This is a genomic window from Bacillota bacterium, assembly GCA_013178415.1.
Classification (GTDB): Bacteria; Bacillota; SHA-98; order Ch115; family Ch115; genus Ch115.
The window spans coordinates 115,343-172,719 of the sequence record JABLXA010000001.1 but is presented as its reverse complement, the minus strand read 5'-3'; the positions used below and the strand labels follow the sequence as shown (position 1 = coordinate 172,719).

The 57,377-nt window shown below is 52.2% G+C and carries 62 protein-coding genes (2 of these 62 running past the window's edge); 6 read left to right on the top strand and 56 right to left on the bottom strand.

Annotation, left to right across the window (positions count from 1 at the left end):
- The 10 genes from flgL to flgF all read right to left on the bottom strand — a co-directional run.
- Positions 1-586 carry the 5' portion of a flagellar hook-associated protein FlgL gene (flgL, locus tag HPY52_00850; protein NPV78812.1) on the bottom strand. 314 nt of this gene lie to the left of the window's left edge, so 586 of the gene's 900 nt are visible here — the first part of the coding sequence; its start codon is at positions 584-586; its stop codon lies off the left edge, out of view.
- 121 nt (positions 587-707) lie between these two features.
- Complete coding sequence (gene flgK, locus HPY52_00845; GenBank protein NPV78811.1) at positions 708-2,099, bottom strand: flagellar hook-associated protein FlgK; 1,392 nt, start codon at positions 2,097-2,099, stop codon at positions 708-710.
- Positions 2,100-2,160: 61 nt separating this feature from the next.
- Entirely contained in the window at positions 2,161-2,637 is a 477-nt protein-coding gene (locus HPY52_00840; GenBank protein NPV78810.1) for a hypothetical protein, read from the bottom strand.
- Positions 2,637-2,933 (bottom strand): flagellar biosynthesis anti-sigma factor FlgM, encoded by a 297-nt coding sequence (gene flgM / locus HPY52_00835; protein NPV78809.1) that lies wholly within the window; start codon positions 2,931-2,933, stop codon positions 2,637-2,639. Before flgM ends, HPY52_00840 begins: the two co-directional genes overlap by 1 nt.
- Positions 2,917-3,564, bottom strand: coding sequence for a hypothetical protein (locus HPY52_00830; protein ID NPV78808.1), 648 nt, complete (start codon positions 3,562-3,564; stop codon positions 2,917-2,919). Before HPY52_00830 ends, flgM begins: the two co-directional genes overlap by 17 nt.
- A 93-nt stretch (positions 3,565-3,657) precedes the next feature.
- Positions 3,658-5,052 carry a flagellar basal body P-ring protein FlgI gene (locus tag HPY52_00825; GenBank protein ID NPV78807.1) on the bottom strand — a complete coding sequence of 465 codons (1,395 nt, stop codon included), beginning with the start codon at positions 5,050-5,052 and terminating at the stop codon, positions 3,658-3,660.
- A gap of 77 nt (positions 5,053-5,129) precedes the next feature.
- On the bottom strand, positions 5,130-5,846 hold the full coding sequence (locus HPY52_00820) for a flagellar basal body L-ring protein FlgH (GenBank protein ID NPV78806.1): 717 nt from the start codon (positions 5,844-5,846) through the stop codon (positions 5,130-5,132).
- Entirely contained in the window at positions 5,843-6,832 is a 990-nt protein-coding gene (gene flgA / locus HPY52_00815; protein ID NPV78805.1) for a flagellar basal body P-ring formation protein FlgA, read from the bottom strand. The genes HPY52_00820 and flgA overlap by 4 nt, the downstream gene beginning before the upstream one ends.
- Before the next feature lie 125 nt (positions 6,833-6,957).
- The gene (gene flgG / locus HPY52_00810) at positions 6,958-7,746 is read right to left on the bottom strand and encodes a flagellar basal-body rod protein FlgG (GenBank protein NPV78804.1); all 789 of its coding nucleotides are present in this window, start codon (positions 7,744-7,746) and stop codon (positions 6,958-6,960) included.
- 120 nt (positions 7,747-7,866) lie between these two features.
- Complete coding sequence (gene flgF / locus HPY52_00805; GenBank protein NPV78803.1) at positions 7,867-8,700, bottom strand: flagellar basal-body rod protein FlgF; 834 nt, start codon at positions 8,698-8,700, stop codon at positions 7,867-7,869.
- Positions 8,701-9,084: 384 nt separating this feature from the next.
- Between flgF and HPY52_00800 the strand changes: the two genes are divergently transcribed.
- The 3 genes from HPY52_00800 (at position 9,085) to sdaAA (ending at position 11,611) form a co-directional block, all read left to right on the top strand.
- Complete coding sequence (locus HPY52_00800; protein ID NPV78802.1) at positions 9,085-9,879, top strand: alpha/beta fold hydrolase; 795 nt, start codon at positions 9,085-9,087, stop codon at positions 9,877-9,879.
- Between the two features lie 122 nt (positions 9,880-10,001).
- The gene (gene sdaAB, locus HPY52_00795; protein NPV78801.1) at positions 10,002-10,715 is read left to right on the top strand and encodes an L-serine ammonia-lyase, iron-sulfur-dependent, subunit beta; all 714 of its coding nucleotides are present in this window, start codon (positions 10,002-10,004) and stop codon (positions 10,713-10,715) included.
- A complete protein-coding gene (gene sdaAA, locus HPY52_00790) occupies positions 10,712-11,611 on the top strand; it encodes an L-serine ammonia-lyase, iron-sulfur-dependent, subunit alpha (protein ID NPV78800.1) in 900 nt (299 codons plus the stop codon). The genes sdaAB and sdaAA overlap by 4 nt, the downstream gene beginning before the upstream one ends.
- 21 nt (positions 11,612-11,632) lie before the next feature.
- On the opposite strand, the gene HPY52_00785 is transcribed toward sdaAA, so the two are convergent.
- The 35 genes from HPY52_00785 to HPY52_00615 all read right to left on the bottom strand — a co-directional run bounded on the left by HPY52_00785 (position 11,633) and on the right by HPY52_00615 (position 43,722).
- On the bottom strand, positions 11,633-12,430 hold the full coding sequence (locus HPY52_00785; protein ID NPV78799.1) for an inositol monophosphatase: 798 nt from the start codon (positions 12,428-12,430) through the stop codon (positions 11,633-11,635).
- Positions 12,431-12,579: 149 nt separating this feature from the next.
- Entirely contained in the window at positions 12,580-13,017 is a 438-nt protein-coding gene (locus tag HPY52_00780) for a PaaI family thioesterase (protein ID NPV78798.1), read from the bottom strand.
- A 288-nt stretch (positions 13,018-13,305) separates the two neighbouring features.
- Positions 13,306-13,722 carry a hypothetical protein gene (locus tag HPY52_00775; GenBank protein NPV78797.1) on the bottom strand — a complete coding sequence of 139 codons (417 nt, stop codon included), beginning with the start codon at positions 13,720-13,722 and terminating at the stop codon, positions 13,306-13,308.
- Positions 13,723-13,809: 87 nt separating this feature from the next.
- Positions 13,810-14,619 carry a FliA/WhiG family RNA polymerase sigma factor gene (locus HPY52_00770; protein NPV78796.1) on the bottom strand — a complete coding sequence of 270 codons (810 nt, stop codon included), beginning with the start codon at positions 14,617-14,619 and terminating at the stop codon, positions 13,810-13,812.
- 25 nt (positions 14,620-14,644) lie between these two features.
- Positions 14,645-15,316 (bottom strand): hypothetical protein, encoded by a 672-nt coding sequence (locus HPY52_00765; protein NPV78795.1) that lies wholly within the window; start codon positions 15,314-15,316, stop codon positions 14,645-14,647.
- A complete protein-coding gene (locus HPY52_00760; protein ID NPV78794.1) occupies positions 15,303-16,073 on the bottom strand; it encodes a P-loop NTPase in 771 nt (256 codons plus the stop codon). The genes HPY52_00765 and HPY52_00760 overlap by 14 nt, the downstream gene beginning before the upstream one ends.
- An 85-nt stretch (positions 16,074-16,158) precedes the next feature.
- Positions 16,159-17,427 (bottom strand): flagellar biosynthesis protein FlhF, encoded by a 1,269-nt coding sequence (gene flhF / locus HPY52_00755; GenBank protein NPV78793.1) that lies wholly within the window; start codon positions 17,425-17,427, stop codon positions 16,159-16,161.
- A complete protein-coding gene (gene flhA, locus HPY52_00750) occupies positions 17,417-19,495 on the bottom strand; it encodes a flagellar biosynthesis protein FlhA (GenBank protein NPV78792.1) in 2,079 nt (692 codons plus the stop codon). Before flhA ends, flhF begins: the two co-directional genes overlap by 11 nt.
- Positions 19,496-19,532: 37 nt before the next feature.
- A complete protein-coding gene (flhB, locus tag HPY52_00745) occupies positions 19,533-20,597 on the bottom strand; it encodes a flagellar biosynthesis protein FlhB (protein NPV78791.1) in 1,065 nt (354 codons plus the stop codon).
- A gap of 5 nt (positions 20,598-20,602) precedes the next feature.
- Positions 20,603-21,388, bottom strand: coding sequence for a flagellar type III secretion system protein FliR (gene fliR / locus HPY52_00740; GenBank protein ID NPV78790.1), 786 nt, complete (start codon positions 21,386-21,388; stop codon positions 20,603-20,605).
- Positions 21,389-21,398: 10 nt separating this feature from the next.
- A complete protein-coding gene (fliQ, locus tag HPY52_00735) occupies positions 21,399-21,668 on the bottom strand; it encodes a flagellar biosynthesis protein FliQ (protein ID NPV78789.1) in 270 nt (89 codons plus the stop codon).
- A gap of 11 nt (positions 21,669-21,679) precedes the next feature.
- Entirely contained in the window at positions 21,680-22,855 is a 1,176-nt protein-coding gene (fliP, locus tag HPY52_00730; protein ID NPV78788.1) for a flagellar type III secretion system pore protein FliP, read from the bottom strand.
- Positions 22,852-23,313, bottom strand: a complete 462-nt coding sequence (gene fliN / locus HPY52_00725) for a flagellar motor switch protein FliN (protein ID NPV78787.1) — start codon at positions 23,311-23,313, stop codon at positions 22,852-22,854. Before fliN ends, fliP begins: the two co-directional genes overlap by 4 nt.
- Entirely contained in the window at positions 23,313-24,320 is a 1,008-nt protein-coding gene (gene fliM / locus HPY52_00720) for a flagellar motor switch protein FliM (protein NPV78786.1), read from the bottom strand. The genes fliN and fliM overlap by 1 nt, the downstream gene beginning before the upstream one ends.
- Positions 24,321-24,348: 28 nt before the next feature.
- The gene (locus HPY52_00715; protein ID NPV78785.1) at positions 24,349-24,840 is read right to left on the bottom strand and encodes a hypothetical protein; all 492 of its coding nucleotides are present in this window, start codon (positions 24,838-24,840) and stop codon (positions 24,349-24,351) included.
- Positions 24,841-24,918: 78 nt separating this feature from the next.
- The gene (locus HPY52_00710; GenBank protein ID NPV78784.1) at positions 24,919-25,740 is read right to left on the bottom strand and encodes an OmpA family protein; all 822 of its coding nucleotides are present in this window, start codon (positions 25,738-25,740) and stop codon (positions 24,919-24,921) included.
- On the bottom strand, positions 25,733-26,524 hold the full coding sequence (locus HPY52_00705; protein NPV78783.1) for a flagellar motor protein: 792 nt from the start codon (positions 26,522-26,524) through the stop codon (positions 25,733-25,735). Before HPY52_00705 ends, HPY52_00710 begins: the two co-directional genes overlap by 8 nt.
- Positions 26,525-26,531: 7 nt before the next feature.
- Positions 26,532-26,741: a flagellar FlbD family protein gene (locus HPY52_00700; protein ID NPV78782.1), complete on the bottom strand. Its 210-nt coding sequence runs from the start codon at positions 26,739-26,741 to the stop codon at positions 26,532-26,534.
- A gap of 96 nt (positions 26,742-26,837) precedes the next feature.
- Positions 26,838-28,049, bottom strand: a complete 1,212-nt coding sequence (locus tag HPY52_00695) for a flagellar hook protein FlgE (GenBank protein ID NPV78781.1) — start codon at positions 28,047-28,049, stop codon at positions 26,838-26,840.
- 18 nt (positions 28,050-28,067) lie between these two features.
- Entirely contained in the window at positions 28,068-28,640 is a 573-nt protein-coding gene (locus HPY52_00690; protein ID NPV78780.1) for a hypothetical protein, read from the bottom strand.
- 42 nt (positions 28,641-28,682) lie between these two features.
- Positions 28,683-31,058, bottom strand: coding sequence for a flagellar hook-length control protein FliK (locus HPY52_00685; GenBank protein NPV78779.1), 2,376 nt, complete (start codon positions 31,056-31,058; stop codon positions 28,683-28,685).
- 208 nt (positions 31,059-31,266) lie between these two features.
- Entirely contained in the window at positions 31,267-31,725 is a 459-nt protein-coding gene (gene fliJ / locus HPY52_00680) for a flagellar export protein FliJ (protein NPV78778.1), read from the bottom strand.
- On the bottom strand, positions 31,722-33,134 hold the full coding sequence (gene fliI, locus HPY52_00675; protein ID NPV78777.1) for a flagellar protein export ATPase FliI: 1,413 nt from the start codon (positions 33,132-33,134) through the stop codon (positions 31,722-31,724). The genes fliJ and fliI overlap by 4 nt, the downstream gene beginning before the upstream one ends.
- Complete coding sequence (locus HPY52_00670) at positions 33,109-33,912, bottom strand: hypothetical protein (protein NPV78776.1); 804 nt, start codon at positions 33,910-33,912, stop codon at positions 33,109-33,111. The genes fliI and HPY52_00670 overlap by 26 nt, the downstream gene beginning before the upstream one ends.
- Positions 33,905-34,990, bottom strand: coding sequence for a flagellar motor switch protein FliG (gene fliG / locus HPY52_00665; protein NPV78775.1), 1,086 nt, complete (start codon positions 34,988-34,990; stop codon positions 33,905-33,907). Before fliG ends, HPY52_00670 begins: the two co-directional genes overlap by 8 nt.
- Complete coding sequence (gene fliF / locus HPY52_00660; GenBank protein NPV78774.1) at positions 34,950-36,560, bottom strand: flagellar M-ring protein FliF; 1,611 nt, start codon at positions 36,558-36,560, stop codon at positions 34,950-34,952. Before fliF ends, fliG begins: the two co-directional genes overlap by 41 nt.
- A 4-nt stretch (positions 36,561-36,564) precedes the next feature.
- Positions 36,565-36,813: a flagellar hook-basal body complex protein FliE gene (fliE, locus tag HPY52_00655; GenBank protein NPV78773.1), complete on the bottom strand. Its 249-nt coding sequence runs from the start codon at positions 36,811-36,813 to the stop codon at positions 36,565-36,567.
- 173 nt (positions 36,814-36,986) lie between these two features.
- Positions 36,987-37,439: a flagellar basal body rod protein FlgC gene (gene flgC, locus HPY52_00650; GenBank protein ID NPV78772.1), complete on the bottom strand. Its 453-nt coding sequence runs from the start codon at positions 37,437-37,439 to the stop codon at positions 36,987-36,989.
- Position 37,440: 1 nt separating this feature from the next.
- On the bottom strand, positions 37,441-37,812 hold the full coding sequence (gene flgB / locus HPY52_00645; protein NPV78771.1) for a flagellar basal body rod protein FlgB: 372 nt from the start codon (positions 37,810-37,812) through the stop codon (positions 37,441-37,443).
- A gap of 229 nt (positions 37,813-38,041) precedes the next feature.
- Positions 38,042-38,548 (bottom strand): chemotaxis protein CheX, encoded by a 507-nt coding sequence (locus tag HPY52_00640; GenBank protein ID NPV78770.1) that lies wholly within the window; start codon positions 38,546-38,548, stop codon positions 38,042-38,044.
- Positions 38,549-38,597: 49 nt separating this feature from the next.
- Positions 38,598-39,416, bottom strand: a complete 819-nt coding sequence (locus HPY52_00635) for a protein-glutamate O-methyltransferase CheR (protein NPV78769.1) — start codon at positions 39,414-39,416, stop codon at positions 38,598-38,600.
- Between the two features lie 3 nt (positions 39,417-39,419).
- Complete coding sequence (locus tag HPY52_00630; protein ID NPV78768.1) at positions 39,420-40,580, bottom strand: chemotaxis response regulator protein-glutamate methylesterase; 1,161 nt, start codon at positions 40,578-40,580, stop codon at positions 39,420-39,422.
- Positions 40,577-40,933: a response regulator gene (locus HPY52_00625; protein ID NPV78767.1), complete on the bottom strand. Its 357-nt coding sequence runs from the start codon at positions 40,931-40,933 to the stop codon at positions 40,577-40,579. The genes HPY52_00630 and HPY52_00625 overlap by 4 nt, the downstream gene beginning before the upstream one ends.
- A gap of 70 nt (positions 40,934-41,003) precedes the next feature.
- Positions 41,004-43,088: a chemotaxis protein CheA gene (locus HPY52_00620; protein NPV78766.1), complete on the bottom strand. Its 2,085-nt coding sequence runs from the start codon at positions 43,086-43,088 to the stop codon at positions 41,004-41,006.
- A gap of 121 nt (positions 43,089-43,209) precedes the next feature.
- A complete protein-coding gene (locus HPY52_00615) occupies positions 43,210-43,722 on the bottom strand; it encodes a chemotaxis protein CheW (protein NPV78765.1) in 513 nt (170 codons plus the stop codon).
- Positions 43,723-43,928: 206 nt separating this feature from the next.
- Between HPY52_00615 and HPY52_00610 the strand changes: the two genes are divergently transcribed.
- Positions 43,929-44,102, top strand: a complete 174-nt coding sequence (locus HPY52_00610) for a small, acid-soluble spore protein, alpha/beta type (GenBank protein NPV78764.1) — start codon at positions 43,929-43,931, stop codon at positions 44,100-44,102.
- 22 nt (positions 44,103-44,124) lie between these two features.
- Here HPY52_00610 and HPY52_00605 read toward each other — a convergent pair whose 3' ends face one another.
- The 9 genes from HPY52_00605 to HPY52_00565 form a co-directional block, all read right to left on the bottom strand.
- Entirely contained in the window at positions 44,125-45,384 is a 1,260-nt protein-coding gene (locus tag HPY52_00605) for a HEAT repeat domain-containing protein (GenBank protein ID NPV78763.1), read from the bottom strand.
- Between the two features lie 11 nt (positions 45,385-45,395).
- The gene (locus tag HPY52_00600) at positions 45,396-47,006 is read right to left on the bottom strand and encodes an MBL fold metallo-hydrolase (GenBank protein ID NPV78762.1); all 1,611 of its coding nucleotides are present in this window, start codon (positions 47,004-47,006) and stop codon (positions 45,396-45,398) included.
- 70 nt (positions 47,007-47,076) lie between these two features.
- A complete protein-coding gene (locus HPY52_00595; protein NPV78761.1) occupies positions 47,077-48,297 on the bottom strand; it encodes a PAS domain-containing protein in 1,221 nt (406 codons plus the stop codon).
- Positions 48,298-48,368: 71 nt separating this feature from the next.
- A complete protein-coding gene (locus HPY52_00590; protein ID NPV78760.1) occupies positions 48,369-49,715 on the bottom strand; it encodes a sigma-54-dependent Fis family transcriptional regulator in 1,347 nt (448 codons plus the stop codon).
- Between the two features lie 319 nt (positions 49,716-50,034).
- On the bottom strand, positions 50,035-50,589 hold the full coding sequence (locus tag HPY52_00585; protein NPV78759.1) for a hypothetical protein: 555 nt from the start codon (positions 50,587-50,589) through the stop codon (positions 50,035-50,037).
- 110 nt (positions 50,590-50,699) lie between these two features.
- The gene (locus HPY52_00580) at positions 50,700-51,185 is read right to left on the bottom strand and encodes a hypothetical protein (protein ID NPV78758.1); all 486 of its coding nucleotides are present in this window, start codon (positions 51,183-51,185) and stop codon (positions 50,700-50,702) included.
- Between the two features lie 2 nt (positions 51,186-51,187).
- Entirely contained in the window at positions 51,188-52,630 is a 1,443-nt protein-coding gene (fliD, locus tag HPY52_00575) for a flagellar filament capping protein FliD (GenBank protein NPV78757.1), read from the bottom strand.
- Between the two features lie 106 nt (positions 52,631-52,736).
- Positions 52,737-53,126 carry a flagellar protein FlaG gene (locus tag HPY52_00570; protein NPV78756.1) on the bottom strand — a complete coding sequence of 130 codons (390 nt, stop codon included), beginning with the start codon at positions 53,124-53,126 and terminating at the stop codon, positions 52,737-52,739.
- 7 nt (positions 53,127-53,133) lie between these two features.
- Positions 53,134-53,484, bottom strand: a complete 351-nt coding sequence (locus HPY52_00565) for a flagellar protein FliS (protein NPV78755.1) — start codon at positions 53,482-53,484, stop codon at positions 53,134-53,136.
- 444 nt (positions 53,485-53,928) lie between these two features.
- Here HPY52_00565 and HPY52_00560 point away from each other — a divergent pair, with 444 nt between their 5' ends.
- Together HPY52_00560 and HPY52_00555 are read left to right on the top strand one after the other, a co-directional pair.
- Positions 53,929-54,954, top strand: a complete 1,026-nt coding sequence (locus HPY52_00560) for a Gfo/Idh/MocA family oxidoreductase (GenBank protein NPV78754.1) — start codon at positions 53,929-53,931, stop codon at positions 54,952-54,954.
- Between the two features lie 142 nt (positions 54,955-55,096).
- Positions 55,097-55,342, top strand: coding sequence for an AbrB/MazE/SpoVT family DNA-binding domain-containing protein (locus HPY52_00555; GenBank protein NPV78753.1), 246 nt, complete (start codon positions 55,097-55,099; stop codon positions 55,340-55,342).
- 118 nt (positions 55,343-55,460) lie between these two features.
- On the opposite strand, the gene rsmI is transcribed toward HPY52_00555, so the two are convergent.
- Positions 55,461-56,402, bottom strand: a complete 942-nt coding sequence (gene rsmI, locus HPY52_00550) for a 16S rRNA (cytidine(1402)-2'-O)-methyltransferase (protein NPV78752.1) — start codon at positions 56,400-56,402, stop codon at positions 55,461-55,463.
- Positions 56,395-57,377: the 3' portion of a stage 0 sporulation family protein gene (locus HPY52_00545; GenBank protein NPV78751.1), read on the bottom strand. Its footprint extends 70 nt past the window's final position; the window shows 983 of its 1,053 coding nt (coding positions 71-1,053); its start codon lies off the right edge, out of view; the stop codon is at positions 56,395-56,397. The genes rsmI and HPY52_00545 overlap by 8 nt, the downstream gene beginning before the upstream one ends.

Below are 57,377 nucleotides of genomic sequence, written 5' to 3'. Positions count from 1 at the left end.
GAGTCGAGAATAAGCCTGAGGCTCCAAATGCTTGGTCGCCAGGAAGGTTTACCTGCACATTTACGTCATCTTCGGCCTCTATCATTTTAAGCTTGGAATCTCCACCATACGTAACGGAGGTAATGATGCCATCAGCGTCGCGGGTCGCCGTAAACGAAGGCGTTGTTGTTTTCAGCCCTGCGAATATATACCTGCCCTCGTGCTGCGAATTAGCCAGCCTGAACATATCTTCGATCATCTGGTTTATGTCATAGGCTATAGCCTTCCTCGCGTCCCCAGTCAGAGCATCATTTGCGCCTTTGATCGCAGCATCTTTGGCCGCCACCAAAAGATCCTGCGCCTGGCTCATGTACATCTCAGTAGCAGAAAGCCATTCCCTGGCATCTCTCACATTGGCTTCATGCTGCTCCGCCCCTGCCAAAAGAGCCCTGATGGTGACAGCACGGGAAGCGCCGAGTGGGTCGTCGGAAGGCTTGCGGAGAGATTTGCCTGTTGCGATGTCTTCTCTTAAGCTATTCATCCTCTCCTGGTATTTCGCCACATCTTGCATCATCGTATTAAATAAAAGGCCCGTGCTCACTCGCATATCCTATCTAGCTCCTTCCACGCCCAGGTTGCAAACCATCGGACCCATGGCCCCATCCATGGCCCGCGACTTCAACCATCACCAGCGGCTCCACAATACCTAGATTCCCATACCGGCAGGCCTAAAGGCCGGTCACCCCTGTCCTGTTAATGAGGACATCTAGCATTTCATCAATGACACTTACCATCCTGGCACAGGCATTGTATCCGTGTTGGTAACGCATCACCTTCGCAAGCTCCTCATCTGTCGAAACTCCAGAGAAGCTCTCCTTGCGGTTGGTGTTTTGCTCAACAGTCAATTTCTCTATCTCGGCCATTCTGTCAGCGGAATTCCCGTCGTTTCCAAGGAGGACAATGGTCTCGGAATAGAACCCATCGATAGTGAGCCCCGATATGAGCAACTCGTCTTTGAGAGCAGCTATTTTGGCGGCATTAGACCCGTCGCCGGGTGCATCTGGAGTGGCGGCAGCTGCAATTCTCCTGGGATATGCGACCAGATCGGCATTGACCGCAATGTCACGAGCTCTCGCGCCTGTAAAGAAATATACATCGGTGGATCCATCAATTCCATAGCCATCCCAATGCTGTGCATTTACCTTACTGATTATCGTATTAGCAATTTGATCCAGGCGGCCATAGTATTTTGGCAGTAGGGTATCTCTCGCCTCTCTAACCCCAGCTATCTCTCCCCCAGTTATGGGGACCTCTTGGTTATTGTGGGTCCAGACTGCGATTGACTTTCCGAGGCCGGGCAGCCCATCGGCCACAGCCTCAATGGTTTTCAATCCCAGTTTGTGCGTCTCGTCCCGCTTTACAAGAAATTCATTGCCGACTTGTATATTCAGCGCCCCTTCCCTATCTTGATAGACCAAGATGTCCATCAATTCAGAAAGCCTGCGGATAGCGGCGTCGCGCTTATCCATAAGGTCGTTGGGCTCGTTGCCAGTGACCTTTATTTTCGCTATCTCTGCATTGAGCTCTGCGACCTGGTCCGCCAGGGAATTGACCTCTTCGACCTTCGCCCTGTACGCTGCTTCAAGCTCCTCATGAGTCGTCTCCAATTGGCGGGCGGTGCGGTTCAAGATGGCACAAAAGCCCCCCGCCTCTTCCAGCAACACTGCGCGTGCTGCATCACTCTCCGGCCGTTTGGACAGCTCTTGCCACGCATTCCAGAATCTCGATAGAGCATCGCCGAATCCAATATCCCCAGGGTCATTGAAGGCCGACTCGATGCGTTCGAGAGCTGACTTTTGCTCTTCCCATTTGCCGAGCCCTGAGTTCGCCGCCCTGATGCGGGCCTCAATAAAACCGTCGAATATTCGCCTTACCCGGACGACATCTACACCGGTTCCGATCTGACCCGGACGGACCAATCTCACCACGCCAGGCGGCGTGTAAGGAGGTGTAACCTCGAACATCGCCTCCTGGCGCACATATCCCGGGGTGGTGGAATTCGCTATATTATGCCCCGTCACATCAAGAGCCTTTTGATGTGCCTGGAGCGCTCTTCGCATCGTTTCAAGACCGAGAAAGGTGGGACGCATTACCCCATCACCAGCCTGCATTTATGCTGCTCTAAATATGTCCTGGATTCCGGTAAATCCCGCCAGGTTCCCCTTGACTCATCAAGTTATGGAGAAATATCAAAAAATCATTAGAATCCTTTATCAGAAAAGAATTGGCACGATTTATCCGGGCTATCTCGTCGATGATCTGTCTGAGATCTGCGAGAGCGTCCGCAATCTTCTGTGATTCAATTTCCCGTGTAGAGACTTCCTCTAATACGGCATCCGCCCCGGCTTCCTCTATCCCTGCTTCCCCCACCTCGGCTTGGAATGCCGCGCCTTCCTGTTGTATCCCATCCTGAAGTGCTTCGCCTGCAACAAGCCGCTGGATCTCTGGCATCAAAGAGTTGAACTCGGAGACCACATGTTCCAGCCCCTCAATATCGCCCTTTAGTAGAAATTCCTGTTCCCGCCTGGAAATGTCCAAAAGGCGATTGCAGATCCGCAATTGCTCCCCCAATACCTCCAGGATCACATTATAACTCATTATTCGCCGCTCCCGAATCTGAGTAATTTGTCCACTATCATGCGGCCATCAACATTATATGCTCCTGACTCTATCAGCTTTTTGAGATATACAACCCGTTCTTGGCGGACATCCGGAAGCTTGTCTAGCATAGCTCGCATTTTGGAAAGCTCTCTGGCCCGATCGGATATGACGACCGTATCACCTTCCTGTGCCTTTACCCCGGCTTGCCCCTTATCTTCCCTTACGGACTTTCTATTTACTGGATCCAAATAAGCCTGGAGCATGTGCCTAAGGGCATCATTCGTTACCCTCACGCTGATTCCCCTCGCTTTTACCGATAACGGGAGCCTTAGCCGCGGGATGAACGATCCGTGAGGATTCAGAGAGCTGCTTTACAAGCATATCACCGATGCCGATTCCACCACGCTTGGCGAGTTCCTTCGCAAGACTCTCATCAAAGAGGCTCATGAATACCTCTTCCTGAAAGCCTCCATCGAATAGATCATCCTTTGGGACTGACGCCCGCATCTCGCGAATCAAATATTGGAGGAAGATCGCCTCAAAATCCCGGCATACCTCGCTGAGGTTCCTGGACTCATTAAGGTTCTCGGTCCCATCGAAGCTCCTGATCCCATTAAGGTTCCTGGCCCCATCGAGATTCCTGGCCCTATTGAGATTCCTGCCTCCATTAAGGTTATCGGCTGCTCCTCCAATTTGATTAGTACCTCTTCCTCTCTCAGCCCGCACGGGACTGGCAGACGAGGCTTGGTCGCGCTGGGCCGCTACTGGCGGGCAGTCGCCTATGCTGGCCTGGCCGGCGCCAGCGAATGATGAAAATGGCAATCGCTTATTCTCAAAATAGGCCCCTGAGAGGCTATATGAACCATAAACGCCAGAGGGCTGAATTCTATCGATTCCAGACAAACCCGATGCACAAAAAGCCATAATGCCGCACCCTCCAAATGATCCCATCAGACTTGCTGTTAATACGGCGACGCCTCACTGCCGCACCGGATACATAGGCATCATCAACTATTACTAAAGTATCTCAATCTCCGCCAGCAATGACCCAGCAGACCTTAAGGCCTGCAGCACGGCTATCACATCCTTTGGCGAAGCGCCGACACTATTTAGGGCCTGAACCAGGGTATCAACCGTGCCGCCTGAGCCGACTTCAAATAGACTGCCAGTCGACCCGCCAGGTCTGGCATTATTGACATTGCCAGCATTTACAGGTGACACCCGGGCGCCCGCAGGAAATGCCCTGGTACCCTCGGGAGTTGCCCCGGCACCCGCCGGAGCTGCGCCAGTACCTGCGTGAGTTGCCCCGGTGGCCGCCACAGTATCCACGTGAGTTGCCCCGGTAGCCGCAGTGGCGCCCTTAGACGCCGGCTCAATATCTGCATGAGATGCCCCGGCGCCTGAACCGGATATCTGAACCCTGAGATTTCCGTGCGAGATGACCGCAGGCAGAAGTCGAACATTGCCACCTATTACCACCGTGCCTGTTCGCTCATTTATGACCACCTTGGCCACGGCGTCAGCATTGACCGTGAGTTCCTCTATAGCAGCAATGAAACCAACGGTGTTATTTGAATATGAATCCGGAATGGTAGCCCGGACCGTAGCCCCATCCTGGGCTGACGCTATTGCTCCGCCAAGCGCCGTATTTATCGCCTGCGCCACCCGGGAGGCCATGGTAAAATCAGGACGATTCAACGTAATCGAAATTGTCTTCGAGCCCGAATCGGCGAAGATGGTCGGGACTTCCTTTTCAATTATGGCACCATTTGGAATCACAGCTACAGTAGGAAAATTGCTATCCCTCCTAGTTCCGCCTCGCCCCCCCAAACTTACAGGGCCCTGGGCAACAGCATACACATTTCCGTCCGGGGCCTGAAGTGGAGTAAGTAACAGGACTCCCCCCTCCAGGGATCTGGAATCTCCTAGCGAGGATACGACCACATCGATCCTGTCGCCATTTTTGACGAACGGAGGAAGATCACACGTAACCATGACCGCAGCCACATTTCGCGATTGAACATCATGGCTATCAACGGTGATGCCAAAACGATTCAACATATTGCTTATTGCCTGAGTAGTGAATATCACCTGGCGCGAATCGCCAGTGCCATTGAGTCCAATCACCAATCCATAGCCCATGAGCTGATTCGAGCGAACCCCCAGCACCCGCGCTATATCTTTAATGCGAACCGGGGTGCCCGGCAAATCTCCACTTTTCTGAATGGGCCAAATCTCGGTCGCATTCTGCTGTTCGGGATCAATCTGTGTGGGGGGATCGGCAAGCGCAACTGAAGTATAAGACAAATATATGACACCGAACACAATGAAGGAGACGATGGATCCCAAGGCCGCTAATCTCGCGCAACATATGCTCAACAGGCTTTTGCTACTTATCGGCATTTTCTTCATATCCCCCCGGCTAAACATAAGCTTCCTCAATACCAATAAGCCCTGGGGCAAGGCAATCAAGATTTGCCAGAATTGATTCAAAATATCAAGTTTATAAGTCCGGTGAAGAATCGTTGCAGATAGCCCAAAATCCCAGGACGGCTAGAAGCCTCTATTGTCCCTTCGTACCTGATTTCAGCATCCGCGATATACGTTGATAAAACCGTATTGTCTGAGGCCACATCCTGCGGTCGGACAATCCCAGTGATTACGATATTCTGCCTTTCCTTGTTGATGATCAGTCCTTGAGTCCCCTGGATCCTGAGATATCCATTGGGGAGCACTTCGATCACCTGAGCTGTCATTTTAGCCACTAGATTGCCCGAGCGAGTTGTAGATTTACCGGAGCTGGCGCTTGAACTCACGCCGAGCCCAGCTTCCGGCAAAAACGATAGAAGCCCGGATCCCTGGGCCGCAGAAAGACTGGCATCCTTGCCGGAGGAGGTCTCAGCTTTATTGCTGGCAACGGCTTTCTCGGCTATCAGGACAGTCAGCACATCCCCAACATTCCTGGCCTTGAGGTCACAAAACAAGGAGGCTGTCCCCTCTTTCCACAAGGAAGTGGCCGAACACGGTGATGTGAAAAAGGCGGCACATAGAGACAAACCGAAGATAATCGCCAGCGCCGCGTGCGAAACATATATCGTTTCTGGCTTCCCGAATCCCGCACGCTTCCCAAATCTCGCCTTATAAATCGGGACCACACACGATCTGCTAGCCAAAAATGATGGCGCAGCCCTATACATAGGGATCACAGACTCACCTCCACCGTTGAGGAATCGCGCACAATGGCTTGAACCTGACGAGCAGTGTCCAAATTCTTGACCCTGATGATCTGCCCCACCTGTCCATCCTCGAGGGCCTCCCCTGAGGCAGTTATGGTTACACTTCCTCTTGTCGCGACAATTGTGACTCTCATACCCCGGCTTATCACCGGGGGATTGGCGATGATGTCACGCTCGATCACAGAACCAGCTGGTATAGTACGGCTCGCTACCTTCCCTAAAACATCCTCGACGGTTGAGGCCGCCAGACTATTGGGGTTATGTATCTCCTGCTTCTCCACCCTCACCATGTCGGGGTTTATAACCTCATACCTTTGAATTGTCCTCGAGGCCACCACAACAGGGGCGATAAACCTCACGTCGACCGAAACCGGCACTAGCTTGCACTGGACCCCATCCAGGAATATCGCCACCATCAAAGTAGTCCTGCCAGGGAATTTGCTGGTTGATGTGGTTTTCACCTGGAAATTGGGTTGCCCAACCGGAAGGTACAAATCCCCGGGGATTCTGGAGATCTCGACTTTCACGTCTACTCCCGGCTGCGCGGCCGTTTCCGCTACAAATCTCCTGGCTTCTTCGGCGATATCTCGCCCTGAGACAGTGATAGCTCTAGTGAGAATAGTGATGTCATCCGGAGCGCGAACTTCGACTCGCCCGAGATCCACCCTGGCCTGTCTCAGGCGAACCTTGATCGAATCTAGCGTGATTATCCTTGTATAGCCTGGAAGGGCGGCCCGCCCGATCTCTATATCCTTCAATGTCGAAATGAGCTCCGTCGGCTGCCCATCGATCTTCGCGATATCGCCAAGTTTGATCCACGGACCGTCAACTTCCACCGGACTCTGGATTAGAACCATAGCCCGGTTGGGGTCCTGCTGCGCAGATGTAACAGCAGCCGCGACACAATTGGCTGCCACAAGAATGATCACGCAGGCTATAGCTAACCGGAGCGACATTCCCCTTCCCTCCTGACGGGCAACTGCCTCATGGGCAGGGAAACCTCTTGATAGATCTCCAACGGCAATGAACTTCATCCACAAACGATGCAGGCTACGGACGACAATAAATGACCGTCTCAACTCTATCGTTTCAAATTGTTGGCGATTGCTAGCATATCATCTGAAGTCTGAATCGCCTTGGAATTAACCTCGTATGCCCGTTGCGCGATGATCATGTTGACCATCTCTTCCACTACTTTTACATTGGACATTTCTAGAAAGCCCTGACTTATTGTCCCGAATCCCTCTAGGCCCGGCGTGCCGACCATCGGTTGCCCTGAAGCTGCTGTGCTCCTGAAGAGGTTGCGCCCTATACTGGTGAGCCCGGCAGGGTTGACAAACTTTGCAATTTCGATCTTGCCTATTTCATTTGGCTGCTCTTGGCCAGCCAACATGACAGATACAGTCCCATCGCTACCTATGGTAATATTGACCGCGTCAGGCGGAATCACTAGTTCTGGCTCGATAGGCATGCCATCGGACGTCACGATGCGTCCTTCACTATCCATCTTGAATGCGCCATCCCGTGTATATGCGATGGATCCATCAGGCATTAGCACCTGAAAGAATCCATCCCCTTCGATTACCAGATCGAGAGGATTCTCGGTCTGGACAAAATCTCCCTGTGAAAAGATCCTCTGTATTGCCGCCGGGCGGGTGCCGAGCCCAACCTGAATGCCGCTTGGAACCTTAGCCCCTTCCGCTACTGTAGTTCCGGGAGCTCTAAGATTTTGATACATCAAATCTTGAAAATCCACCCTGCTCTTTTTGAAACCCGCGGTATTCAGATTTGCCAGGTTATTTGCGATGACATCCATGTTTAGTTGTTTGGCCAGCATACCAGTTGCCGCCGACCACAATGCGCGCATCATGACACCATCACTCCTGATTTATGAGATTTAAATGTATCCATATGCTGAATGACTCCTGACAGGCAAAACCGTCCTACCGGCAGATCTATGGCAGCCGCGGCTCATCCTCTCCCTACTTGCTCATCCTCTCCCTACCTCATTTACGGCCTTCTCCAGTGTCTGATCAAAGAATGCTATCGCCTTTTGGTTGGTCTCATAGGCCCTAAGGCACTCGATCATTGAAACGAGTTCGGTTATTGGATCCGAATTGGACATCTCGAGAAACCCCTGTTTTACCATCAAGGAGAAACCAGCTGGCTGAGGCTGGACCTGAGCAACAGCGGTCCCCTGAGCCAGCCTGAATAGCCCATTGCCTTCTTTCACGATATCGATCGGATTTTGAAACCGCACGATCCTCAATTGCGCAACAGGTTTTCCCGAAACGAGTATGGCCCCGGTCTCCGTCACCTCAATTCCCTTAATAGCCTGAGGACCATGTATGGGAAGCGCTATCGGCCCATTTTCTCCCATTACCATGAATCCCTCTTGAGTCACCAAGTGCCCCAGGTTGTCCAGGGAAAACGACCCGGACCTGGTATATCGTTCTCCTGCCGGAGTCTGGACCACAAAGAACCCATCCCCATCTATGGCCAGGTCGAGCGGGTTGCCGGTCTCAACAAGGGGTCCCTGAGAGAGGTCTGTCGCGATCCCTTCAAAATCAGTTCCCATTCCTAAAGTCCCGATAGGGACCCTTTCCCTGTAATTCAAACGCATCAACCCTGGGCTCTTTAAATTAGCGCGATCAGGGACGATATCAGTTATACGGGATGCAAGCATATCAGCAAAAGTCTTGAAGATAGGGAAGTCTCGCTTAAATCCAGGAGTCGTCAGATTGGCCAGATTATTTGCGGTTATGTCCTGCCAGATGCCCCTCGCAAGCATTCCTGAGGCTGCTGCATAAAGGCCTCGAAGCATTTATTCCACCTCCTTCGCAGGCACTCCCTCTATTATGCGTCTCACCCACTCAATGGCAATAACTGCCGGACCGAAATACAACGCACAGGCTAAATAGACATTCACGCAAGGTCTATGCCAATGGTGCATCATATAAAAATGGAAGCCTCTCCACGCAGCAAGGCATACCGAGGAATGAAAATCAAGGGAAGCTCTACGGGAGCGACCGGATGGGCGAGAAAAATTTTCCCGCTGGAGGGAATCCCATCACAACCGCTTGGAGGGAATCCTGTTACAACCGCGAATAATCAAATGAATTCTAAAGAAGACCCAGTATTGCCATTGCGGCGCCATCAGGGATACTGAGAATCTCCCCGTGAATACGAGATAATGGAGGGAATCATGATGAGAGATCCCGTAGTCTTCTACAACCAAGGGCAAAAAATCATAGGTGTATTACATGAGCCTGATTTCATAAAACAGAATAGGTGTTGTGGCGGCCGCCGCGTTCCAGCAGTGGCTATCTTTCATGGATTTACTGGGACAAAGGTGGAACCACACAGGATCTTTGTGAAAATGGCGGAATCATTGGTAAGCAAGGGCATTGCGGCTCTGCGCTTTGACTTCAGGGGATCAGGGGACAGTGAAGGAGATTTTGCGGAAATGACCCTTGAGGGCGAAATCTCTGATGCAATTAAGGCTCTTGACTTCCTCAGTGAACGGCCGGAATTAGATCCAAACAGAATGGGCGTGCTAGGATTGAGTATGGGCGGAACGGTAGCGGCAACAGTGACCGGGCGCGATAGCAGGGTAAAGGCCTGTGTGCTTTGGGCGGCGGCAGCAGACTTCTCTACCCTCGGGCTCACGCAGGAGCTACAGGGTGGGCCAATCCCTGACAGGGTTGATATGAGAGGGAACGTTGTAGGCCGCGCTTTCCTTGAGGGAGTAGTAAAGGCAAGGCCTGCAGATGAACTCGCCAGGAGCTCTGCCCCGGTCTTGATCCTGCATGGCGATTCTGATGAGACCGTGCCATATCAGCAGGCATATTCTTTCCTGGAAGCAGCGCGAATTAGCAGAAGTGATGAGGATGCAAGACTTGTAATCATCAAAGGAGGCGACCATACATTCAATTCAGAACCCCTGGAGCGGGAGGTCATAACGCATTCCACTGAATGGTTCGTACGGCACCTCCTGGGATGATAACTCTTATAGAGCATTTGGGGGTGGTGAAAGAGGAAAAGGGGCCGGAGTAGCCACAAAGGGGAAGATAGTATGTTAGCTCACAGGATGGGCAAGCTTGAAATGGCGCTGGGAGGAAAATGATGGCCAGGTTTCTGAGTGTATTTGATGTAATAGGCCCGGTTATGATCGGGCCCTCGTCTTCACATACCGCGGGTGCTGTGAAATTGGGGAGAATGGTCCGGGCTGTTCTCGGCGGCACACCGCAGAGGGCTGAAATAAAGCTACACGGTTCATTTGCCCGCACATTCCGCGGGCATGGAACCGATAGAGCTATAGTTGCCGGGCTCCTGGGTTTTGCGACCGATGACGAGCGGGCGCGTGACGCACTTTCAATAGCCAGGAATTCAGGTCTCGAGATCGAAATTTCGGCCACTGATCTCGGGGATGTGCATCCAAATTCCACTCTGATAATGGCGGAAGGCGAGGGCCTGGGTAAGGTCACAGTTCTCGGTTCTTCGATAGGGGGCGGGGAAGCTGTCATAAGGGAAATCAACGGATTCGAACTCGAGCTGAGAGGTCATTACCCTACCCTGCTTGTCCTGCATATTGACAAGCCAGGGATCATCGCGGCTGTCACCGGGGTCATAGCGAAATATGGCGTGAATATCGCCACAATGGAGGTATCGCGGCGCAAAAAGGGTGAAGAAGCTCTCATGGTCATAGAGACGGACCAGCCCCTGACTCCTGATCTTATCTCCATGGTCGCGCAACTCAAGGATGTAACATGGGTGCGGGAAATCGTGCTGGAACGCCCATGTGTAACTGGGCAGGTGAAGGGAGCCGCAGGGAAATGACTGAAATGAGCAGGGACATGCCTTCTGTCGCAGAGCTCGCAAGGCGGGCACTTGATGCCGGGCGCAAGATTTCCGATATCGTTCTGATGGATGAAGTATCAGAATCCGGAGCCCCGGTTTCTGATGTGCGGCGCAAGATGGGTGACGCGCTCAATGTTATGCGTTCTGCCGTGGAACGGGGAATCCATAATAATCTTGAAAGCATGGGCGGACTTGTCGGGGGTGATGCCCGGAAGGTAGAGGAAGCTAGGGCCCAGGGACGCCTAATCGGCGGCACTGTGCTCGACCTCGCCATTGCCCGCGCTATGGCATGTGCTGAAGTGAACGCGGCGATGGGAAGGATAGTGGCGGCGCCTACGGCGGGTTCATGCGGTGTGCTGCCTGGGGTGCTCTTGACTGTGGCGGAAGCCGTCGGGGCTGGCGATGACGAGCTTATTGCAGCATTATTCACAGCAGCCGGGGTCGGGAAGGTAATCGCTGCCAGGGCTTCGCTCTCCGGAGCCGAAGGAGGATGTCAGGCTGAAATTGGGAGCGCAGCCTGTATGGCGGCAGCCGCTGCGGTCGAGCTTGCAGGCGGGGGGCCTGATGAGGTATGCCATGGAGGAGCCATAGCGTTAAAGGGGCTTCTGGGGCTTGTATGTGATCCAGTGGGTGGGCTTGTGGAGGTTCCATGTGTAAAACGGAACGCTACAGCGGCTGCTGCGGCGCTCGCTTCAGCCGATATGGCCCTTGCCGGAATAAAAAGCGTCATCCCCATCGATGAGGTCATATCAGCAATGGGGAAGGTGGGAAGGATGCTCCCGTGCGCTCTACGTGAGACGGCGGAGGGAGGACTTGCAGAAACGCCCACAGGACGGCGCCTAGCGCTGATAAGCCATCATTCCACAGGCTCCTGACTCGGAGGCGGGGCGGCTCTTCTATCCTGCCCTCAATGTGTCCAGCATAGCAGGATGAATTAAGCCATTTGATGCCACAATCTGGCGTTTAAAGGGATCGGAAACCCCTCCACTGAAATCAGACACTGTGCCTCCGGCTTCTCTTACTAGCAATATGCCTGCAGCGATGTCCCATGGGGAAAGGCCTATCTCCCAATAACCATCCAATCGGCCTAGAGCGACATAGGTGAGAGCCAGGGCCGCGGAACCAAGGCGCCTTACGGCCTGAGTCTTGAACGTAAAATTTATGAAGTGGTTGATATTATTATCTTTCGATTTGGTTATATGATACGGGAATCCGGTGGCGAGGAGGCTTTTGTCAAGGCTTTCCGTCTTCGATGTCCTGATCCGGGTCTCCCCAAGATATGTACCTTTCCCTTTTTTGGCGATAACCATCTCGCGGGAATTTGGATCCGATACCAGCCCCATTACCAATTCCCCATCCTGCATGAGAGCGATTGAGATTGCGAAGAGTCTGAGCCCGTGGGCAAAGTTAGTCGTGCCATCCAGAGGATCAATTATCCATAACCTTCCTTCGATACGCCCCGGATTTCCAATGATGCTCTTATCGGGCGACTCTTCACATAGGATACGGTCACCAGGAAAGGCTTCAGATATTATGCTGATAATGCGTTCTTGAGATAGCCTATCAGCCTCAGTTACAAGATCCCGCTCGCCTTTAAATTCTATGTTGCGAACATGATCAAGTTTCTCCCTCAAAATAGCCCCTGCTTCTTCTGCCGCTCTCCGCGCTACTGCGATTTCATCCAACTGAATCATCCACCTCACAATCTCAACCCAATATGTTCCATGACCTTCCCTGTCAGGAATGGTTTATCTCATAATATCCCAATATGGGGTAAATGCGGCGGAATTTCCGCCATTTGAGAGCCGAGATTGCCTGAACTGCTGCCACCTTCACGCTTAGATTACTCGGTCTTTAACTTGCCCAATTTCGCAAATCTTCCCCTGGCCCTGACCGCGACTTTTCCATCAGGAAGATATAATTCCCCCTCAGTTTCGGCAATCCTCCCGCTATCATCGACTATTCTTGCTCGCCCAGTTATCATTTCGCCAATTGGAATGGGCACGCGGAAACTAATATCAATGGAGGCTGTAACGGCATGGATTCCTCTAACAATGAACAAATTAGCCATAAGATCGTCCAGAATCGTTCCAGCTATTCCACCGTGGAGAATACCCGGATACCCCTGAAACTCCCTGCGCGTCATGAATCTCGCTACGAGCTCCTCTCCATCTGGTTCGAATCGCAGCTTGAGACCTATTGGATTATCCTTGCCGCATGCAAAGCACATGTTATCACGATCGCGCTCATATTCACGCTCATATTGATGCTCATATGCCATGCCGCTGCAGTCCCCTTTTCCCCGCTAGATTTTCAGATTTGAGTATAACAGATCATCCTGGCCAGTGCCATCCGGAATGTCGACAACGGATCAATGTAAGAGGCATAACATACCTGTAAGGAGGCTTGAGAGCCATGATAACATCGCCATTCACGGTTATGTTCGCGACTATGGGGCACTTCGCGGTCGGTCATGGACAGGAATGTGATTTGGACCTCAAGCGGCAGATAAAGGCGCGGGCAGATCTAGGCATCGGTCCCGCGCCAAATATTGAGGCGGCGTCGATCATCAGGCCCGGGAGTCTATCACCAAGCCCGTACTGCGATCCTGCCCCTCCTGGCCAGAACTCCCTCGCTGGCGTTCGTCAAGACCTTCTTCCGCGTGATTCCATTCCGTGCCATGAGAGTGATTCCCCTCCGCCCCATGAGACTGATCCCTTCCCGCCCCATGGGAGGGATTCCCTTCCGTGCCATGACGCTGCTTACCGTCCCCATTGACCTTCCGCTGTTGATGATCCCCAGTGTGAACCTTGCCCCCCTCGGTCTCCTCAGAAGCCTTGACTTGCTTCGACTGGCGAGCCTTCAATCTGAGAAGCTCAGTGGCGAATGCGATCTGCTGTAGGCGAGAGGAATCTTCGGATATCCGCTGAACTTTTTCAACTTCATGGGTCCTGGAGACCATATTCTGTATATCAATCGGCCTCATCCCATAGCGTCAAGTCACCCCCTCAGGTACGTGCCATGCCTTGAACCTCTCCATGACTAAAGTCGCGAGTGTGCAGCCGACATCCCATCAAATCATCTCTTCCATTTTGAGCTTCCCATGAATCCGGAGGAGGGCCTTGGTATGCAGCTGGGAAACCCTCGATTCGGAGATCCCCATGATCTCTGCGATCTCTTTCACTGTAAGCTCCTCATAATAATAGAGAGCTAATATCAGCCTTTCACGCTCCTGCAGTTCATCGATAGCGGCGGCAAGGCGCCTTCGCAGCTCCTTTTGCTCATATCGAACCGCAGGATCAGGGCTATCAGGGTCAGAAAGCAGGCCAAGCACGCTGATAGATCCGCCTTCATCGTCTAACTCCAGCAATTCATCGAGGGATAGTAGTCCCGCCCTGGAGACCTCGGCCACCGCAGCTTCAAATTGAGTCTGACTCAGGTTCATGAAAGATGCTACCTCGGCGTCTGACGCAGACCGTCCCTGCCGTTGTTCTACTTCAAAGAATGCTTGTTCGAGCTTCCTGGCCTTGTCTCGCACAGAACGGGGCACCCAGTCATTTCCGCGAATGCCGTCCAGGATGGCTCCTCTTATGCGCATGAATGCAAATGTCTCAAACTTTACCCCTTTGTCAGGCTGGAACCGATCAATAGCGTCCAAAAGCCCCAGCATGCCATATCCTACCAGATCATCATATTCCGCCTTGTGAGAAAGGCTCACCACCAGCCTTCCGGCGGCGATCTTAACCAGATAGAGGTAACTTGTAATTAAAGCATCACGAATCTCTTTCTTTTTTGATTTCTTCCTCTCAGTGGAATAAAGACGCCATAATGATTCCACTGGGAGTTCCTGCGGCGAAGATCCCTGACCAAGCGCTATAGACACGTGATGATCTCCTCCAAACTACAGGTCATATGAGCCCCTTGCGTCTGAGCTCCCGCTGCTTTTCTAAGACGAACTTGATGATATCTTCCCTATCCTGGTTTTCAAGCTCGGTGAATTCAATGGCGATGTTCTGGATCTCCTTCAACCCACTCTGTACGCTCCACATCCTTGAGACCCGGGCCTTCCCCCTTATTGGGAATCTCCTGCCAGGCAATACTATTTCTATCTCTAATTGCGCCCCCGGTGGGAGTTGTCTCACATTAACGGACGGTACCACAAGAGCGCCGCCCCCGCTTATATCCCTGGTGGTTCCCATAACCATGGGTTTCTTGAGATACGCTGGATCATTCAGATCGCGAAAATAGAACGGCAGCTCAGCTTCTATCCTCACAAATCTGCGCCTGTGAATGGATTGGGGTACTCCCTCCAGAGTCACTCTTATGAGAGGGACGGGCTCCATGGAACGATCGGCAACAGTGCCATTGAATTTCTGTGCCACCCCGGAGGACAGTATCTGAATGGCGACTTTATCTCCCGGCCTTATAGGAACGGGGTTCCTGTCAATGAATGGCGTCGCCAGCGTTACGGTATTACCATTGACATCTTCTATCAAGGTTCTGTAATTCCCCTTATAGGATCCTTCTTTCACGACCAGACTGACACGTGTATTAATTCTAAGCATTTCACGGCCTGGCATCGCTAACCCCCTCCGTCACTATCATGTCAGATGAAACTCGCTGGGCCAACCTCTTCACAGAGAGGCTCGACGGAGCGTCTGGATTGGCAAGGATGAACGGCCTCTGAGCCATAGCCGATTTCATCACAAGGGGGTCCCTTGGCACAAAGCCCATCCCATGGATTCTATCACCCAAGAAACGTACCGCTACCAGGTTGAGCCTTGCCACAACGGAGCGTCCTTCTGATTCACTGGACACCATATTGATGACGACGCCAACCTTTGAAGATGGGTTTTCCTGTTTTGTGACCTTGATGGCTGCATAGGCGTCCGTAATGGCGCTGAGTTCAGGGGTTGTGACCACTATGACCAGATCTGCCGCTTTCAGAAAGCATGAGGCGCCATCCTTGAGCGCTTCGCCGGCGTCTATGACAAGCAACCCGCAAGACCCATTGGAACTCGTGTCATGAACAAAATCCGGGACCCTATCACCGCCATGCAAGATCTTAAGGCTGCAAGTTCCTTCAGTGAAAGTGGCAACGTGCGGTGTGTCTCCAGGGACGCTCAAAGCCTCCCTGGCATCCGACTGAATGCCCAAAAGAGTGCTGATAGCCGATTCGGTGCCCACATCCAGCACAGTCACCCTATTGCCGAGACAGGCCATTGCAACGGCAAGGTTTAAGGAGAGACTGGTCTTTCCAACTGCGCCTTTCCCGCCTGTGACGACAATTATGTAGCTGCAGCGCAGCTGGCTCATTCCTGATTCACTTCCCGGCAACTGGCTCCCCTGAGGCTGATCCCCCGGTGCTCTTGCCTCACTTTGCGTCGAATTCTGGCTAGGCAATTGCCCTTTGTGTTGTGCGTCAACTATTTGTCGCAAGCTGCCTGCTTGGTCGTTCATGGCTACCTCCTGAGAGGATCGACTTTGCAAGATGACTCGCGTCAGCAACGGCTATGTCCTCTGGGACACTTTGCCCTGTAGTGACATAAGAGATAGGCTTCCCTGTCTTATGCGCCACCGTCAGGAGTCCACCGAGGTATGATGTCTCATCCAGTTTGGTGAAGATTATGCTGTCAATGCCCACAGGCGAGAACCTGGCGACTATGTCGAGGAGATCCCTTGGCTTAGTGGCGACACTGAGCACCAGATGTACTTCCCCAGGCCTCGCCGCATCTACCATGGCCTTGAGTTCGCCGATTTCAAGAGTATTTTTGGGGCTCCTGCCGGCTGTATCCACTAAAATCAGATCTGAGCCGGAGAATTCATTTATGGCCGCCCGCATCTCCTGTGGAGTATGTACCACTCTCAGGTCCATCCCCATGATCTCGGCATAGGTCTTAAGCTGATCGACAGCCGCCACCCGATAGGTGTCCGCCGTGATCAGAGAGACCTTCTTCTTTGAGATGACGCCGAGATGGGCGGCAAGCTTTGCGATGGTGGTGGTCTTACCGACCCCCGTAGGCCCCACCAGAATGACGGTCTTGCATTGGCCCGGTGTGAGGTCTATAGGTCCACCAGTTTGAATGATCTTCCTGATAATTTCTTCAAGCTGCGTTTCAGGAGTTGAAGACTCTTTCCTTCCATCAGTCTTCTTCCCCTTTGCCTTCTGGCTGCCAAAGGCCTCCTGCATTATGACGCCTGCCAATTCTTCGTCCACATCCTGGTCCAAAAGGATCTGATAAAACTCCCTGCCCTTGCCTGACTTCAACCACTTCGCTGTCCCCTTGGCCGCTCCTTCCCTGGCCTCAGAGCCATTCAAAGAAAGAACCTTCAACGTGGATTTTATCTCGGCAAGATCGTCCCTTAAGCTCGCCAGAGGGTCGCTGCCAATAGAACTGCTGACAGAATCAATAGAGGGGGGATCATTAAGCACCGGGACATTTATCGCTGTACCCCTAGCCTGTCCCTCAAGGGGTGCTGCCATCCCCAGCGTCTTGGCCTGCGGCTCCGCCGCCGGAATATCAGGGCCGACTGCCGCCACCACCTCCGCGCGATCGCGGAGAAAAGCCCGGAAAGGATGAGGCCACGGTAGTTTCTTCACCCTCAAGATAACGGCATCCGGTCCTAGCTCTGCCCTGATTCTCTTGAAAGTCGACTGAACGTCCCACCCAACATATCTCTTAATTCTCATCGTTCAGTTTCACCATCCCGACTGTGCGAACTCGATGGCCATCTACGATCTCTCCATAGGAGAGGACCGCCAGATTGGGGAGAGACCTTTCAAGCAGCCTCCTGATATATAACCTCACATGTGGACTGGTGAGGAGCACAGGAGTATGGCCTGCGGATACCATCTTGCTGACCTGATCGGCTACAGCTCTTATGAACTTCTGAGCAAGGCCGGGTTCTATCGCAGGAATCCGCTCGCCCGCTGAGCTGGCATCTCCCATTGATCTGGCTATTGCCTCTTCAAATCCCGGGTCAACGGTGGTTACGATGAGTTCGCCATTCTCATTCTGGTATTGCTTGCAGATCTGTCTCCCAAGGGCCACCCGAACCTGTTCCGTAAGGGCATCGGTGTCACGGGTGACCCTGGCATAATCACCAAGTGCCTCCATGATGGTTCCAATGTCCCTGATAGATATCCGCTCGCGAAGAAGATTTTGAAGCACCTTCTGAACCTCGCCCACCGTCAGGAGATTGGGCACTACCTCATCGACGACCGCTGGCTGGGCCTTTTTCAAATTGTCCAGTAAAGACTGAACATCCTGGCGGCTTAAAAGATCTGGAGCATGCGACTTGACTATTTCAGATAGATGGGTGATGATGACCGAAGCTGGGTCAACCACAGCATAACCTGCCATCTCTGCCCTTTCCTTTTGATCCTCGGTTATCCATACAGCCGGCATCCCAAAGGCCGGATCTTTTGTCTCCAAACCTTCAAGGGGCTCCGTGGCTATACCGGGGTTCATGGCAAGATAGTGATGGACGAGCGCCTCTCCTCTTGCCACCTCCACTCCCTTGATTTTGATGGCATAGTCATTAGGCCTTAACTGAATATTATCTCGCACCCGTATATGAGGAAGCACAAGGCCTAGGTCTAACGCAGCCTGCCTTCGCACGGCGGTGACCCGGTCTAGCAAATCTCCGCCCTCGGATTCATCTGCAAAGGGCAGTAACGCATAACCTATTTCCAATTCCAGAGGATCCAGGGCCAGAAGTGACATGAAATTCTCCGGAGCCTTCGGTTGGGCCGGCGGCTTTTTGCTCTGCTCTGCCTTTTCCTTCATGGCCGGCGTGTTGATGGCATAGGAAATCACCCCTGCTGCCGCCGCAATCATGAAAAACGGCAATTTGGGTAGCCCTGGGATCATTCCAAATAGGAGCATCATTCCTGCCCCTACTGCCACTGCTCTGGGTTGGGCCAAGATCTGCCTTGCCAGATCCTCTCCAAGATTTGATTCAGAGGCCGCCCTGGTAACTATCAGGCCGGTAGCCGTGGATATCAAAAGGGCTGGGATTTGAGTCACGAGGCCATCACCCACGGTCAAGAGGGCATACCGTTCCATGGCATCTAACACCGACATCTTGAAACGGAGGAGGCCTATCACTATACCCCCCAGGATATTCACTACGGTGATTATTATCCCGGCTATAGCGTCACCCCGTACGAACTTGCTGGCGCCATCCATTGCGCCATAAAAGTCAGCTTCTTTTTCTATCGCCTTGCGGCGTTCCCGTGCCTCCTTTTCATCGATGAGGCCAGCATTAAGGTCCGCATCGATGCTCATTTGCTTGCCAGGCATCGCGTCGAGGGTAAACCTTGCAGCCACCTCGGCCACCCGGCCAGCGCCATTGGTGATTACCACGAACTGGATAATGACCAAAATGATGAACACGACCATGCCGACGATGTAATCGCCGCCCACCACGAAGTTGCCGAAGCTTTCGATTACCTTGCCGGCATATGCATGCAGCAGAATCAACCTGGTGGATGATACATTCAAAGCTAGCCTGAACAAGGTTGCAATAAGAAGCAACGATGGAAAGGCCGAAAACTGGAGAGGTTCCGTCGCGTAAAGGGTCACAAGGAGCACAACGAGAGACATAGTGATATTCACTGTCAGCAGGAGGTCCAAAACAGCAGGTGGCATCGGGACTATCATGATCACGAGAATCGCCACGATACCTACCGCAACAAGTATGTCGCTGTGCCTTATAAGCTTTGCTATGCCTGCAAGTCCGGAATTCCTTGTCAAATCTATCGCCAACAGCAATACTCTCCTTTACGGCTGTTCAAATACCTGACACTTTGCGATTCAAGTAGTAGACATATGCCAAAACCTCGGCGACGGCCTTGTAAAGGTGAACGGGGATCTCCTTCCCAATGTCCACGCTCTTATAGAGCGCCCACGCCAGAGGAGGATTTTCAACAACAGGAACATTGTGCTTCCTGGCCATCTCTTTGATCCTTTCGCACATGAGCCTCGCCCCCTTGGCTACCACCTTTGGTGCCTTCATGGTCCCCTGGCGATAGAGCAGCGCCACGGCTACATGGACCGGGTTGACTACAACCACGGTAGCCTTGGGGATATCCTGCATCATCCTCATCATTGCCACCTGGCGCTGCCTGGATCTTATCCGCGAACGCACCAGGGGATCTCCTTCCATCTGCCGGAATTCCTCTTTGACCTCTTCCTTGGTCATCCTGAGGTTTGCTTCAAATTCCCGTTTCTGAACTACATAATCAAAGGCGGCGATCAGTGATAAAATGATTCCCATTCGATACCCGATAGTGAGTAAGATTTGCCTGGTAGTCGCGAGAAGTGAGCGAGTGTCCATCTGCATGAGAAGAGCGATATTATCCCATTGCTGCCGCAAAGAAATGAAGCCCACGTAGCCAACTACCCCCACCTTGGCAATAGATTTTGCAAGTTCTATACCAGCCCTCGATGAAAAGAGCCGTGACAGCCCGCTGGCTGGATCCAGCCGCGAAAATCTGGGTATGAGGGGCTCCAGTGTGAGGAGAAATCCAACCTGGGCAAGATTGGCCGCAAGTCCGGCAAGGAGGCAAGCCATGACTATGGGGCCTGCCACATACAAAATGGCAGAAGATGCCTCACGAGCCAAAAGCGAAAGGCCTTCCAAGGTGGGCTCAAATTGATAGCTGTTTGATAGCATTGAACGCAGGAATTCTAGAAGCCTCCCCAGGGCATTCCAGGCCCAGGCGCCCATTGTGGCGGTGGCGATCAACAATATGACTGCAGTATTGACCTCCATACTCCTGGCCACCTGCCCCCGGCGCCTCGCTTCCTGGCGCCTCTTGGGTGTCGCTGCCTCTGTCCTGTTCTCGCCTGCCATCCCCATCATCTCCCTGAAAGGCGTTTCAAGATAAGAAGAATATCAGTCTCTGTATGGCCAAAGAGCCCCCTCAGCATCACCAGAGCAAGCGGGAGAGACAGGGCAAAAAGGAAAAGCCCGCCCACTATCTTGAGGGGAAAACCCACGATAAAGACGTTCATCTGCGGGACGGTCCTGGCCAGGATCCCCATGGCCGCGTCAACTAATAGCAAAGCCACTATGACCGGAGAAGCGATCTTGAAGCCGATGGCAAATGCTCCGGAGAATAGCTCCAGGATCCCGGCCTTTATCGCCGGGAAAATCACCCCGGTCCCCGGAGGGACGATTTCATAGCTCTTGGCAATGGCAGATATGAGGAGATGATGGCCATCGATGGCCAGGAATATGAGGGTCCCGAGGAGGTAGGCCACCTGCCCCATGATGGTGACCTGTCGCATTGAGACAGGATCTACTACATTCACGAAACCGAAGCCTATCTGAAGGTCGATGAATTGCCCCGCTAGCTGGGTTGCAAGTATGAAAAGGGCGCTGGCAAAACCAATGACTAATCCTACGCCGATCTCGTCGAGCACCATCAAGGCAAGAGACAAGGGCTGGCCATCCCAGCCGACAGGTTTCATATGCAGTAACGGTGTCATGATGCCAGCCAGGGCAAGCGCGATGATCACCCTTATGCGAACCGGTATAGAGAAACTGCCGAAGATTGGCGCATAGATAAACATGCCTCCTATTCTGGCGAGAAGCAGAATGAATATTATGAGCTGCCTGGTCAACATATCATCAATTTGCATGCCGAGACCACTACCCTATATATCCCGGTATACCGCTGAATAGCTCAGCTGCCAGCCCCACAAGGACCTTGAGCATCCATGGACCGAAGATCACCAGGGCAAGAATGACGGCCAGGATCTTCGGAACAAAGGCAAGGGTGACCTCCTGTATCTGAGTTACAGCCTGTAATATGCTCACAACGACACCAGTCACCAATGCGAAGATGAATATCGGCAAAGTGACCTGCAATGTCACCCAGATGGCCCGCTGACCTAGGCCTAAGACAAATTCTGGCGTCATATCACCCACCCCTAACCATGGAAGCTCTTGAGAAGAGATCCTACGACCAGATTCCACCCATCGACCATGACAAAAAGCAGTATCTTGAATGGCAAGGAGATCATAACAGGGGGCAACATCAGCATGCCCATGGACATGAGAGTGCTGGCCACCACCATATCAATAACCAGAAAAGGTATATAGATGACAAAACCTATTTCAAAGGCGGTCTTAATCTCGCTGATGATAAAGGCAGGTATCAACACATATGTGGGCACATCACCTGGATTGCGGGGGCGACCCGCCTTCGCGAGCCCCACGAAGAGAGCCAGGTCCTTTTCCCTGGTCTGCTTGAACATGAATTCCCTGATGGGCTCCATGGCATTCTTGTAGGCCGTCTCTTGAGTCAACTGGCCCTTGAGATAAGGCTGCAGCGCGGTCTCATTTATCTTATTGAATGTCGGCGCCATGACAAATAGGGTCAGAAAAAGCGAAAGGCCGATGACAACCTGGTTGGGCGGAGTCTGTTGAAAGCCAAGGGCGTTCCGCACGAATGACAGCACTATCACGATCCTGGTAAATGAAGTCATCATTATCAGGATCGCAGGCGCAAGGGTGAGAATAGTCAATATGGCAAGGATCTGCAGTGAGGTCACTACATCTTGGGGATTTGTTGCCTGCCCGACCCCGATTTGCAACTGCGGCAATGGCGCCGCTGAGATTCTCCCTGGGAAAAACGTAGCACTGGCCATCATTATTGCTATAGTCCCCGCCAACGCAATCCCAGCCAGCAAGATCAAAGGTGTGTGAACCCCCGGGCCGTCATTCTGTCCGCCCGAGAGGTCGGCTGCGCCACTAGACCCTTGGCTGACATTTCCTCCGCCATCAGATTTGGAGCCGGCATCTTCGCAGGCGCCTGATTCATGACCCGCGTCTACCGGATTTGCCAGGTCCCCAAGATATACAAGATGTTGGCCTGATGTCCCGATCAATATTTTCCTGTCTCCGGCGCGGACCACATAAAGGGAACGACCGGGGCCAAGCATCAATGAATCCTCGATACTGAGAAGGCGCGCGGCATCTCCCCTGTGGTATGTGAATTTCTGAAGGCGCCGCAAGAACCAGCTTAATGCAAATATGAGAGCCAATATAGTGGCCAAAGAGAAGATCGCCCGCAATAGCATGGCAGCAGTGGAAGGAACGTTCATTTCTGTGAGATCCTTTCCCCGGGGGCAACGATGTCGACGATTCTCACCCCAAAGCTCTCATCTACGACTACCACTTCGCCTTTGGCTATAAGCTTGCCATTGGCCAGGACATCCACAGGTTCCCCTGCTATGCGATCTAGCTCGATCACAGATCCGGGCCCGAGGTCCAGAATGTCCCGGATCAACATATTGGTCCGTCCGAGTTCTACTGTAACCTGAAGCGGCAGATCAAGCACAAGGTCGATTTTGCTGGTTGGCGCGCCACCAGAAGCCGGGCTCAACTGATCGAATGACACCGCAGCGGCCTCATGAGGATTAAGAACTCCTTTCGCCATTGCCCCCTTTGCCTCTGTCTCCTTTATCTCCTCATCCTTGGCCTGTCCGCCCTGTTCTGGATTCGCTCCTGATTCTTCTGTTCCCTGTAAAGAATCGACCATGCCGGTATCATCAGGGTTCATTACATACAACCTCCCTCTTCGCCGATAATCCCAGTTATCTTGACTGCTAGCCGCTTGCCGATTGCGCCCGGTTTTCCGCAAAATCTCGCCCGTGAAGCCACATGTATTTCGATGTCGTCTGAGGCTTTATGATCCAACATAATAACATCCCCCGGCTGAAGATTCAGGATTTCATCGACGGTAAGTGTCGCATGGCCGATCTGCGCCGAAACCGGGAGCCTCACAGAGTCAAGCTTTCGTTTCAAGATATCACGCTTCTGGTCGCTCAGAGTCTTGCGCCGTTCTGTAAACCACTGCTGCGCACTAAGTTTCGGCAATATAGGCTGCAAGGTGATATAAGAAAGGCAAAGACTCATGGTGCCCGTCGCGTCCCCGAAAGATATATCAAAGGCAATGGCTACGACAGTATCACCCGGCGACATGACCTGCACAAACTGCGGATTTGATTCAAGGACATCGAGTTTGACCTCAAAGGGAACAATGTTCTGCCAGGTATTAGCGAATGCCTCTAGCAGCCTTGCGATTATCCTGCGCACCAGGACACTCTCCACGTCGCTCAAATCCCTTGCTTTCTCAGAGAAGTCATCGACCTTCCCCCGACCGCCTAGCAGTCTATCCACCATAGGAAATACAACACTGGGATTGATTTCAAGAACCGCCTTGCCATCCAGCGGAGCCATATCGATGATCCCGACGGCCGTCGGCACAGGCAAAGAAGAAATGAATTGATCGAAAGTCAGTTGCTCTACCAGTGTAAGGCTGAGCTTTATGGGCGCCCGCAAGAAGGCCGATAAGGCAGTGGATGCATGGCGGGCGAATGTCTCGTGCATGAACTGGAGGGTCCTGAGCTGGATCTTGGAAAACTTATCAGGTCTCCGGAAGTCATATGGCTTTATGACGCGACTCTCAACTGGCACAGGCTCTGGAGCCGCGCTCTCTCCTACTGATTCACCGGTAAGCGCGGAGAGCAAAGCATTTATCTCTTCTTGTGATAATATCTCAGGCATTTACTTTTTCCCCCGGAAGGAATTTGCTTCACTGTATAACAAACTCTGTAAAGTAGACCCTTTCAACCTTGCCCTGCATTAGAAGGTCATTGATCGCTCTCTGAATACCCTGCTTGAGTTCATCCCTGCCCTTTTCTATCTGAAGCTTCCCCAATGGCATCGATGAAAGCTGCGAAATGATGATATCCCGAGCCTCGGCCTTTCTCACTTCAAGCTCGCGTTTTGCCTGCGGCGTCGTGAGCTCAAGGGCCACTGCAGCCTTAAGATACCGTTCCCCATTGGTCCCTGCCACGTTTACCACCACTGAGTCGAATTCCTGAATTGGCCCAGGAGCTATCGCGCTCTTTGATTTAGGCATGTCCGCGGGAGTAAGCTCCCTGAGCCCGAAATATATCCCTCCGCCAATGCCCAGCCCCAGGACAACCAGTGCGATGATGAGCTTGGCTGTGCCGTTGCCGAATGCCTTTTTGGAAACAAAGGCTCCCTGGGCGCTGCGCAAAGGTCTGATTGATTGCGCCATTGCGATGATTCCCCCCTGTAATCTCCCTTCCTTGATCATCGCCCGATCGATGCGGGCGCATCATAACTGGATTTCCCGTTACTGTGCCCCGGTCTTTCGCTCCGGTCCCGTTGCCCCGGACCCTGCCCCAGCTCCTGCTTCTGATTCGATGGGTGGCGGTTCCTCCCAATTTCTCTTCTCCGCGAGAATCACCATATCAACCCTCCGATTCAGGGCCCTGTGCTTCTCTGAATCATTCGGCACCTTGGGATGGTATTCGCCATAGCCCATGGCCGAGAACCTGGAAGGCTCCATGCCAAGGGATTCCACCAGATATCTCAATACCGAAGTAGCCCGCGCCGTTGACAGTTCCCAGTTGGAAGGAAATGCCGCGCTATGAATTGGCAAATCACAGGTATGGCCCTCGATGCGTATATCATTTGGCAGCGTCTTCAAAACCGCCGCTACATCCTTGAGCACAGTCTTAGCTTCAGGGCGAAGGGTGGCCTCGCCAAGATCAAAAAGGACCTTGTCCATGAAACTCACCACAAGCCCGCGTTCCTCGAGGGTAATTTGGACGTCGTTTGTTAGCCCCTTATCTTTCAGATAGGTCCTGAATCTTCCCATTGCCTTCACAAGACCGGCTGTCCCGTCATCCTTCTTCTGCAATTGGGATGGCGGGGCTGGCGCTGGTAGCTCGGCCAGATCCAGCGGACTTGACCCAGATGTGAGGACCCCAAGAGCCCCTCTTAGGGACATGACCACATCCTTGAACTTCTGTAGATCAATGGATGAAAAGGCAAATAGCAGCACAAAAAGACAAAGGAGTTGAGTCACAAGATCGCCATATGTGGTCATCCATGGAGGGGCCCCTGCCACTCCACCCTCATCGGTATTTCTCTTTTTAGATCTCTTATTCATGTGACGTCACCATTTGAGCGCTGTAGGAAACCCGTTCCCTTTGGCCGGGCGCAAGATACGATCTCAGCTTCTCCTCAACAATCCTGGGGTTATCGCCGGCCTGGATGGATAGGATTCCTTCCAGCATTATTTGCCGGATCTGCATTTCCTTCTGACTCCTGACGGCCAGTTTCCCAGCTATCGGAATGAATATCAGGTAAGCCAGCATGGCCCCATAGAAGGTAGTGACAAGGGCGACAGCCATTGCCGGTCCCACAGAGCTAGGATTATCAATATTCCGAAGCATCTGGATCAATCCTATGAGAGTTCCTATCATACCGAAAGCCGGGGCATAGGTGGCCATCGATTCAAAGACCCTCCGGCCCGCCCGGTGCCTGCTTTCAAGATTGTCTATATCAGTCTCGAGGATCTCCTGGATGAGCTCGGGATCCGTCGCGTCAACCACCAGCTGCAATCCTTTTCTCAAGAACGCATCCTCTATAAGATCCAGGCTGGTATCCAGGGCCAGCAGACCCTCGCGGCGGGCTTTATCGGCAAGCGAAATCAGCTCCATGATGACGTCAGCCGGATCATCGAGCTTCTCGGTAAAAACGATTTTAAGCGCCCTTACCGCACTATTGAGGTCAACGAAAGGGAAGTTGAGCAGGGTCGCCGCCACCGTTCCCCCGAGGGTGATCATGAGGGATGGCACGTTCCAAAAGGCCAGGAGACTCCCGCCTGAGCTGATGCCAAGCCCGATTAAGATCAACCCTGAAATCAGGCCGAGATAAGACATAAGATCCATACGTATATCACCCTTCTGTCTTTACCGTCCCCAGGCACTCGTTGATGAGACGTTTATACTCGATGAATTTGGCATAGATTTCATCCACAGAATTCCGCACTATCAGTTTTTTGCCCGAAGTCAGGGTGATCACTGTATCCGGCCTGGCCTCGACACATTCAACCAGGTCAGCATTGAGCACCAGTTCGGTGCCGTCGAGCCTGTTTACCCTGATCATCTCAATTCCTTCCTCTCAAATTCCTTGATACGGACCGAATGCCAGCGACGCCTATTGGCTCAGTTGACTGAAGTCAGACCCACCCGCACTCCTGCATTACCTCTTGAGGTTTATCAATTCCTGGAGCATCTCATCAGCTGTGGTGATAATTCTGGAATTAGCCTGGAAACCTCGCTGAGTAATGATCATATCAGTGAATTCCCGGGCAAGATCGACATTGGACATCTCCAGCGCCCCGCATGCCACCTTGCCGCATCCGCCTGCGGTGGGACGGCTGATAAGCGCAGCTCCTGAGTTGGGCGACACTGAATAAAGATTGCTTCCTGCCGCAGCAAGACCTCCCGCGTTTGCGAAATTGGCCAATGCCAGCTGACCCAAGACCTCATGTTGTCCATTGGAATAAATCCCTACGATCTGGCCGTCATTGCTGATCGTAAAATCCTCGAGTTCTCCGGCAGAATACCCGTCCCAGAAAGTGGGCCTCACCGAGAAATCGGCGGCGTATTGGGTGAGCGCGGAAAAATCGAGCTTGATGGGGACCGAGGCGGCTCCAGGGCCAGGAGGGGGTGTATATGTGCCGACAGTGCTTGATGCAAATTGACCGTGATCATCGAAAGTAATAGAACCCAGCGAAGTCCCGCTCACTGACACGTTCCATTGTCTCTCTGTTACATCTTTCGTCAATGTCATAGTAAGCTGTTGCGCATTACCAAGAGAATCAAACACCTCAATCTGTACCTCAACCTTATCCCCAGCCGACGCATTGCTATTCAAATTCCCCCCGAGCTTCACCTGCGATGTGGCTCTCGCGCTCATCTTGGCCCCCAGTGGGATTCTTATATCTTCCAGTTTCGTTGTGGTATCCACCGTACCATCAGAGCGCAGGCTCATCCACCCCTGTAGTTTGAGGCCCGTTGAAGCGTGTGTAAGCACGCCATTGGCATCGAACCTCAGACTCCCATCTCTGGTGTAGAAGTTCCGGGTTCCATCCGAAACGATGAAGTAACCTGCTCCATCGATGGCAAGATCAGTGGGGATATCAGTGTATTCAAGATTTCCCTGGCCAATCAAGGTGTCGATGGACCTCACCCGCGTGCCGAGCCCGACCTGGGCGCCGTTGATCCCGCCCCGACCATCGGCTGTAGGCGCGGCAGCGCCCCTCAGCGTTTGATACATGAGATCCTCGAATGTCACCCTGCCTGATTTGAATGCGATGGTATTCACATTAGCAATGTTATTGCCTATGACATCCATCCTGGTTTGATGAGCCCTGGAACCAGATACTCCTGCAAATAGAGCTCTTATCATCTTGTTCGCCCTCCTTCCTCACCTGACAGACGTAACATGCGAAATAGGAATGTTCTGATTATTCACCACTAGAATCGGTAGCCCGCTATCGAACTTGACTTCTTGAATGACTCCTTCAACTTTGGTTCCATCAGGCAAAGTCGCAACCGCGGTCTTGCCCACCAGGCTTGCAGCCTGTAGCGCAATCTGAGAACCCAAGAGGTTCTGGATCCCGACGCTCATGTTCTGCATCTCTTCCAGGGATGCCAATTGAGCCATCTGGGCAATCAATTCCTTCTGATCAACAGGCTCTGCCACGCTCTGGCACCGGAGCTGGGTCACGAGAAGCTGCAAAAAGTCGTCTTTCCCCAGGAAATCCTGTGATCCAGAAATCGTGTTCGTTGATGTGGTTTGAGAGCCAGATGCGCGCACGACAGCCTTGCTTTTCATGCCCTGCGCCGCAGGATGATAAGCGGCGTCCTGCTTCAATTTATCCGCAAAGACCCTTTCGAACCGTCCGAGTGACGCTGTATCATACGAAGGGAATGAAAATCCCCTCATGGCTACAGACCTCATACTAGAAACTTCTCTGCTTATTGATGCTGGATCCACAACTATCCACCTCCCTGGATCCTGGTCACGGGTTGACTCCCCTCAAACAACTCGATCCAATGAATTTCCCGGCGACCTTACACGCGCCTCTCCTATCTGGAGCTGTATCCTATCGGAAGAGATGGGGGCTTCCCGAAGATAGGCCTCTTGTGCGTGTTGAGCGCCATGGCTTTGTTGCCTGGAATATGAGAAATCGCCTCCGGCCCCTGAAGCAAAATCCCAGGCCCCGGTATCAGCAGCAATATTAACCTGACTCACCTTGACGCCATTATCTGCCAGAAGGGATCTAAGCTCACCCAAGCCTGCCTCCAGCAGATTCCTTGTAATCCCATTCTCCGCACGGATACCTATGGTAACTGACCCGCCTTCCTCCGCCACCATTATATGTACCCGACCCAGGCTTTCAGGCTTCAACTGAATGAACATCTCGCTATCGCCATGCCGGATCCTGAGTGCAGCCCTTTCGACTACCTGCTGCGCTATTTCCCGGAAGGTAGGAGGCGTGTCGGGATGTTTTATTTCACGATCAAGAGAAATCCTGCCACCTGACTTCCCTGCTATATCGTGTAAGCTGACACGTCCAGCATCGTCAATCTGCGACCCTGCACTATCTCCCCCAATCGCCCCTTTTACATCCGGACGCCCATTATGTAGATCTGCATGTACCCCTGATTCAGCCCCTGTCTCATGGTTGGGGCCAGCCATTATATTAGCATGGGAATGCATAACAGGAGATTGGGTCCGGCCCGCATCTACCTTGGCGTCGTTCTCATCCCTGAGGCTGAAATATCTATTATCAGGCACCGTATCGGAATGCGCCTTAAAGGTATATACCCTCGAATCCCCAGTCTTGCCTCCCGTCCTCCCCACGTTACCGCTCGCCCTGCCCTGGTTATTGGTGTTCGCCATCTCCCCATCGACCCTGTCCTGGGAGACGACATCGGCCGCCTTCTGACTATTTTCGATGGACTGCTTACCTGCAATAAGGTCACGGGCCTCGTCCCCTCGGACGAGATCCTGGAGACTCTGCTGCCCGTGGATCATTGCCCCTCGTATATCACGCGGTCCCCGGGGGACGATATCTTGCTTATCATGGCTTTGCTGAATAGCTGCACCCCGCACATCGCGAGTGGGCTGGAGGGTTACCTCCGTTGCATCTCGCATATCGCCAAGTGCCAGAAAAGCCTCAGCATCGCCACTGCCCCTGGCGCCGATATCCATTCGGACGCCAACGTCCGTCCTGGCCCTACCATCCACCGTGCTACCATCCACGAGGGCATCACCCGCCACCTGCATGTCGCCCTCTGCCCGGCTATCACCTTCCGTCCCGATATTGATAGCCGGGAGTAAATCCGGCCCCGCGATGACTTCGTAAGATGTATAGAATTCGGCCGTCCCCGTGGTCGCCCCCGTCACCGCAGGTGGATTGGCCTCATTCTGAGGCCCGAAAACCTGTGATTCCTGAGCAAGGATTGGGCCTTCTTCCGGGGCCGGGCCCATCTGGATAGATTCTCCCCTGGAGGGGCCATCCTCGCTGATCAGCTTTATTTCAGAGGGAAACTCATGACTCAGAGGCGATAGGGCTTTCATATAGGGAGAGCCAGGCTCTGCCGCCTGCATGAAATTAGAATCGCCATCGCTCTGCGGCGCCAATGGAGGTCCTGGCACGGGATCGGACACATCCTGGGATGGGTTTCCATCCGGCAGCTCCGTCCCGGCCGCCTCGGCAGCAACAGGGTTATAGATGCCGCTATCACTGCCTTCTTTCTCAATAAGAAAGATCTTCTCATCAAGGAGGTCTACATTTGCCGGATTCACTTCGCGCTGTAAGTTGAAGGAAGTCATTGGCTGATTCTGCTCAGCGCCCAGGGCACCCCCGTTTGCCAAATCATGCCTTAGCGGGGACATTCCTTTCCAGGACAACCATCTCCCTGCAGATTGTATGCTGACGGGTTGAACCTGGCCAACGAGCCCATCTAGGATCTGCTCAGGAATCTCGCTCTTCACCCCATGTGACCCAGGAATTCCCGTCAAAGGGCCGGGAACCTCAGCCAATGACAAAAGGCCGGGATGGATGGGGCCAATGGGGACGAAATCTTTCGAAGGTCCATCTCCCACCTCATTGTGGCCCTTTAGCGTTCCATCATGCGCCTTGCTCCCTTTCGCAGATGTCGCTGCCGGTAGCGGTTCATCCCCGTGCGCATCTAGACTATCACCCACGCTACGACCCGGACGCGCGGAATAAAGGTTATCAGAAGGCACAGAGCGGTCCACCTTGGATTTTGATAATGATGAGATGATATCTTCAAACGAGGCAAAGACCGCCTGGTCGCCTGCAATAGCCGTGGTCCCTATACGGGTTGACTTCCCCGGCCCGCTAGCCCCTGGAATCTGAATTACTGTTCCAAGCGCTTCCACTTACATTATTCACCTCCCTTCCAGGTGAGCTTTGAAAACAATCCCTCTATAGGGGAAGTTGATCTCAAGCTGCTCTTTCAAAACAATCCAATCACCCAGGGACCTTCATCCTCCTAATGGTGTCCCATGCCCACTAGCGGGCGATATTTATATATAATAAGGGCCCGGGGCGTCAAAGGGGGGTGGGGGGCACCCCGGACCCTCGGGGTTAGCGATGTTGTCTTGCAAATCTGCTCTGCCCTATCTCATCTAGGTCCGCCTGTTCAAGACGGACAGATTCGGCCAAATGCATAGCCCGCCCTTTTTCTTTCAGCCTTTCCAGGATGCGCGTCTTTTTCCGGGCCTCGACCGCTTCTTGCCGTGCCTTGTCTTCCTGCTTTGCCAGTTCATCTAAGGCCTTCTTCTGCGCTTTCATTTCAACATCAAGTGAAGTTATATATCTGTTGTAAAGGGCCACGCTCATCACATCAATTTCATCTCCGGGGCCCAAATCCTGTGCATCCTTCAGCTCCTGGCAGGTCAAGGAATGAATCTCGCCCAGTTCATTTACGATAGCCTTTTTTTCGGCAAGAATGGCCTGGGCTTTCGCGAGTTCCTGCTTCGCTATTTCCTCATGCTTCCGGCGGACCCGGAGAACTGGTTCAAGTCTGAATTTGTATGCCTTCATGGCAACCTACCACCTGCCATGGAACGCTGCCTTGCCACGGGCGTGGCTTCTACGATGTTTTTGCTGCTGAAGAGCTCACATAGCTTCGAGCGAGCCTCTGTTAAATCGCTTTTTTCCTCTATCCCTTGAACGAGAAAATCATTTACGCCCTGGATCATTTCACGGGCATAATCTATCTTTGGATTGCTCCCTGGCACATAGGCTCCGATGTTTATGAGATCAGCCGCGTCCTTATAAGTCGCAAGAACATCGCGGAGCTTGCCGGCTGCCAATTTATGTTCATCAGGCACGATGTCCACCATGACTCTGCTGACGCTGTTTAGAATGTCTATAGCAGGATAATGGTTCATGGCGGCAAGCTCACGGGAAAGGACGATGTGCCCATCTAAAATGCTTCTCGCCGCATCAGCTACCGGCTCATTCATGTCATCCGCTTCCACCAGCACCGTATAAAGTCCCGTGATCGTGCCTTTCTTTGAAGTGCCTGCTCTCTCCAGAAGCTTCGGAAGCAGCGAAAATACCGATGGGGTGTAACCATGAGTTGTAGGCGGCTCACCGATGGCAAGGCCGACCTCTCGCTGCGCCATAGCAAATCTGGTAAGGGAATCCATCATCAGCATCACGTCACATCCTTGGTCGCGGAAATATTCGGCAATGGCGGTCGCCAGGAGAGCTCCCTTTATCCGGACCAGGGTCGGCCTATCTGATGTGGCCACCACAACAACCGATCGCTTGAGACCCTCGGGTCCGAGGTCTTTTTCAATGAATTCCCTGACCTCACGGCCTCTCTCACCAATGAGGCCTATGACGCTCACGTCAGCTTCAGTATTGCGTGCGATCATGCCTAAAAGGGTGCTCTTGCCAACGCCGCTTCCCGAGAAGATCCCTACTCTTTGACCCTTTCCACAGGTCAAAAGTCCATCTATAGCTCTGATCCCCACCGAAAGGGGCTCAGTTATGCGCTCTCGTTCCAGGGGGTTAGGCGGTGAATTCTCGATCGGATATTCATGGACCCATTCTATTGGTCCAAGCCCATCAAGTGGCTTGCCAAGTCCATCGATTACCCTGCCGCGGAGCTTTGGCCCAACCTTGACTGCAAGTTTTTTCCCGGAGGCCACTACCTCGCTGCCTGGCTTTATACCGCTCAAATCCCCCAAGGCCATCAGGAGGACCTTCCCCTCACGGAATCCGACAACTTCAGCCTCTATAGCAGGCGCACGCCCGGCCGGCGAGATATAGCACAGCTCCCCGATCCTCGCCAAAGGACCGACAGACTCCACCACGAGGCCAATGACCTGCGAGACCCTGCCCGTGATCCTGAATGTGGATCCCGCGCGGACCGCCTTTCTATATTTCTCAAGGCTTATAACCTGACCACAGCCTTCATTCTGCGCTGGCTGCCCTGGCATCATCGAAATGTCTCCTTATCTGGCTCAATTGTTGCGAAATCCTGGCATCCACAGTGCCATACTCAGTCTCAACGATACATCCCCCTGATTCCACCCTGGGATCTGGGAGTATCTCGAGCTCATGTATCCCATCAATGACTGCCTCGAGCTGGGGCAGGGCATTTGTTGCGGCCTCCAGATCGGCATCCGCCACTCTCACAACGATCCTTCCCTCTCCTGTGGTGTATCTGAGGGCCTCCTTGGCCACATTCACAACGGATGAATTATCTCGGGCAATCTCAGCGCATATGATCCTGGATGCTATCTCACATGCAAGGTCCACAAGCTCCCCCTCCGCAGATTTCATGGCTTCCATCCTCTGACCGAGTATGGCCTCCCTGGCTTTGTCGAGTCCCGTAATAAGTCCCTCTATCTTGCTCATCATGGTCTTTTCTATTTCCTTGCGCCCATCTTCATAACCCGACCGAAATGCTTCATTCTTGATCTGGGCCTCCATATCTCGCGCTTGCGCAATAATCCTCTCAGCTTCAGCCCTTGCAGCATCGATGAGTTCTTCAGCCTTTTCGCGAGTTTGCTCTAGCAGCCTGGCTGCCCTGGCCACCGCATCATCATAAGCTTTGGCGGCTTCCATCCGGATTCTCGGCCTTCCATGCAATTCCGGAGCCCTCCATATAGCCCCAAAACCTGAAGCTACAGAGCTTGAAGCCTCATGGTCAGGGGCCCCGGGGCCCGATCCGGATCCCAATATGGAGGGAATGGACTTCATCACACTAGACAACTATCTCATCCTCCCCGCCACCTCTGGCTATCACGATTTCCCCGGCATCCTCGAGCCTCCGGATGACGTTCACGATTCTCTGCTGAGCCTCTTCCACCAAGCGAAGGCGAACAGGACCCATAAATTCCATATCCTCCTTGAGCATGGCGGCGGCGCGTTCTGACATATTCTTGAATATCCTGGCCTGAACTTCCTCACCTGCTGCCTTGAGCGCCAGTGTGAGATCCTTCATGTCAATTTCGCGCAATATGGTCTGGATGGTTCTGTCATCCAGAAGCGCTATATCCTCAAAGACAAACATGAGTTTCTTGATTTCATCTACAAGCTCCGGATCATCCCGTTCAAGGCGATCCAGGATGGCCTTTTCTGTCCCTCGATCCACCTTGTTTATGACATCAACAAGAGCCTTTACTCCGCCAACCGCCTGGGCCCGTTCACTTCCCAGCGACGACATCCTCTGCTCAAGGACTTTCTCCACCTCCCTTATAACATCAGGAGCGGTATGGTCCATGGTGGCGATCCTCCTGGATGTCTCTGCCTGAAGCTCCGGCGGGAGACCGGACATGACCTGTGCAGCCATCTCTGGTTTGAGATGTGCCAGGACCAGGGCTATGGTTTGCGGACTCTCGGCCTCAAGGAAGCTGAGGACCTGGGACGGATCCATATTCTTCATAAAGGCAAATGGAACGGATCCCATGGCGCTCGTGATCCTGCTCAAAATCTCCGATGCCTTGTGGGCACCAAGAGCCCTTTCCAGAATCTGATGCGCATAGTCAATTCCGCCCTGCAAAACATACTGCTGAGCCGTACAAAGATCAAAGAACTCCTGGAGCACAGCTCTTCGAAGTTGGGGTTTGATGCTCTTTAGATTGGCAAGCTCTATTGTCAGCTGCTGAATCTTCGCCTCATCCAAGAACCTCAGGATCTGAGCCGCCGCATCCTGGGAAAGGCTCAGGAGGACAATGGCGGCCTTCTGCCTTCCCGTGAGTTGTGCCTTTTGAATCTCCACAGCGTCCGGCACTTGGTATTCATCCTCCTCATTCAGATAGGAAGGTCTCAATGACCCGGGCGGCCACATCCGGCTTGCTCATCACAAGCTGCTCGATCTTGCCTTCGATGCCCTCTTCAAATGCGAACTCTGGCTCTTGCGCCTTCTCCGGAACAGCCTCTGCCGGCAGTGGCGCTTCTAATTCCTCTTCTATGGCAGCGGCCTGAGGGGCCATGCCGGCCGCGGCAAGACGTCGTCTCCTGGCCCTCACCAACAGGATGGTGGCCAGCAGGAGAAGGACAAACCCTGCTACCATGTAAGGTAGGATCTGCATAAGATCAAATCCTTTGGAAGCGGCGGCTTTTGCAGCCTCAGCAGCCATTGCCTGCCTTTCAGCGTCCAGGAACGAGCGGTCAAATGGCATTGCTTCTACCACAACAGTATCGCCCCTTGCAGGATCAATGCCGGCTGCTGCAGATACCGCCTGAGTGACAGAATTGAGCTGGGCCGGGGTCAAATTGCCATCCACGATGGCCGCAACTGATAGCCTGGCTATCCTGGCAGGAGCCTTGACCCTCTTTTCAATGCGCCTTGTTATCTCATAATTGATGGTCTCCTCCCGGCGCGTCTGCTGCGACGACCCCCCACCAACGGTGCCCTGGTAAGTGGGAGCGCCCGCCAGGCCTGCCGGGACATTGCTACTGACCCCTGGAACAACCCCGGTTCCCTGCCCTTCCGTACTGGAAAAGGACTCATCGAGCGTTTTCCTATTTCGCACTACGCCCTGGCCATTCGCGCCTGGTTCATAAATTTCGCTGCTAGTTTCCTCCTGGTTGAAATCGATGTCTGCGCTGACCCTGACTGATGACTTCCCAGGGCCCAATACCCTTTCAAGCATGCCAGCTATACTCGATTCCAACTCTTTTTCAAAGGCCCTTTTCGCCTCAAGCTGAGATAGAGTCAAAGCCCCAGCTAGAGCATCTGGGCTATCAGCAGGCTGCGACAGCACATTGCCAAATATATCTAGGACAGTGACATTCTCTGGTTTCATGCCTTCCACGGCACTGGCCACGAGATGGCGAATCCCCTGCACCTGCTTTTTGGAGAGGCTCGCGCTAGGCTTGAGTTTCAACATCACTGAAGCTGTAGCCGGCTTTTCCTTTTGCAGGTACAGCTCCTGTTCAGGAATCACCAGGTGGACCCTGGCCTGGTCTACCTCCGCCATCTGCATGATGGTCCGTGTCAGCTCACCCTGCAATGCTCTAAGGTAATTCACCCGCTGGCTGAATTCCGTCGCCCCGAAATTGGTCTTGTCAAAGATCTCGAAACCAACGCCGCTTCCTGCGGGAAGCCCTTCACTGGCGAGTTGAAGCCTGAGATCATAGAGATCTTTTGACGGGACCATCACGGTACGCCCTCCATCGACCAGTGAATATTTGACACCCATTTCTTTCAACTTGGCCACTACGCTCGCGGCATCATCCATGCTCATGTTGATATAGAGGGGCACTAGATCTGGCCCACCGCCCCTCATCACCAAAAGGACGATAGCTACCAGAACGAGTCCGGCCGCCACCAATATCATGAGCCACTGTGGACGGGAGAGTCTGCTAAATATTGATTGCCGCGAAACCTCTGGCTGTGTATCTACTCCCGGCATCTAGTCACACCTGCATCCTCATGATTTCCTGATAGGCTTCCACAGCTTTGTTCCTGAGCTGGAGTCCCAAATCCAGCGCTATGCTAGCCTTCTCCACTGCGATCATCACATCATGTAGATCTACCGATTTCCCGGTCACCAGATCTTTCACTAACTCGTCAGCCTGAGCGTGGAGCCCCTTGAGGGAATCAAGCGCATTTGAAAGGAGCTGTCCAAAGTCGGTGACGAGTTGCTGGGCCCCCTGGTTATCCATCGGGGAGAATCCCCCAACAGCAGAAAGCCCGCCGGCGCGAGAGATCCCAGCATCTATAGGTTCAATGGGGCGTATACTCGCTGGATCGATGGGTATTATGCCGGAAACCATGAGTTTCCCTCCTGTATAGTGGCTAGATGGCCACCACTCTGTCCATTTTCAACACGAATCCTCTACACTCTCCCTATTTCTAATGCCTTTGCTATCATTGCCTTTCCGGCGCTCAATGCGGTCACATTAGCCTCATAAGCCCTTGTCGCCGAGAGCATGTCCACCATTTCTGCCAATATATTTACATTCGGCATGTGAACATAGCCGTTCTGATCGGCATCTGGATGATCCGGGTCGTAGACGAGTCTCGGCGGGGATGGGTCCTCGACGATTCCTACTACCCTGACGCCACCGCCTATTGGGTTGTGACCCGCAGGTCCATCTGACTTCGCCATATAACCTTTGACTGTATCACCAAGAACAGCGCTGAACAGGACCTGCTGCCGACGATATGGACCGCCTTTGGGAGTGCGGGTGGAATTTGCGTTGGCGATGTTATTGCTTATGACATCCATCCTCAAGCGCTCTGCCGTCATGCCTGAGGCGCTTATAGCCATTGTAGAAAAGATGCCCATGCTATCTCCTTCCTTCGTTTACCACGCTCCGGAGCATCCTTAGCCTCGTTGAAACAAGCTGCGCTATTGCGTTATATCGCTCCGTGTTTTCTGCAAGCCTCGCCATTTCGCGGTCGACATCCACGCTATTTCCGTCGGCCCGGTAGACAGTATTCTCGCGTGTCACAGTAATCTCCGCATCAGAGATAGCTACTGGATCGCCCTGCTCCTTGAGAGCCCGCTCCAGTTCTGCCTCGAACGACACTTCCATGGCCTTATACCCGGGCGTATTGACGTTGGCTATGTTGTTTGAGATCGCCTGATGGCGAAGGGATAAAGCATCAAGCGCCCTATGACAGGCAAGAAAGATCGGACTTGTGAATAACCCGGCCATATCCCCAACCCCTCACCAGTGTCCTTCGACATTTCGATACTTAGGGAATCTGCCATATTAGGCAGGCCGGACTCTATTTATTGCAAAACTGATGCCACATAAAAAAGGCCGCTATCCTTCAATTATCCAGATAGACGACCTTCCGGCCCCATCAGCAAATGATGCTGTCAAAGGTTATGCGGGAAATTTTTTCTCGCAGAGCTGGTGGCGTATCACCGGGGGAAAAGAGTTACCCTCGCCGGACGACGGTAAATCCCACATCCTTGGCGCCGGCGCGCGCCTCCTCCAGAGCAAGACTTATCTCCAGCTCACCGAATTGGGTGGTAAGAGTTACTACGAGGCGGCGGATATTCACAGTAGATATAACGGTATGCTCGCCCATGACCAAAGTAGGTGGTGATATTCTGCAGCTGTAACCTGCCTTTTCAAGCTCGGCCGCGGCAACACCCGTGATTACATTCCCAAGCTCGCTTATAGCGCTCTCAGCCATGGCATCGAATTCTGCTACCGGTTGTCCGATCATGACCTCGACCATCTTCTTCGCCGTTTCCCGTGACATGCTATACATCACCACTCCCTGGACAGGTCCGGTGACTCCAATCATTACCGTGATATCTCTATTGGTAAACTGGGATTCTTCGAGGGAAAGCGGCCCTCTTTCAACACTCGATTGCAATTCTGCCTGAATTACTTGGTATGCAGCAGATACAAATGGATTGACGAACTGGGCTTTCATTACATATACCTCCTGTCAGGGCCCCTCATAAGGACATAGGGCTGTTAATTCAGCCAGTTTTCCTGTAAAAAAATGGCGAAATCATTTCAAACCCAATTTCACGGGCATTTAAAATACTCTCCGTTGCTCCCACGAAGAGCACCCCGTTTGGCTTCAGGGAATCATGGAATTTGCGAAAGATCTCATCTCTGGCCTCTTCCGTGAAATAGATGATCACATTTCTGCACAGAATCAGATCAAACCCGCTCGGATATTCGTCCCGTAATAGATCATGAATCTGAAATCTCACCATGCGTTTGAGGCTGTCATGTATCTTGAATTTATCCTCGACCTGGTCGAAGTATTTCTTGCGCAGCGCGGTATCTACATTCGTTCCAAGATCACGCTCCCCATATACGCCATTTATGCCAATGGCCAGCGCCTCAGGGTCTATGTCCGTGGCGAAGATCTGATGGCGGCCGCCGGGCGCATCTTCTTTCAGGATTATAGCCACCGAGTAAGGCTCGCTCCCATTGGAGCATCCTGCGCTCCAGACCTTCAGATTCGGGCTTGATTTAAGGAGCTCAGGGATGATGACCTTTCTGAGTTCTGCGAACTTATCAGGGTTCCTGAAAAATTCCGATACATTTATGGTAAACCAGCTGCGAAACTCTTCTAATCTCAACGGGTCACGCTGCAGAAGCTGGGCATAGGTGACCAGATTATCTACATTGGCCCTGGTCATCATGGCCCGCAGCCGGCGCTCCATCAAACTGGCCTTGTATGGCCTCAAGTCGATCCCGGTAAGATTTAAAACCTTACGGCTGAAAAACTCGAATTCGTTCGCTGGTATCTCTCTCTCTGCAAATTTTGGAAAACCAGAAATCATCTCTCACTTGCTTCCTTCCATAGAGGCAGCCGCAAATCCCTCAAGTGATTTGACAACAGCTTCAGCGATATTTTCAAGTGGACAAACGAAATCTGCATATCCCATCTCTACCACTGCCCTGGGCATCCCCCATACCACTGAAGTGGCCTCATCTTGAGCTATGGCGATTCCCCCTGCATTCTTTACCATAGAGATTCCGTATGCGCCATCAAACCCCATGCCGGTCATGATTACGCCGATCACATTCTTGCCGAAGACCTTGACCGTTGACTCTAGAGTAACATCAACAGATGGTCTCACTCCATGGACCGGAGGATCATCTCTAAGACTCACCCTGTGATCGGCTCTGACCACAAGATGCCTCCCTCCAGGGGCTACAAGGCAAACCCCCGGGGCGACAAGATCACCATCGGAAGCCTCTGCCACGTGGAGCTTGGACATCTCATCCAGCCTGGCGGCAAGAGAACGGGTAAAGCCTCTGGGCATATGCTGCACCACCAGCACGCCTGCCGGAAGGTCACCAGGCAACCTGGGGACAACCTCCTGGAGGGCACCGGGGCCTCCGGTAGAACTGCCAATGACCACCGTTATATCAGCCGGCCTTTGTCCCTCCGATCCTGAAAAAGGTGAGTCCTTCTTATCTGGCATGACAGATATGCCACTATGCAGAGATTTATGGTTGGAAACACCCTGACCGCGCTCTACCATGAGGCGAAGCTTTGCCCTCCTGGCAAGGCGAATCTTTGATAGAAGGATGTCTTTTACCTTCTCGATGTCCAGAGATATAGCGCCTGAGGGCTTAGTCACGAAATCCACGGCACCCAGCGCCAGTGCCTTTATTGTTGTATCCGCGTTTTCCTTTGTAAGGCCGCTCAGCATCACAACAGGCGTCGGGCGCTCAGCCATGATAGCTTTCAGGGCCTCGAGGCCGTCCATCCTCGGCATCTCTACATCAAGGGTTATCACATCAGGCTGGGTGCCATGAAGCTTTTCGAGGGCTTCGACTCCATCTCTTGCAATCCCCACTACTTCCAGTTCCGGATCGCTGGAGATCATACGACTTATGACTTTACGCATAAAGGCGGAATCGTCCACAACTAGGACCCGCGTTTTTTTGAAAGCCAAGAAATCGCCCTCCTCGATATCACCGGGGGTAGCGATCATCCCGCGAATTTTTTTATTGCAGCTAATATCCTGTCAGGCTGAAATAGTTTGACAACAAAATCTTTAGCTCCGGCCTTTATGGCCTCGAGCACCATGGACTGCTGTCCCAGAGCGCTGCACATGATGATATTGGCTTTTGGATCTATTTTCTTGATTTCCTTCACCGCCGCGATCCCATCCATATTTGGCATGGTGATATCCATCAGGACACCATCTGGCTTTTCCTGAACATATTTCTCCACTGCTTCCAATCCGTCAGCTGCCTCGACCACCTCGTAGCCATTCTCTTGTAGCAACTTGACGGCGCGCATTCTCATAAATGCTGCATCATCTACTACCAGTACCTTGGTCACAAAAGCTGGCGCGGGAAGCCTCCCAGCTTACTGAGAGGGAAAACGCGCCCTACCCCCCTTCGCTACCAGTTCATACCGCGACCCTCGTCTGACGCCAAGTAAGCCTCTTGGCGAGACTCGGCACATCTACGATCAAAGCCACGCTCCCGTCCCCGAGGATCGTGGCGCCTGCAATACCGCTCAAATCTCCCAGGAAGCGGCTGAGGCTCTTGAGAACTACCTCACCCTCGCCTATCAAGCCATCTACAGCAAGCCCCACCCGCCGTGGCCCTGTCTCGACTATCACGACGAAGTCCTCTTTCCCCGAATCCCAATATGCTTTTCCGTATTCTGCGCCAATACTATCCCCCAGGGCCTCCCTGAGCCTGAATAGCGGGAGCACCGAATCCCGGAGCATTATCACCTCTCCGCCCCGCACGGTCTTTATGTCAGACCGGCCGGCCCTGACGATTTCGCGAATTGAACTCAGAGGAATTGCATAAGTTATGCCATTTACCGTCACCAATAGAGCACGGAGTATGGCAAGAGTCAACGGCAGCGTTATATAAAATGTGGACCCTTTCCCAACACGAGTCTCGATCTCTATGGTGCCGCTCACTTTCTCGATGTTCCTTTTGACTACGTCCATTCCCACTCCGCGGCCAGAGATCTCGTTTACCTCTTCAGATGTGCTGAACCCCGGCACAAAAATCAAATTGATCAGATCATTCTCTGATAGATGAGCGGCCAGATCTTCTGTGATTATGCCCTTTGTCAGGGCGCTCTGCTTGATTTTGGACGCATCAATACCCCTGCCGTCATCCTCGACAGCTATTACGATCCGGCCCTCCCTGTGAGAGGCCGAGAGTTTAATGGTTCCGACTGGCGGCTTGCCCAGGCGCTCTCGTTCTTCAGGGGATTCTATCCCATGGTCCACCGCATTTCTCAAGAGGTGAATCAAAGGATCCCCTATCTCCTGGATGACAGAACGGTCTAGTTCTGTTTCCTCCCCGTTCACGATGAACTCTATCTTCTTCTGCGATCTCTGCGCTAGATCTCTCACCATGCGAGGGAATTTCTTAAAGATGTTCTCAAGAGGAACCATCCGGGCTTTCATTATGTACTCTTGCAGCTGCGCAGTTATCTGCCCAACATGCCCGCCCGTCCGGCTCAGGTCTTCAGCAATTTCCTCGATTTCACCGCCATGTTGCCTCAGGTCCTGCACTATCTGCGATAGCCGGGTACGATCGATCACGAGCTCGCCTACGAGGTTCATAAGACTATCCAGGATGGAAACATCTACCCTTACACTTCGAGACATGGCCTTCCCCAGGCCAGCCCCGCTTTTTGGAGATGCCCCACCAGGATGGGATGATTCCGCTAAAGTCTCTGACAGTAATGCAGCCTCTGTATCAGCTTTCCTTGAAGAAGGCGCATTCCATCGCTGAATATTTAAAGATGCCACGTCAGGGACCCCGATCACAGCCTGCCGTATGATTTCCCGAGGTTCGCGGGTGGCAAATATGACCTTGAGACTATCGTCTACCTTTTCTTCTTCGATTTCGGCGAGACTTGGGGTTGAGCTCAAAATTCGGCCGTGCTCATTCAGCGCCAATATTATCTGATAGGCCCGCACCGCGGGCATAATACTATCTTTGGCCAGTGACACGGACACCTCTAGGGACTGCTCCCCGGGTTCGAGGGCGAATTCGCTCCCTTCCTCAGATATCGTCTCGGAGGATGCATCCTGGCGATTTTCTTCTTCCCGCAGCTGAGATGGTTCCTCTCCGGAAGCAATATCGCGAAGCTTTGCCAGCACTGGCCCCAAATCCACCCCTGCATCTTCGCCAGAGCGGATCTCACCCGCCAGAGCTCTCATCATATCCAGGGAATTCAAAAGGGCATCTGTGACATCTGATGTCAGCATTATCTCGCCGCTTCTCACCTTATCCAGGACACTTTCTGCAGCATGAGTCAGGGCCGTGAGTCTTTGATGACCGAGAGTCGCGCTCGATCCTTTGAGCGTATGGGCAGCCCGAAATATCTCCTGTATCAGACTTGGATCCTGATTTTCTTCCAGTTGAAGAATATCTCTCTCCATCACATCCAGGAGCTCTTCCGCTTCATCTAGAAAGATCTTTATCTCCTCAGCTGAGAAATCATTATCACCAGCCACCTAGCATCCACCACCCTTCCCCCGAAGATCCTGAGAACGCAAATCCCAGGTCGGGCTTAAGACCTCACAAATTCCCGGGAAACGCCACACAACGACAAAATCCCCCCATCAATGCCCAAACTCAACTCTGGGGCTCTTCGCCTTGATCAAGGGAGTCTTCCAGTTGCTCCCTTGAAGGAAGGGTATTCACTTCCTGGGTAGAGATGATGCGGGAGATGTCCATTAGGATTATAAGTTTGTCATCCAACCTGACTATGCCTTCCACAGGGTCAGATTCCAGGTCCCCGATCAGAGTTGATCGGAGCTCGATAGAGGATTCCGGCACTCTCATCACTTCCGACACCATATCCACCACTAGGCCTACAGTCTCCGAGTCTACCTCCACTATGACTATCCGAGTATCCTTCGTTTTTTCTTTAGCTGGCAACCCCAATTTCTTTCTAAGATCGACAACCGGAATGACATTTCCTCTGAGGTTGATAATCCCCTCGATGTAATCTGGCACCCTAGGGACGCGGGTCACACGTTGCATGGTGACGATCTCGCGCACAACCCCGATATCGATGCCATATAGTTCATCTGCCAAACCAAAGACGACAAGCTGTCTTTCCTTGTAAGCAACTTCCTCGGCCATATTGATCCCCCCTGACCTTGAGGAATTTTTAGTAAATTTTCCCGATATTAGCAAAAAACAGGCCAAAGCCTATATAATTTATCGGTAGAAAAGCCCCTTTAGTTTATAGATGCAGGTTCCTGTGCCAGCATTGCCCGGGTTTTTTGAAGCGAATTGAGGGGAAAATAAAACTGGGGGTGATGGCTATTAGTCGGAACCGGAGTATCGTGTCTGACAGAACAAAATACGAGATCGCTCGTGAACTGGGTTTCGCGGACAGGATCAAGGTCGATAACGGCGTCTATGACTACGGCGACATCACCACCAGACAGGCGGGCCTGATAGTTCGCGGCCTCATTCAGAAGGCGGAAGAGCTTATGGCCCGTCAGATGGAGAGGTAAGGGTCTTTGACCCTTGCCTTCCTTACATATTTTGCTTTCTATATTTCGGATCAAAGGGATTGATGATCAGCAGACCCTCCCCAGCTTTCCCCTCCTTGGAGTTTCTTGTCTGAATCTGCCCTGCTTTTCCTATACCTAGGCCCTGGTGTATGAATTCCACAATAAATGGAATCCTGTGGAGTTCTCGATCTCGGCGAAGGTCCAGGGCTACTGACAAGGCTTCTCTTGCCTCTTGTTCGCGCCCCTTATGCAGCAAGTAATATGAAAGATCCTCCAGCCGTCTCGCAAATAAAAGTCTACGATCTCCACCAAAAGTGGCCTCGATGGCGTCCTGGACAACCCGCTGTACCATTTCTGCTTGAACAAAACGGCTTACCTGGATTATACCATCAAAGACGCTGGAAAGCCTGGAGATGTAATCATCAATATCGCGTATCGCAGTGAACCAGTATTGGACCTCTTTTAATGAGACGAGATCCCTGGCTCGCAGTGATAGATCCTCATCTTGCTCAATCTCCTCTTTCTTGAGCTCATTGTAAATTGGTGGTTCCAGATATTTTGTCTCCCTATTTTTAATCACTTTATCCCAGAGGTCCACGACTCGCTTTACTTCCGGGATAATGGGAAAGCCCGTTGATCGCATCCTGTCCAGGGCTTCCTGGATCAAGAATGCCATATAATTCATGTCAATTCGCATATAGTCGATGTTGCTCTTTCGGAAATAATCTTCAACCCATTCATCAAATTCCTTTCTGCTCGATCGTTCAGTCATTGCATTGGTAATTCCATGTTCTTCCTCAAGGAGGAAACTCATGATCCTTGATTCAAATCTATCCCTGACATATGCAAAGATAACCCTCCGGCCCCAACTATCGGGCAAAGAGACCCAGGCATCGACAAGCTCGCTCGTCATTCCTGGCACATGTCTAGCCCTTTCATCTTCAACAGGCTGAGAGGGATCTATTCCCCATGAATGCAATTGAAAAAGCATGGCTTTCGCCCGTTTACGCACATCTTTGAGCTCCACCTTGTTGGAAATATCAAAAAGAGCATCTGCAGCCGCCTTTTCGCGTATCCTGCCGAGGGCCTCGATCGCAGCAACAGCAAGCTTGGGGTCATTGGTCAAGGCCAATTGGGCGAGATGAGGAATGGAAGAAGCGCCCGCCGCAGAAGCCAGCTGACTCAGCTCCGCCTTTATCTCATCACTGCTGCGCCCCCTACTCTCTGCCGCATATGTTATTGGATCGAAATCCTCAAAAGATGAATCCTCAAACGTCATCATAATGCCTCTCCTTAGACTGATATCTCTGAAATCTTATTGATCTCGCGGGAGATTTCCCTCAGCCGCCTCGCCACTTCAGACATAGTCTTGACGTTCTGAGATTGCCTCCATTCACTTGACCTGTGAGAAAGAGCAAGAAGAGACAGCCTGAGCTCAGCTAGCGCCTGATCTACCTCCTCCGCTTCTCTATTGGAATCACCTTTCCCAGGCGCAAAGACAATCTCATCGCGTTCGATGTCATACGCGTCACCAAGGCTCGGCACATATGCCAGGAGCCCCAGGGTTTCTTCAAGAGTGCGTCGCAGTTCCTCAGCTGCTTCATCCTCACCATGAGTTATAAAGACCTTGCGGGGTAACGACGCGAAGCTTTTCACCCAGTAAAGCAACATATCTTTGTCAGCATGGGCCGAATAACCGTCGATCGCCTCGATCCTGGCTTTTACTGCGATCTCTTCATTGAAAATCCGGACCTTCTTTTCCCCGTCCACGAGCCTGCGTCCCAATGTGCCTCTTGCCTGGAATCCGACGAACAAAATGGTATTTTCTGGCCTCCAAAGGTTATGCTTGAGATGATGCTTGATTCGCCCAAAATCGCACATACCGCTTGCCGAGATGATGATGGCACCGCTCTTTATCTCATTCAAAGCTCGAGATTCTTCTGTCGTCTCGACATAAGAAAGTTCAGGCAGGGAGAACGGGTCATAACCGCTGGCCAGTAGATGCTTCATTTCCACATCATATGAATCCTTATGCTGGCTGAAGATCCGCGTCGTTTCCACAGCCATGGGACTATCGATGAAGATCTTCACATCGGGCAGTTCACCCTTTCTTGCCAGCTGGGCAAGATCATAGACCACATCCTGAGTCCTGGCCACTGCGAACGCGGGTATTATTACATTACCACCCATGGCGAAGGTGGATTGGACGATCCTTTTCAGCATACTAATCCTGGTCTGCCTGTCCTGGTGGATCCTATTGCCATAGGTTGATTCAATAACAAGAAAGTCGGCATCACTTATGAATTCCGGGTCTCGTATGATCGGTTGGTTCACATTGCCGAGGTCTCCCGAAAATACTATTTTCGGGCCTGTCGCGTCAGGGCCCAGCCAAAGTTCCACTATTGCAGATCCCAGGATGTGACCTGCATCCCTGAGCCGGAAGGAGACTTCATCATTGAGGGTAATGACCTCCCTCATTGGCTGGGGTGAAAAAAGCTCGAGGGATTGCTGGGCCTCCTTTACAGTATATAAGGCTTCGAATGCTTCCTCATCCGCGCGCCTATTCTTTCTACTCTGCCACTCGGCCTCGAGCTCCTGTATATGAGCGCTATCCAGCAGCATGATCTCAGATAGGTCCCTGGTCGCCTCGGAAGACAGGATCTTGCCAGAAAAACCTGCCCCGACCAAACGAGGAATGAGGCCGCTATGATCTAGATGGGCATGTGTCAAAATGAGGAAATCGATAGTCTTGGGGTCGAAACCGAATTCCCCATAATTTAGCGCCCTGAGGTCTTTCGGTCCCTGGAACATCCCGCAATCTATGAGTATCCGGGTCTTTTCAAGCTCCAGGAGATAACATGAACCTGTCACTGTTCTTGCCGCACCTAAAAAACTCAGCTTCAACTCAATCGCCCGGGCCTATCCCAGCCGGAATATCATGTCCGGGCAGGACTCCCGGTTTCCCCCTTCCTGATCAAAGCTCTCCTACAGGCAGCCTTACGGTAAAGGTACTGCCTTTCCCGGGCTCGCTCTTTACGGTAATTGTGCCGGAATGGTTCTTTATGATGCCTTCACTTACCGCGAGGCCAAGCCCCGTTCCACCCGATTTAGTTGTAAAAAAGGGTTTGAATATCAGGTCCGAATACTCGCCCGGAATCCCGCAGCCAGTGTCAGAAAACTCTATTGTAATATACTGCTCCTCCCTGGCAGGGGCACCAAGGTCACGGAACCGGCCACTTTGGTCTTCACCATCTCGGGGAGAGGATAGTGTAACAGATGAATCTCTCTTTACGGATATGGTCAACCTGCCACCATCAGGCATCGCCTGAATGGCATTGATGACCAGATTGAAGAACACCTGCTTCAGCTGGTCGGGATCTCCAATTACAGCTGAAATGGATGGATCATAATACTTTTCAATTGTCACATTCTGGCTCTTTGCACGCTGTTCCACGAGAAACAAAACCGAATCTATGATGTCGGGCAAATTCACGGCAACGAATTTGGCTTCTGCCTCACGAGAAAACTCCAGGATGTTCCTTACGATGCCCGAGCATCTCTCCGCCTCCTCTTGAATCGCGCGAACACCTCGCACATAGCTGGGCGAGCAAGCTGAATCGCCTTCCATGCTCTCCGCAAGATGCTGAGCGTAGGCAGAAATGATCCCGATGGGATTATTTATCTCATGGGCCAGGCCGGCTGCAAATTCTCCCACTGCTTTGAGCTTTTCCACCCTCCTCAGCTCTTCCCCCAGGAGAACTTTCTCTGTCACATCCTCAGATATGATTATAACACCTTCGACAGCACCGTCGGAACGCTTCAATGGACAGATCTTCTTCCTAGTTACATATGTCCGCTTGCTTTTTCCCTGATGCTTGAAATTACGGATCTCCCGGGTCTCACCTGTCTTTAGAACCTCCTCTAAGGTATCTGGAAGCCCTGTACCCAGCTGTTCTGGAAATACCTCAAAATATGGCCGTCCGAGGACCTCCTCTATAGGCCTTTCAGTTAAAGACGCCATGAACTGGTTCCAGGTGAGAATCCTCAGAGAACTATCCAATGCGGAGATTCCCACAGTAAGGCTGTCAAGTATACTCTTGTCAAAACCAGAATAGAACCCCTCAGCAAGCTCTCTCAGGCTCTCGACCTCGCGGCGGGACGCCTTCAGCAGGGCGTTTGAACGCAGCAAACGCAAAAGAAAAAAGATGATGACAGCGCCTTCTAGGGATGCTAAAAAGATTAATGCCGTCATCACTATCATTTCACTCAGTCCTTGATGGAGTAAGCCTTGATCTTGTTGAGAAGAGTCCTGCGGGTAATCTTAAGGATCTTTGCCGCTTCGGTCCGATTACGATTCGTCTTCTCCAGGACCGCCATTATGTGTCTCTTTTCTAGCTCCTCAAGGGACATAAGGAGCTTATCCTCAGCACTGGACTCGGCCGTTGCTGGAATCGACTCTATATTAGCAGAATCTGCCGCATTTACAGCAGATGAATTGAGAAACAACATATCCTTGTCTATCCGATCGGATTTGGTGAATATCACTGCCCGTTCCATGCAGTTTTCCAACTCTCGCACATTACCAGGCCAGTCGTAATTCCTGAGCGCTTTCTTGGCATCATCTGTGAGACCTTGGATGGCCTTACCCAATTCCTGGGAGAAACGCTTGATAAATTCCTCCGCCAGCGGGATTATATCGTCCTTGCGCTCCCTGAGGGGGGGAAGGTAAATAGGCACCACGCTCAGACGGTAATAGAGGTCCTCCCTGAACCGGCCATCCGCGACCTCCTTGCGGAGATCTTTGTTGGTGGCGGCGATTATACGAACATCGACCTTGATGGACTTGGTGCCTCCGACCCGTTCAAATTCTCGCTCCTGCAAGACGCGAAGCAGCTTAGATTGCATTGCCGGGCTCATCTCCCCGACTTCATCGAGGAAAAGGGTCCCGGTGTCTGCTAGTTCAAATCTGCCAGGCCGCTTGTACACAGCATTTGTGAAGGCTCCCTTTTCATGGCCGAAAAGCTCACTTTCGAGGAGAGATTCTGGAAGGGCAGCGCAACTCACCTTGATAAGCGGCCTCGATGCCCGCGGACTCCGGTAATGGATTGCCCTCGCTATGAGCTCCTTCCCGGTGCCGCTCTCACCGAAGATGAGCACTGTAGCATTCGTGGCCGCCACCTGATCCACCAGGTCCAAGACCCGGCGCATCTCGGGAGTATTTCCGATAATCCCTGTACTGCCTGAATCAATCGGCTGACGGACGAAAAAGAGGCTCCGGTCAAGTCCTGCACTAGAGGATATGGCATTTTTGATTACCGATTTGAGCTTGTCCACCTTAAAAGGCTTGGAGACATAATCATAAGCCCCAAGCTTCATAGCCTCTATTGCTGTCTCAATGGAGGAAAAGGCAGTGAGGACAACCACAGCGGTATTTATACCCTTGGTCCTGAGCTCCCTCAAAACCTGCAATCCATCCTTGACAGGCAGTTTGAGGTCAAGCAATATCAAATCAAACCTGGAGGACTGGGCGCGCCTGATAGCCTCGTCCCCATCCTTGGCAGTAGCGATCTCATACCCTTGCTCGCTCAACAATTCGGCAAGGATGCTCCTCATATTAGCTTCATCGTCGACAATCAAAACCTTGTGACTGGTCACTTAGCCCGCCGCACTGTCATCCCCATCCCACCCAGAAGATGCAGGCGACTTGCCTCCTTGATATCCGCCCCACAAATTGCCAGTATTCTGGCAACTAAAATACTTTTTTCGACATTTTTGGGGCATGTCCTTCCGTCCTGACGAGATTTTCTTTGAAAAAATCCCGTATCGTCTGCTCATATTCATGAAATGGGAAATAAAAGGATGAAGTTTGATAAGCGGCCTGTTGATTGAATTTGAAAAGTAATCCATCAGTTGGGGTAGAGACCAGCACGGTTCAGTTGCTCTGCTTATGGCCTCGAAGGGAGGTATCTCTTAGAAGAGCATGCCTTGCAAGTTCCTTGCGGTTTTCATCCTCCAGCTGCATGATCTCATGCATTATTGCAGTGATCTCTCTGTCGAATCTGCCACTATCTTGCCGTTTTTCGCAAGACCAGGATCCGAATCGGGCTTCATCGTCATCAGTTTGATATGACTCTGTGATGGCCCGCTGAATTCTAACGATACACGCCTCGATTTCCCCAAGAGTCCTGATGACCTCATGCTTCAGCATCAATACATCAGCTACCCGGCTTACATCTCCCGCCTGCATTGACTGTCTCTGGAGGAGACATAATCTTAGAAGTTCCTTATAGGCCTCGAGCTTTCTATTCTTCTCTGATTCGAGGACTTTGAACAGATCCGGTCGCGTGTTCATGCACTTCGCCGCCTGTCTTGCCTTGTGAACGACTCTAACCTGGTAATGCCTCGGGCACAGCAAGCCCGGGTAAATCCTGTGATCTCGACAAATTCCCTGGCGCAGGCACCAAAGATATTCTTTGAAATAAGCCACGGCGATAGTCCTCTCCTCGATCTGGCCTCAAGTATTGATTAGTTTCTAGGTGCGTTCTTTCGCTCCAAATATATATTCGCCGTTTCACTTCAATTTCTGCCTGTTCCGATCTATTTCCGACTATCAAGAAAAACGGGTGATGCACCTGCATGAGCAGGGGCACCATAGGCTAGCGCTGATGCCCGCCCTCTCTCCAACGAAATAAGTCCTGCCGCTACATCCTCCTTCCACTCACTCAAGATCGCCATGAGCCTTTCGTCAATCGACTCCAATGATCTTATGGCATCCTGCCTTTCCTTCAGCATCTCGTGGACGATCTCCCCTTCACCGAGAACTCGGTAGCCCTCCGATTTCAGATGGCAATCAGGTCGCCTAACAGCCTGGATCTCTCCTTCAACCCTCCTGATCTCGTGAATGAGATCGCCCCGCCTTTCCAGGATCCCGGCCAATGCGTCAGGTTCCCTTTTCAGCGCCAACTCTATCAGGTTCTGCGAACAGCCAAGCAAGTCTTTGATAAGCGATAATTCCAGTGAAAGCAAGGAAATGATATCATTATGTTCGTTACCCTGTTCGCTCAGACTGCTGCGGGAAGTCATATTCATGATATCCCCCATATGCTGTTTAGCGTGGACCTCTGGGCATTTAGCATTACCATTGCCTGGAGTATACTTGAAAATTCACGCCGCAGCACCAGCTCACGCTGGTCCATTCGCTCTTGAAGCGATCGAATCCTGTCCTTTATCCTTTCCATACGATCGTCCAATGCCTGCTGCTGGCGCGGGATTATCCCGGTGAGGTTGTCTACAAAAGGACTTATCAGCGCCTGAAGCTTGGTGATAGAGCCATTGGCGCCCCCCAGTATCTCTGACACCCGGTTTGGATCTTGCGAGATTATGCTTTCCAGCCTGGACCGGTCTGAGATTGAGAGAGCCCCCGAATTATCAGCGGTTATCCCGATCTGCGCCAGGCTCACGGGTCCGGTAGTCGGATCAAGTCCAGTGACTTGCGCCTGTAAGATGGTTCGCATGTTGGCCTTGAGACCGACATAGAGATAATCGCCCGCGAGTGGCCCCCTGATGCCGAGATCTGCGTCTATCAACGTCTTGTCCTGAATATATTTCAGCGTCTTGTTGTAGCTATCCAGCCACTTCTGTATGGTCGATACTATGGTCGACACATCCCGCTTCACTTCCACCTGGACAGGCGCGTCTGTCGCCGCTTGAGCCGCCGCCAGGTTTAGCGTGACTCCCGTGATTGCATCGGAAACAGTATTAGATTGGCGGATGAATGTGAGCCCATTTATATTAAATTTGGAATCGAGCTGGTCACGGGCAATGAGAAAGCCTCCGGTTGTACCCGAAGATTGGATTTCCGAATTCGTCCCTGTGAGCGCCAGGAGATTGTTCGCTTCTCCCGTTTCTGAAAGACGAATGGCCTGCTGGCTCCCGGTCTTCTGGCTTGTAAGGACCAAGCGCACCGTATCAGGCGTTTCTCTTACCACCGCGGCGGAAACCCCAAGCTTTGGATCCTCCGCCGCTGCATTATTTATCGCCTGGGCCATCTTGGATAATACTGCCTCATCAGTCTCGCCAGTCAAGACTGATACCGTGATGTCCTTACTCACCCCATTTATGGTAATGGTGAATGTCTTATCTCCCGGTGAAGTCTGAACCGTGGTACCCGAGGCAGACAGCTGATTGGAAAGGACTGTATCCGATTTGGCAAGGCGCTCGACGAAGATACTGTAAACCGCGTTCAGTGCAGTCCCATCAGCGCTCCCAGTAATGATCTCGGGCCTCGATGAGGTCACCTGCCGTGTATTTAAGAGACGAACCACGTCATCGCCGGTGAGGGTGGCGCACTTGTCCTTGAGGGACAGTATCATAGCGTTCAGATCCCTCATCATTCCCTGCCTGACCTCGATGTCCTGTCTGGCATTCTCAAGGTCCTTGATGGGCCTGCTCTCCAGCTCTATATACTTTTTTACCAATTCGTCTAGTTGGTTGGTTGGCATCAGAGATGGAATAGTTGGAAAATCCACGATATCACCTTCTCCCTAATATTGGCGACGCGATGACTACTGGCCAATGGCCGACGTTGATTGCATTTACGACGATTGCATTCTAGACGGCTGTATTCCAGGCGACTCAACCCTTTTTATCAACCACCATGCCAGCCATCTCGGCCAATTCAGCCAGGGTCATGGCTATTGCACGCAATTCATGGGGAGGTATTTCCCGCACAATAGTCCCGGTAGATGAATCAATTAGGCGGATAATGACTTCTCCGGTTTTTCGATCTACTTCAAAAGTCACCCGAGTATTGAGCATCTGCATTACAGCGTTCATTTTCTCATTTACTTCGCTGACTCTTATAGACTTTCCGCCTTCATCATCGCCGCGCCTGTGTCCCTGTGACCCTTGTATCTGTTCGGCTCCACCTCCGGGTTGCAGGGCACCATCTCTTTTGAGGATATTCGGAGTATTGTCGGTCAGCGCGCCTATCGGTTTCGTCCCGTGAACCCGGAAGTCGTCCATTTCGCCTTCACTCCACCCCTTGCCCCTGCGTAGCCTGAGCCCATGTCTCGCGAAGAGGTTCAAGGACTTTGAGGGCTTCAGCAAATTCTTGTTTCTTTATGCAATCCATGCAATATCGATACAAACGGAAAAATCCTGTGGCAATCTCGCCTGCGTCAAAATCAAGGGCGTCGATCAGGGCGGCGACACAGGCAGAGGCTCTCTTGCCATCTCCAGACTTGCAGCTCGCGATTGCATGATCGAAAACCATAGTCACGAGTTTTGATGGAGAAGATGACATAACTTGCTGAGTTCGATAGATGGCGATCGGGTTATTCGCCCCATGAGCCTGAGCCATAGATTGATTTGCGATGCTCATAGCGCTCTCCCTCCTGGATCAAGTTGGGGCCATAAACTCCATGACCATGGCCCCTCTGATCAAAGCACTCAAACCTAGTATTATTATCGGTGTATGTTCGAGAAATTTTATCATGGTCTCCAACTTTGGCGCGACCATGCACCTGATGAAAGGCGATATAGCGGAGGCTTGCAGGATGAGCTATAATTGCACTGAAGGTCAATGCCACTGAAAGAAGCGCCACTCAAGCTTTTCAGGGCAAGACAGAAGCGCTATGGATTGCCAGGTCTAGGGTGAAAGATAACCCGGATATGCCACCACGCGTTTGCTGAGCACGCCGCGCACGACCAGCCCATATTTTCAAATTCGAGCCTGGTCATCTATAACTATGGTGGCGCAGCGCATTTCTTGAATCTTGGACTTGGTTATCCATCTATTCATGGCAAGGGGGAACAGATTTCAATCATGCTGAAGCAATCTACAGGTCATATGCAGGAATTAGGAGTTGGAGTAATTGGTGTCGGATTCATGGGGGAAATGCATGCCCGCATCTACCAACAAATCCCGGGCGTGAAACTCATGGGGGTGGCGGATGAGAATTTCGCGAGGGCGCGGGAAGTCGGTGAAAAGCTCGACGTTGCCGCTTACGACAATATAGACGATCTTCTCGGCAGGGATGACATCTCAGCTGTCAGCATATGCGTATCTGATGACAGGCATCTTAAGCCGGCTGTAGCCGCGGCCCGCGCCAAGAAGCACATTCTGCTGGAAAAACCTATTGCCACTGATCTCGATGAGGGGCGTCAAATCATCGAGGCCGCAAAGGAAAACGGGGTATTGCTTACAGTAGGACATCTTTTGCGTTTCGATCCTCGCTACGCTGGCTTGAAAGAATATCAGGAATCCGGCGGCATTGGACAACCTGTGTTGATTTACACACGCAGAAACAGTCCCATCACCGAAGGGCCCAAGCGATATGGCAGGAAAGGAATCCTGACGCTACATGTAGCTGTCCATGATATAGATCTCATGCTTTGGTATATAAGAAGCAAGGTTGTTCGCGTCTATGCTGAACGGGCGGCCATCGCCCTCAAGGACCTCGGAATCGACGATGCCGTTTTTGCTACCATCAAATTTGAAAATGGGGCTATAGGGAATCTAGAGTATTCCTGGATACTGCCCCCGGCTTCGCCGGCCAAAATCGATGCCAGGCTGGAAATAGTAGGCACAAAAGGCGCCGGGTACGTGGATCTATCAGACCAGGGTCTCAGGTTCGTCGGGGCAGAAGGCGTCTCATTCCCCGACACAGGGCATTGGCCTGAATTCGACGGAATGATCCGCGGCGATCTGAGGGAAGAGATAATGGCCTTTGTTGACTGCGTGAAATCGGGTAAACCCCCGGTAATATCGCCAGAAGAAGCCCTCGAGGCTGTGAGGGTGGCACTAGCCATAATGCAGTCAATCAAAGAGGAAAGGCCCGTAAACCTTTGATAGCCCGTAGTTTTATCCAGTTTCTCTTCAACATGGAACTTGAACCAAAATATATAAATAAATGCTTGACTTCCCTTGGAAATTTTAGTATACTTTGCTCAGGAAGCAGTGTCGAATCCTGTAGAGAGAGGAGAGATAGGAAATGAAGTCTACGGGCATCGTCAGGAAAGTGGACGAGCTCGGCCGGGTCGTCATCCCTATCGAGCTCAGGCGCACCCTCCAAATCGCTGAGAAGGACGCGCTTGAGATCTACGTTGATGGCGAAAAGATCATACTCAAGAAGTACGAGCCCGCCTGCATCTTCTGCGGGAATGCCGACAACGTTCGCAGCTTCCATGAGAAGAACATCTGCAAAGACTGCCTGGAAGAAATGAAACACGTGTCATAAGATCCAATGATTACATAAGGGTGTCATGTGGGGGGTTCTCCAGGGCAAACAAAGGTGTCCTTGCGAAAGGGCACCTTTTGTTTCGTTTCTTCCCTGATAGGCAAATGCCGCGGATCCTCTACGAATCCCTCTTGGAAGCAATAAACGATATGACCCTCTGGTAAAGCTGCCTGCGAGAAATGCCCGTTTGTTGTGCCACCTGTCTTACAGCATCCCTGAGGCTTACTCCGGATTCCATCAGCCTTCGCGCCAGTTCCACTCCCTCCGCGTCTTCTCCCGCATCTCTATCTGCTTCTGAGACTTCACCGGCCGCGTGTCCAGAGTTATCCAGCAGGCGCCCATATTTTTCCCTAGGACCCACTATTATAACAAACTCACCGCGGATCCGGCCCTCCCGTGCTCTGGATTCAAAAATCCCTGCGAGGGTTTCCAGAGTTCCAGCGACGATCTCTTCATGCAACTTTGTTAGCTCACGCGCTACCACAGCCTCGCGATCCTTCCCGAGGGCGTCTCGCAAATCGCAAAGAGTCTTCACGACCCTGAAAGGAGAATCATATAGCACGATGACCCCCGGGTCTTCCGCCATCTCCTTCAATATGACATCGCGGCCTTTGCCTTTCCTTGGCAAGAATCCTTTAAAGCAAAAACTCCCCGCGCGAAAACCTGATATGGAAAGCGCAGAGGTCAGCGCAGACGGGCCAGGAATGCAAACTATGTGTATTCCTTCCTGTCGCAAGAAGCGTACAAGATCGGCCCCAGGGTCAGAAATGCCCGGCATCCCCGCATCAGAAACCAAAGCCAGAGACTTGCCGGATTTGAGCATCTTCAGGATCTCCGGATTTCTCTCATCCTTATTATGCTCGTGATAACTTATGATTGGTTTGCTTATATTCAAATAAGATAGAAGCTTCCTTGTGACGCGGGTATCCTCGGCGAGCACAGCATCAACAGATGATAGAGTTTCTACGGCTCTTCGCGTTATATCCCCCAGGTTTCCAATCGGGGTGCCGCACACATACAAGGTTCCTGGAAGGCAGGGGCTGTCTGAATCTTCACTCATCTGATCCAACCCGGTTCTCTCCCTCCGGCTGGCCATTACCTGTCTCGATGCCTTCCGCGCGTCCTGAGTCGCCGGATGAATCAATATCCTCACCATCTGCAATCGGGGCCAAACCCTCATCATCACCGACATTGCCGACCTCGGTATCTTCTTCACCAGGGCTTTCTGCGCCTCCCGCCTTCGCAGGAACTCCCGGGCCAGCAGCCTGAACCTGCCTGGAATTAGTTTCAAAAGCTCTGTTAGGTCCCTTCCTTATAACCTCATTCGCGTTGAACTCGACAGTCCTTTCATCTTCAAATAGTTGGACCTTGACCTTCTGGCGCAGGATATTTATGCCGACGACCTTGCCCTTCCCTTCCTTTGTCTGAACCTCAGAGCCAACCTGAGGAAGATTCTGACGCAATTCGCGATACACGCCGGATTCATATTTTAGACAGCACATGAGCCTGCCGCATATTCCTGAGATCTTCATTGGATTCAATGGAAGATCCTGCTCTTTGGCCATCCTGATAGATACCGGCTCAAAGTCGCCCAGAAAAGATGCGCAGCAAAGCGGCCTTCCGCATGGCCCAAGCCCGCCCACCATTTTGGCTTCATCTCTGACCCCAATTTGACGAAGCTCTATCCGAGTCTTGAACGTGGCCGCAAGATCTTTCACCAGTTCCCGGAAATCTACGCGGCCCTCTGCCGTGAAGTAGAATGTCATCTTGCTATTATCAAAAGCGCATTCCACATCCACCAATTTCATGGGCAGCCCATGGATCAGGATCTTCTGAAGACATAGGTCGAAAGCCCGTTTCTCCTTGAGCTTATTCTCTCGAAGCTTCGTCAGGTCATCCGGTCCAGCGATCCTGATTACCTTGCGCAAGGGCTGAACGATCTCCTGCTCGTCTACCTGCTTGGGTTCCACTACGACTTCCCCAAATTCAAGGCCTCTGGCAGTCTCGACGATGACTGAGTCTCCAATATGAGGAT

Excerpts from the sequence above, each read along its gene's own strand:
- flgK (NPV78811.1), bottom strand. The coding sequence starts at position 2,099 with ATGCGAAGAGCGCTCCAGGCACATCAAAAGGCTCTTGATGTGACGGGG.
- HPY52_00840 (NPV78810.1), bottom strand. The coding sequence starts at position 2,637 with ATGAGTTATAATGTGATCCTGGAGGTATTGGGGGAGCAATTGCGGATC.
- HPY52_00830 (NPV78808.1), bottom strand. The coding sequence starts at position 3,564 with ATGGCTTTTTGTGCATCGGGTTTGTCTGGAATCGATAGAATTCAGCCC.
- HPY52_00825 (NPV78807.1), bottom strand. The coding sequence starts at position 5,052 with ATGAAGAAAATGCCGATAAGTAGCAAAAGCCTGTTGAGCATATGTTGC.
- flgA (NPV78805.1), bottom strand. The coding sequence starts at position 6,832 with ATGTCGCTCCGGTTAGCTATAGCCTGCGTGATCATTCTTGTGGCAGCC.
- flgG (NPV78804.1), bottom strand. The coding sequence starts at position 7,746 with ATGATGCGCGCATTGTGGTCGGCGGCAACTGGTATGCTGGCCAAACAA.
- flgF (NPV78803.1), bottom strand. The coding sequence starts at position 8,700 with ATGCTTCGAGGCCTTTATGCAGCAGCCTCAGGAATGCTTGCGAGGGGC.
- HPY52_00800 (NPV78802.1), top strand. The coding sequence starts at position 9,085 with ATGAGAGATCCCGTAGTCTTCTACAACCAAGGGCAAAAAATCATAGGT.
- sdaAB (NPV78801.1), top strand. The coding sequence starts at position 10,002 with ATGGCCAGGTTTCTGAGTGTATTTGATGTAATAGGCCCGGTTATGATC.
- sdaAA (NPV78800.1), top strand. The coding sequence starts at position 10,712 with ATGACTGAAATGAGCAGGGACATGCCTTCTGTCGCAGAGCTCGCAAGG.
- HPY52_00785 (NPV78799.1), bottom strand. The coding sequence starts at position 12,430 with ATGATTCAGTTGGATGAAATCGCAGTAGCGCGGAGAGCGGCAGAAGAA.
- HPY52_00780 (NPV78798.1), bottom strand. The coding sequence starts at position 13,017 with ATGGCATATGAGCATCAATATGAGCGTGAATATGAGCGCGATCGTGAT.
- HPY52_00775 (NPV78797.1), bottom strand. The coding sequence starts at position 13,722 with ATGAGGCCGATTGATATACAGAATATGGTCTCCAGGACCCATGAAGTT.
- HPY52_00765 (NPV78795.1), bottom strand. The coding sequence starts at position 15,316 with ATGCCAGGCCGTGAAATGCTTAGAATTAATACACGTGTCAGTCTGGTC.
- flhF (NPV78793.1), bottom strand. The coding sequence starts at position 17,427 with ATGAGAATTAAGAGATATGTTGGGTGGGACGTTCAGTCGACTTTCAAG.
- flhB (NPV78791.1), bottom strand. The coding sequence starts at position 20,597 with ATGGCAGGCGAGAACAGGACAGAGGCAGCGACACCCAAGAGGCGCCAG.
- fliR (NPV78790.1), bottom strand. The coding sequence starts at position 21,388 with ATGCAAATTGATGATATGTTGACCAGGCAGCTCATAATATTCATTCTG.
- fliQ (NPV78789.1), bottom strand. The coding sequence starts at position 21,668 with ATGACGCCAGAATTTGTCTTAGGCCTAGGTCAGCGGGCCATCTGGGTG.
- fliP (NPV78788.1), bottom strand. The coding sequence starts at position 22,855 with ATGAACGTTCCTTCCACTGCTGCCATGCTATTGCGGGCGATCTTCTCT.
- fliN (NPV78787.1), bottom strand. The coding sequence starts at position 23,313 with ATGAACCCTGATGATACCGGCATGGTCGATTCTTTACAGGGAACAGAA.
- fliM (NPV78786.1), bottom strand. The coding sequence starts at position 24,320 with ATGCCTGAGATATTATCACAAGAAGAGATAAATGCTTTGCTCTCCGCG.
- HPY52_00715 (NPV78785.1), bottom strand. The coding sequence starts at position 24,840 with ATGGCGCAATCAATCAGACCTTTGCGCAGCGCCCAGGGAGCCTTTGTT.
- HPY52_00710 (NPV78784.1), bottom strand. The coding sequence starts at position 25,740 with ATGAATAAGAGATCTAAAAAGAGAAATACCGATGAGGGTGGAGTGGCA.
- HPY52_00705 (NPV78783.1), bottom strand. The coding sequence starts at position 26,524 with ATGGATCTTATGTCTTATCTCGGCCTGATTTCAGGGTTGATCTTAATC.
- HPY52_00700 (NPV78782.1), bottom strand. The coding sequence starts at position 26,741 with ATGATCAGGGTAAACAGGCTCGACGGCACCGAACTGGTGCTCAATGCT.
- HPY52_00695 (NPV78781.1), bottom strand. The coding sequence starts at position 28,049 with ATGATAAGAGCTCTATTTGCAGGAGTATCTGGTTCCAGGGCTCATCAA.
- fliJ (NPV78778.1), bottom strand. The coding sequence starts at position 31,725 with ATGAAGGCATACAAATTCAGACTTGAACCAGTTCTCCGGGTCCGCCGG.
- fliI (NPV78777.1), bottom strand. The coding sequence starts at position 33,134 with ATGCCAGGGCAGCCAGCGCAGAATGAAGGCTGTGGTCAGGTTATAAGC.
- fliG (NPV78775.1), bottom strand. The coding sequence starts at position 34,990 with ATGTGGCCGCCCGGGTCATTGAGACCTTCCTATCTGAATGAGGAGGAT.
- fliF (NPV78774.1), bottom strand. The coding sequence starts at position 36,560 with ATGCCGGGAGTAGATACACAGCCAGAGGTTTCGCGGCAATCAATATTT.
- fliE (NPV78773.1), bottom strand. The coding sequence starts at position 36,813 with ATGGATAACCAGGGGGCCCAGCAACTCGTCACCGACTTTGGACAGCTC.
- flgC (NPV78772.1), bottom strand. The coding sequence starts at position 37,439 with ATGGGCATCTTTTCTACAATGGCTATAAGCGCCTCAGGCATGACGGCA.
- flgB (NPV78771.1), bottom strand. The coding sequence starts at position 37,812 with ATGGCCGGGTTATTCACAAGTCCGATCTTTCTTGCCTGTCATAGGGCG.
- HPY52_00640 (NPV78770.1), bottom strand. The coding sequence starts at position 38,548 with ATGAAAGCCCAGTTCGTCAATCCATTTGTATCTGCTGCATACCAAGTA.
- HPY52_00635 (NPV78769.1), bottom strand. The coding sequence starts at position 39,416 with ATGATTTCTGGTTTTCCAAAATTTGCAGAGAGAGAGATACCAGCGAAC.
- HPY52_00630 (NPV78768.1), bottom strand. The coding sequence starts at position 40,580 with ATGATCGCTACCCCCGGTGATATCGAGGAGGGCGATTTCTTGGCTTTC.
- HPY52_00615 (NPV78765.1), bottom strand. The coding sequence starts at position 43,722 with ATGGCCGAGGAAGTTGCTTACAAGGAAAGACAGCTTGTCGTCTTTGGT.
- HPY52_00605 (NPV78763.1), bottom strand. The coding sequence starts at position 45,384 with ATGATGACGTTTGAGGATTCATCTTTTGAGGATTTCGATCCAATAACA.
- HPY52_00590 (NPV78760.1), bottom strand. The coding sequence starts at position 49,715 with ATGAGGAGCATCCTTGCCGAATTGTTGAGCGAGCAAGGGTATGAGATC.
- HPY52_00580 (NPV78758.1), bottom strand. The coding sequence starts at position 51,185 with ATGACTTCCCGCAGCAGTCTGAGCGAACAGGGTAACGAACATAATGAT.
- HPY52_00570 (NPV78756.1), bottom strand. The coding sequence starts at position 53,126 with ATGGACGACTTCCGGGTTCACGGGACGAAACCGATAGGCGCGCTGACC.
- HPY52_00565 (NPV78755.1), bottom strand. The coding sequence starts at position 53,484 with ATGAGCATCGCAAATCAATCTATGGCTCAGGCTCATGGGGCGAATAAC.
- HPY52_00560 (NPV78754.1), top strand. The coding sequence starts at position 53,929 with ATGCTGAAGCAATCTACAGGTCATATGCAGGAATTAGGAGTTGGAGTA.
- HPY52_00555 (NPV78753.1), top strand. The coding sequence starts at position 55,097 with ATGAAGTCTACGGGCATCGTCAGGAAAGTGGACGAGCTCGGCCGGGTC.
- rsmI (NPV78752.1), bottom strand. The coding sequence starts at position 56,402 with ATGAGTGAAGATTCAGACAGCCCCTGCCTTCCAGGAACCTTGTATGTG.